59 protein-coding genes (2 of these 59 running past the window's edge) are annotated in these 55,037 nt (G+C 61.4%); 26 read left to right on the top strand and 33 right to left on the bottom strand.

Annotated features, from left to right (window positions below):
* Positions 1-1,855: the 3' portion of a TonB-dependent siderophore receptor gene (locus NB311A_RS13255; protein WP_245256996.1), read on the top strand. Its footprint begins 548 nt before the window's first position; the window shows 1,855 of its 2,403 coding nt (coding positions 549-2,403); its start codon lies beyond the left edge, outside the window; its stop codon occupies positions 1,853-1,855.
* 84 nt (positions 1,856-1,939) lie between these two features.
* Positions 1,940-2,626 carry a Fe2+-dependent dioxygenase gene (locus tag NB311A_RS13250; protein ID WP_009799104.1) on the top strand — a complete coding sequence of 229 codons (687 nt, stop codon included), beginning with the start codon at positions 1,940-1,942 and terminating at the stop codon, positions 2,624-2,626.
* A gap of 111 nt (positions 2,627-2,737) precedes the next feature.
* Here NB311A_RS13250 and NB311A_RS13245 read toward each other — a convergent pair whose 3' ends face one another.
* From NB311A_RS13245 to NB311A_RS13230, 4 genes are all read right to left on the bottom strand, one after another.
* A complete protein-coding gene (locus NB311A_RS13245; protein ID WP_009799103.1) occupies positions 2,738-3,754 on the bottom strand; it encodes an FAD:protein FMN transferase in 1,017 nt (338 codons plus the stop codon).
* 8 nt (positions 3,755-3,762) lie between these two features.
* A complete protein-coding gene (locus tag NB311A_RS13240; RefSeq protein WP_009799102.1) occupies positions 3,763-4,572 on the bottom strand; it encodes a DUF4198 domain-containing protein in 810 nt (269 codons plus the stop codon).
* A 163-nt stretch (positions 4,573-4,735) separates the two neighbouring features.
* Positions 4,736-5,248: a DUF2271 domain-containing protein gene (locus NB311A_RS13235; protein ID WP_009799100.1), complete on the bottom strand. Its 513-nt coding sequence runs from the start codon at positions 5,246-5,248 to the stop codon at positions 4,736-4,738.
* A gap of 10 nt (positions 5,249-5,258) precedes the next feature.
* On the bottom strand, positions 5,259-5,903 hold the full coding sequence (locus NB311A_RS13230) for a PepSY-associated TM helix domain-containing protein (RefSeq protein WP_040675239.1): 645 nt from the start codon (positions 5,901-5,903) through the stop codon (positions 5,259-5,261).
* Positions 5,904-6,518: 615 nt separating this feature from the next.
* On the opposite strand from NB311A_RS13230, the gene htpG reads away from it, so the two are divergent.
* A complete protein-coding gene (gene htpG / locus NB311A_RS13225) occupies positions 6,519-8,429 on the top strand; it encodes a molecular chaperone HtpG (protein WP_009799097.1) in 1,911 nt (636 codons plus the stop codon).
* Positions 8,430-8,447: 18 nt separating this feature from the next.
* Here the strand turns inward: htpG and NB311A_RS13220 are convergent, their stop codons facing one another.
* On the bottom strand, positions 8,448-8,819 hold the full coding sequence (locus NB311A_RS13220; RefSeq protein WP_009799096.1) for a DUF488 domain-containing protein: 372 nt from the start codon (positions 8,817-8,819) through the stop codon (positions 8,448-8,450).
* Between the two features lie 75 nt (positions 8,820-8,894).
* Positions 8,895-9,233: a ferredoxin FdxA gene (gene fdxA, locus NB311A_RS13215; protein WP_009799095.1), complete on the bottom strand. Its 339-nt coding sequence runs from the start codon at positions 9,231-9,233 to the stop codon at positions 8,895-8,897.
* Between the two features lie 317 nt (positions 9,234-9,550).
* On the opposite strand from fdxA, the gene NB311A_RS13210 reads away from it, so the two are divergent.
* From NB311A_RS13210 to NB311A_RS13180, 7 genes are all read left to right on the top strand, one after another.
* On the top strand, positions 9,551-9,958 hold the full coding sequence (locus tag NB311A_RS13210; RefSeq protein ID WP_009799094.1) for a 4a-hydroxytetrahydrobiopterin dehydratase: 408 nt from the start codon (positions 9,551-9,553) through the stop codon (positions 9,956-9,958).
* Positions 9,959-10,062: 104 nt separating this feature from the next.
* Positions 10,063-10,440 carry a YkvA family protein gene (locus tag NB311A_RS13205; protein WP_040675072.1) on the top strand — a complete coding sequence of 126 codons (378 nt, stop codon included), beginning with the start codon at positions 10,063-10,065 and terminating at the stop codon, positions 10,438-10,440.
* A gap of 255 nt (positions 10,441-10,695) precedes the next feature.
* Positions 10,696-11,244 (top strand): invasion associated locus B family protein, encoded by a 549-nt coding sequence (locus NB311A_RS13200; protein WP_040675071.1) that lies wholly within the window; start codon positions 10,696-10,698, stop codon positions 11,242-11,244.
* Positions 11,245-11,428: 184 nt separating this feature from the next.
* Complete coding sequence (gene rlmN / locus NB311A_RS13195; protein ID WP_009799090.1) at positions 11,429-12,700, top strand: 23S rRNA (adenine(2503)-C(2))-methyltransferase RlmN; 1,272 nt, start codon at positions 11,429-11,431, stop codon at positions 12,698-12,700.
* Positions 12,701-12,736: 36 nt separating this feature from the next.
* Positions 12,737-13,213: a hypothetical protein gene (locus NB311A_RS13190; protein WP_009799089.1), complete on the top strand. Its 477-nt coding sequence runs from the start codon at positions 12,737-12,739 to the stop codon at positions 13,211-13,213.
* A 170-nt stretch (positions 13,214-13,383) separates the two neighbouring features.
* Complete coding sequence (locus NB311A_RS13185) at positions 13,384-14,172, top strand: phosphatase PAP2 family protein (RefSeq protein ID WP_009799088.1); 789 nt, start codon at positions 13,384-13,386, stop codon at positions 14,170-14,172.
* A 72-nt stretch (positions 14,173-14,244) separates the two neighbouring features.
* Positions 14,245-15,474, top strand: coding sequence for an argininosuccinate synthase (locus NB311A_RS13180; RefSeq protein ID WP_009799087.1), 1,230 nt, complete (start codon positions 14,245-14,247; stop codon positions 15,472-15,474).
* 153 nt (positions 15,475-15,627) lie between these two features.
* Here NB311A_RS13180 and NB311A_RS23210 read toward each other — a convergent pair whose 3' ends face one another.
* Positions 15,628-16,584 carry an OmpA family protein gene (locus NB311A_RS23210; protein ID WP_009799085.1) on the bottom strand — a complete coding sequence of 319 codons (957 nt, stop codon included), beginning with the start codon at positions 16,582-16,584 and terminating at the stop codon, positions 15,628-15,630.
* Positions 16,585-16,733: 149 nt separating this feature from the next.
* Here NB311A_RS23210 and NB311A_RS23205 point away from each other — a divergent pair, with 149 nt between their 5' ends.
* A complete protein-coding gene (locus tag NB311A_RS23205; protein WP_371256514.1) occupies positions 16,734-17,141 on the top strand; it encodes a hypothetical protein in 408 nt (135 codons plus the stop codon).
* Positions 17,142-17,718: 577 nt separating this feature from the next.
* Here the strand turns inward: NB311A_RS23205 and NB311A_RS20640 are convergent.
* The 6 genes from NB311A_RS20640 to NB311A_RS13140 form a co-directional block, all read right to left on the bottom strand.
* Entirely contained in the window at positions 17,719-17,943 is a 225-nt protein-coding gene (locus tag NB311A_RS20640; RefSeq protein WP_083780454.1) for a hypothetical protein, read from the bottom strand.
* A gap of 381 nt (positions 17,944-18,324) precedes the next feature.
* Positions 18,325-19,107, bottom strand: coding sequence for a succinate dehydrogenase iron-sulfur subunit (locus NB311A_RS13160; protein ID WP_009799083.1), 783 nt, complete (start codon positions 19,105-19,107; stop codon positions 18,325-18,327).
* Positions 19,108-19,215: 108 nt separating this feature from the next.
* On the bottom strand, positions 19,216-21,039 hold the full coding sequence (gene sdhA / locus NB311A_RS13155) for a succinate dehydrogenase flavoprotein subunit (protein ID WP_009799082.1): 1,824 nt from the start codon (positions 21,037-21,039) through the stop codon (positions 19,216-19,218).
* A gap of 3 nt (positions 21,040-21,042) precedes the next feature.
* Complete coding sequence (sdhD, locus tag NB311A_RS13150; protein ID WP_207382379.1) at positions 21,043-21,417, bottom strand: succinate dehydrogenase, hydrophobic membrane anchor protein; 375 nt, start codon at positions 21,415-21,417, stop codon at positions 21,043-21,045.
* Between the two features lie 29 nt (positions 21,418-21,446).
* Positions 21,447-21,848: a succinate dehydrogenase, cytochrome b556 subunit gene (gene sdhC, locus NB311A_RS13145; RefSeq protein WP_009799080.1), complete on the bottom strand. Its 402-nt coding sequence runs from the start codon at positions 21,846-21,848 to the stop codon at positions 21,447-21,449.
* Between the two features lie 372 nt (positions 21,849-22,220).
* Positions 22,221-23,738: a malonyl-CoA synthase gene (locus tag NB311A_RS13140; RefSeq protein WP_009799079.1), complete on the bottom strand. Its 1,518-nt coding sequence runs from the start codon at positions 23,736-23,738 to the stop codon at positions 22,221-22,223.
* A gap of 243 nt (positions 23,739-23,981) precedes the next feature.
* Here NB311A_RS13140 and NB311A_RS13135 point away from each other — a divergent pair, with 243 nt between their 5' ends.
* From NB311A_RS13135 to leuB, 4 genes are all read left to right on the top strand, one after another.
* The gene (locus tag NB311A_RS13135) at positions 23,982-24,611 is read left to right on the top strand and encodes a cytochrome b/b6 domain-containing protein (protein WP_009799077.1); all 630 of its coding nucleotides are present in this window, start codon (positions 23,982-23,984) and stop codon (positions 24,609-24,611) included.
* A 15-nt stretch (positions 24,612-24,626) separates the two neighbouring features.
* Positions 24,627-25,412, top strand: coding sequence for a molybdopterin-dependent oxidoreductase (locus tag NB311A_RS13130; protein WP_009799076.1), 786 nt, complete (start codon positions 24,627-24,629; stop codon positions 25,410-25,412).
* An 88-nt stretch (positions 25,413-25,500) separates the two neighbouring features.
* The gene (locus NB311A_RS13125; protein WP_009799075.1) at positions 25,501-26,010 is read left to right on the top strand and encodes a superoxide dismutase family protein; all 510 of its coding nucleotides are present in this window, start codon (positions 25,501-25,503) and stop codon (positions 26,008-26,010) included.
* 380 nt (positions 26,011-26,390) lie between these two features.
* Positions 26,391-27,503, top strand: a complete 1,113-nt coding sequence (gene leuB, locus NB311A_RS13120) for a 3-isopropylmalate dehydrogenase (RefSeq protein ID WP_009799072.1) — start codon at positions 26,391-26,393, stop codon at positions 27,501-27,503.
* A 78-nt stretch (positions 27,504-27,581) separates the two neighbouring features.
* Here the strand turns inward: leuB and NB311A_RS13115 are convergent, their stop codons facing one another.
* On the bottom strand, positions 27,582-27,965 hold the full coding sequence (locus tag NB311A_RS13115; RefSeq protein ID WP_009799071.1) for a hypothetical protein: 384 nt from the start codon (positions 27,963-27,965) through the stop codon (positions 27,582-27,584).
* A 323-nt stretch (positions 27,966-28,288) separates the two neighbouring features.
* On the opposite strand from NB311A_RS13115, the gene NB311A_RS22040 reads away from it, so the two are divergent.
* Together NB311A_RS22040 and NB311A_RS13110 are read left to right on the top strand one after the other, a co-directional pair.
* Positions 28,289-28,432 (top strand): hypothetical protein, encoded by a 144-nt coding sequence (locus NB311A_RS22040; RefSeq protein WP_009799070.1) that lies wholly within the window; start codon positions 28,289-28,291, stop codon positions 28,430-28,432.
* Between the two features lie 223 nt (positions 28,433-28,655).
* Positions 28,656-29,690 carry an aspartate-semialdehyde dehydrogenase gene (locus NB311A_RS13110; protein ID WP_009799069.1) on the top strand — a complete coding sequence of 345 codons (1,035 nt, stop codon included), beginning with the start codon at positions 28,656-28,658 and terminating at the stop codon, positions 29,688-29,690.
* Between the two features lie 128 nt (positions 29,691-29,818).
* On the opposite strand, the gene leuD is transcribed toward NB311A_RS13110, so the two are convergent.
* Together leuD and NB311A_RS13100 are read right to left on the bottom strand one after the other, a co-directional pair.
* Positions 29,819-30,424: a 3-isopropylmalate dehydratase small subunit gene (gene leuD, locus NB311A_RS13105; protein WP_009799068.1), complete on the bottom strand. Its 606-nt coding sequence runs from the start codon at positions 30,422-30,424 to the stop codon at positions 29,819-29,821.
* A gap of 69 nt (positions 30,425-30,493) precedes the next feature.
* Complete coding sequence (locus NB311A_RS13100) at positions 30,494-30,895, bottom strand: metallopeptidase family protein (RefSeq protein ID WP_009799067.1); 402 nt, start codon at positions 30,893-30,895, stop codon at positions 30,494-30,496.
* 128 nt (positions 30,896-31,023) lie between these two features.
* Between NB311A_RS13100 and NB311A_RS13095 the strand changes: the two genes are divergently transcribed.
* Positions 31,024-31,356 carry a hypothetical protein gene (locus NB311A_RS13095; protein ID WP_009799066.1) on the top strand — a complete coding sequence of 111 codons (333 nt, stop codon included), beginning with the start codon at positions 31,024-31,026 and terminating at the stop codon, positions 31,354-31,356.
* Positions 31,357-31,592: 236 nt separating this feature from the next.
* Here NB311A_RS13095 and NB311A_RS22035 read toward each other — a convergent pair whose 3' ends face one another.
* A complete protein-coding gene (locus NB311A_RS22035; protein ID WP_165475258.1) occupies positions 31,593-31,847 on the bottom strand; it encodes a hypothetical protein in 255 nt (84 codons plus the stop codon).
* Between the two features lie 152 nt (positions 31,848-31,999).
* On the opposite strand from NB311A_RS22035, the gene NB311A_RS20630 reads away from it, so the two are divergent.
* Positions 32,000-32,311 carry a hypothetical protein gene (locus NB311A_RS20630; RefSeq protein WP_116394770.1) on the top strand — a complete coding sequence of 104 codons (312 nt, stop codon included), beginning with the start codon at positions 32,000-32,002 and terminating at the stop codon, positions 32,309-32,311.
* 24 nt (positions 32,312-32,335) lie between these two features.
* Here NB311A_RS20630 and NB311A_RS13085 read toward each other — a convergent pair whose 3' ends face one another.
* Both NB311A_RS13085 and leuC read right to left on the bottom strand, forming a co-directional pair.
* Positions 32,336-32,842, bottom strand: a complete 507-nt coding sequence (locus tag NB311A_RS13085) for a hypothetical protein (protein ID WP_009799063.1) — start codon at positions 32,840-32,842, stop codon at positions 32,336-32,338.
* A 288-nt stretch (positions 32,843-33,130) separates the two neighbouring features.
* Positions 33,131-34,543, bottom strand: coding sequence for a 3-isopropylmalate dehydratase large subunit (leuC, locus tag NB311A_RS13080; protein ID WP_207382377.1), 1,413 nt, complete (start codon positions 34,541-34,543; stop codon positions 33,131-33,133).
* Between leuC and NB311A_RS22030 the strand changes: the two genes are divergently transcribed.
* Positions 34,542-34,721, top strand: a complete 180-nt coding sequence (locus tag NB311A_RS22030; protein ID WP_165475256.1) for a hypothetical protein — start codon at positions 34,542-34,544, stop codon at positions 34,719-34,721. The two genes, leuC and NB311A_RS22030, sit on opposite strands and share 2 nt — an antisense overlap.
* Before the next feature lie 152 nt (positions 34,722-34,873).
* On the opposite strand, the gene rplS is transcribed toward NB311A_RS22030, so the two are convergent.
* The 7 genes from rplS to NB311A_RS20625 all read right to left on the bottom strand — a co-directional run bounded on the left by rplS (position 34,874) and on the right by NB311A_RS20625 (position 40,673).
* Positions 34,874-35,269 (bottom strand): 50S ribosomal protein L19, encoded by a 396-nt coding sequence (gene rplS, locus NB311A_RS13070; RefSeq protein ID WP_040675233.1) that lies wholly within the window; start codon positions 35,267-35,269, stop codon positions 34,874-34,876.
* Positions 35,270-35,489: 220 nt separating this feature from the next.
* The gene (gene trmD / locus NB311A_RS13065) at positions 35,490-36,209 is read right to left on the bottom strand and encodes a tRNA (guanosine(37)-N1)-methyltransferase TrmD (RefSeq protein WP_009799059.1); all 720 of its coding nucleotides are present in this window, start codon (positions 36,207-36,209) and stop codon (positions 35,490-35,492) included.
* 82 nt (positions 36,210-36,291) lie between these two features.
* A complete protein-coding gene (rimM, locus tag NB311A_RS13060) occupies positions 36,292-36,879 on the bottom strand; it encodes a ribosome maturation factor RimM (RefSeq protein ID WP_245256995.1) in 588 nt (195 codons plus the stop codon).
* A gap of 119 nt (positions 36,880-36,998) precedes the next feature.
* Positions 36,999-37,331 carry a 30S ribosomal protein S16 gene (gene rpsP, locus NB311A_RS13055; RefSeq protein WP_009799057.1) on the bottom strand — a complete coding sequence of 111 codons (333 nt, stop codon included), beginning with the start codon at positions 37,329-37,331 and terminating at the stop codon, positions 36,999-37,001.
* A gap of 96 nt (positions 37,332-37,427) precedes the next feature.
* The gene (ffh, locus tag NB311A_RS13050; protein ID WP_009799056.1) at positions 37,428-38,963 is read right to left on the bottom strand and encodes a signal recognition particle protein; all 1,536 of its coding nucleotides are present in this window, start codon (positions 38,961-38,963) and stop codon (positions 37,428-37,430) included.
* A gap of 268 nt (positions 38,964-39,231) precedes the next feature.
* Positions 39,232-39,948 (bottom strand): SIMPL domain-containing protein, encoded by a 717-nt coding sequence (locus NB311A_RS13045; protein ID WP_009799055.1) that lies wholly within the window; start codon positions 39,946-39,948, stop codon positions 39,232-39,234.
* Positions 39,945-40,673: a GyrI-like domain-containing protein gene (locus NB311A_RS20625; RefSeq protein ID WP_083780453.1), complete on the bottom strand. Its 729-nt coding sequence runs from the start codon at positions 40,671-40,673 to the stop codon at positions 39,945-39,947. Before NB311A_RS20625 ends, NB311A_RS13045 begins: the two co-directional genes overlap by 4 nt.
* 277 nt (positions 40,674-40,950) lie before the next feature.
* On the opposite strand from NB311A_RS20625, the gene dapF reads away from it, so the two are divergent.
* From dapF to NB311A_RS13020, 3 genes are all read left to right on the top strand, one after another.
* Positions 40,951-41,823 carry a diaminopimelate epimerase gene (gene dapF, locus NB311A_RS13030; protein ID WP_040675230.1) on the top strand — a complete coding sequence of 291 codons (873 nt, stop codon included), beginning with the start codon at positions 40,951-40,953 and terminating at the stop codon, positions 41,821-41,823.
* Positions 41,823-43,091 carry a tRNA (N(6)-L-threonylcarbamoyladenosine(37)-C(2))-methylthiotransferase MtaB gene (mtaB, locus tag NB311A_RS13025; RefSeq protein WP_009799051.1) on the top strand — a complete coding sequence of 423 codons (1,269 nt, stop codon included), beginning with the start codon at positions 41,823-41,825 and terminating at the stop codon, positions 43,089-43,091. The genes dapF and mtaB overlap by 1 nt, the downstream gene beginning before the upstream one ends.
* Positions 43,092-43,396: 305 nt before the next feature.
* A complete protein-coding gene (locus NB311A_RS13020; RefSeq protein WP_009799050.1) occupies positions 43,397-45,049 on the top strand; it encodes an HWE histidine kinase domain-containing protein in 1,653 nt (550 codons plus the stop codon).
* A 129-nt stretch (positions 45,050-45,178) separates the two neighbouring features.
* Here the strand turns inward: NB311A_RS13020 and NB311A_RS13015 are convergent, their stop codons facing one another.
* Positions 45,179-45,724 (bottom strand): sigma-70 family RNA polymerase sigma factor, encoded by a 546-nt coding sequence (locus NB311A_RS13015; RefSeq protein ID WP_009799049.1) that lies wholly within the window; start codon positions 45,722-45,724, stop codon positions 45,179-45,181.
* Positions 45,725-45,955, bottom strand: coding sequence for a NepR family anti-sigma factor (locus NB311A_RS13010; RefSeq protein ID WP_009799048.1), 231 nt, complete (start codon positions 45,953-45,955; stop codon positions 45,725-45,727). It abuts the gene before it with no gap.
* A gap of 228 nt (positions 45,956-46,183) precedes the next feature.
* On the opposite strand from NB311A_RS13010, the gene NB311A_RS13005 reads away from it, so the two are divergent.
* The gene (locus NB311A_RS13005; protein ID WP_009799047.1) at positions 46,184-46,990 is read left to right on the top strand and encodes a response regulator; all 807 of its coding nucleotides are present in this window, start codon (positions 46,184-46,186) and stop codon (positions 46,988-46,990) included.
* Between the two features lie 740 nt (positions 46,991-47,730).
* Here the strand turns inward: NB311A_RS13005 and NB311A_RS13000 are convergent.
* Positions 47,731-48,168: a hypothetical protein gene (locus tag NB311A_RS13000; protein WP_009799044.1), complete on the bottom strand. Its 438-nt coding sequence runs from the start codon at positions 48,166-48,168 to the stop codon at positions 47,731-47,733.
* Positions 48,169-48,286: 118 nt separating this feature from the next.
* The gene (locus tag NB311A_RS12995) at positions 48,287-48,655 is read right to left on the bottom strand and encodes a YqjD family protein (RefSeq protein WP_009799043.1); all 369 of its coding nucleotides are present in this window, start codon (positions 48,653-48,655) and stop codon (positions 48,287-48,289) included.
* A 307-nt stretch (positions 48,656-48,962) separates the two neighbouring features.
* Here NB311A_RS12995 and NB311A_RS22025 point away from each other — a divergent pair, with 307 nt between their 5' ends.
* The gene (locus NB311A_RS22025; RefSeq protein WP_009799042.1) at positions 48,963-49,118 is read left to right on the top strand and encodes a hypothetical protein; all 156 of its coding nucleotides are present in this window, start codon (positions 48,963-48,965) and stop codon (positions 49,116-49,118) included.
* Positions 49,119-49,202: 84 nt separating this feature from the next.
* On the opposite strand, the gene NB311A_RS12990 is transcribed toward NB311A_RS22025, so the two are convergent.
* From NB311A_RS12990 to cysD, 3 genes are all read right to left on the bottom strand, one after another.
* Positions 49,203-51,395, bottom strand: coding sequence for a malate synthase G (locus NB311A_RS12990; RefSeq protein ID WP_040675229.1), 2,193 nt, complete (start codon positions 51,393-51,395; stop codon positions 49,203-49,205).
* 290 nt (positions 51,396-51,685) lie between these two features.
* A complete protein-coding gene (gene cysC, locus NB311A_RS12985) occupies positions 51,686-53,611 on the bottom strand; it encodes an adenylyl-sulfate kinase (protein ID WP_009799040.1) in 1,926 nt (641 codons plus the stop codon).
* 26 nt (positions 53,612-53,637) lie between these two features.
* Entirely contained in the window at positions 53,638-54,444 is an 807-nt protein-coding gene (cysD, locus tag NB311A_RS12980; RefSeq protein ID WP_083780452.1) for a sulfate adenylyltransferase subunit CysD, read from the bottom strand.
* Positions 54,445-54,697: 253 nt separating this feature from the next.
* Between cysD and cysG the strand changes: the two genes are divergently transcribed.
* A protein-coding gene (cysG, locus tag NB311A_RS12975; protein WP_009799038.1) for a siroheme synthase CysG crosses the window boundary here: on the top strand, positions 54,698-55,037 show its start. It continues 1,097 nt past the right edge of the window; only the first 340 of its 1,437 coding nucleotides appear in the window; its start codon is at positions 54,698-54,700; the stop codon falls past the right edge of the window.

The following is a 55,037-nucleotide window of genomic DNA, read 5'->3' as shown; positions in this document are numbered from 1 at the left end:
GTCTGGATTTGCCTTCGGTCGTGGTTCGACCGGCGGTGCGATCAACACCGTTTCGAAGCTGCCGCAAGCGACCACCTTCGTGAATGGCACCGTCAGCGGCGTCAGCAGCGGCGGTTATCGCGCCGATGTCGATGCCAATGGGACGCGGGGGAATTTGTCCGGCCGCCTTGCTGCGATGTACCAGGACATCCCTGTCCAGGACCGAAATCACATCTTCGCAAGGCGCTGGGGCGTTGCTCCATCGGTCAAGGCGGAGTTTACCCCGGATACGCGCGGGATCTTCAGCTACGTCTATCAAGGCGAGGATGGGGTGCCGGATTATGGACATCGCTACTTGCCGGCGCCGGTCTACAGTTCAGCGACCGGCGCGATGACCAACCCCGGCTATTTCGGCAATGGCGCGGCGACGCCGCCGATGCCGGTCCCTCGCCAAGTCTTCTACGGCGTGACGGGCGGCCCGCTGGCCGACCGCCAGCTCACCAACACTCATATCGCGACAGCTCGGTTCGAACATGATTTCAGCGACACCCTGAAAATTTCGAACGCGACGCGATACGTCAGCGTCAACCGCATGGCGCGGCCGACAGCCCCGCGCGGCGAGGCGCAGGCCGACAACGTCAGCCCGATCACTCCGGGCTATCCGGTCGAACTGATGACGATCGGACGGCAACACTTCGAGACGTTGACGGACAACACGCTGCTCATCAATCAAACGGATCTGACCGGCAAGTTCTGGACCGGTGGCCTGGAGCACACCTTCACGCTGGGTGCTGTGGCCTCGCAACAAACCCGCGATCAGATGCGCGCCAACTACTGCGTGCCAGGCAATCTGGCGTGCCGGACCAACGCCTTCGCGCCGGTCGATACGGCCTATGGCGGACCGAATAACGGTTTCCTTTTGCCGAACCGCACCGTCTCGACGGACTACGGAGTCTACGGCTTCGATCAGGTCAAGTTCAACGAGTACTTCGAATTGCTCGGATCGATCCGCTACGACGATTTCCGAACCACCTACACCAATCTCGCGGTGGTGCCGCCCGCAAGCCAGCAGCTCAATCGGGTCGACCAGATGGTCGCCTGGCGCGTCGGCGGCGTCTTTCATCCGACGCATAATTCAAGCGTCTACGCCGCCTACGGGGTGTCGAACAACCCGGCGGCGGAGTTTGACGTGCTGAGCGCCGCCGGCAACAACGCGGCGAACTCCACGCTGGCTCCCGAGCGCAACACGACGGCTGAAGTCGGCGCCAAGGCCGATGTTCTAAACGGCCGGCTGACACTGAGCGGCGCGGTGTTCCGCATCGAGAAAACCAACCTGCGTATTCCGATCGATCCAGCCTCGAATACAGCGCTTGTGCTCGGTGGTCTGGCGCGCGTGGATGGTGTGGAAGTGGGCGCCGCAGGCAAGCTCACCGACAAGTGGGGTCTGTTCGCGGGCTATAGTTATCTCCACTCCCAGATCGTCAATACGACCGATCTTGCGCAGTTGGGCAATCAGCTCCCCCAGACGCCCCCGCATAACTTTACCCTGTGGACCACTTACGAACTGACGCCGCTGTGGACTGTCGGCGGCGGCGCCACCTATGCGGCGCGCACCTTCTCCAACATACAGAATACGAACTACGTGCCCAACTACTGGAAGCTCGATCTGATGACGAGCTACAGGGTCACGAAGGATTCGATGCTGCAGCTCAACATCTACAACCTGACGGATGAGCTTTATTACGCGCAGTACTATGCCGGTCATGCTGTGCCGGCCGCCGGACGGACCGCGATGCTGACCTATCGCTATAGCTTCGTGCCGCCGCCGCCGGTTCCGGATTATCCGGTGAAAGCTGAGCGCTACGTGAGCAAATAGTTCGCGTTACGGTTGGTCGAGGATTGACGATATCGGAGCCGGCGCCGCAGGGCGCCGGCTCTTTTCTCAAGGAGGAGTGTCCCGGTGCTGGTGCGAGTTCCAAATGTCCTGACGCCGGAGCAGGTGCAACGTTGCCGCGAGGTGATGGCGCGTGCCGAATGGGTGGACGGACGAATTACGGCCGGGCATCAATCGGCGCAGGTCAAGCGCAATCTGCAATTGCCGGAGCGGACGCCTGAAGCCCGCGAGCTCGGTGACATCGTGCTGGCGGCTCTCAACCGCAATCCGCTGTTTGTCTCGGCGGTGCTGCCAAAGACGATCTTTCCGCCGCTGTTCAACCGCTATGATGCCGAGGGCGAGATGAATTTCGGCTCACACGTCGACAACGCCATCCGTATCGTTCCCGGCACTGGAATGCGTGTGCGGACTGACGTATCGTCGACGCTGTTCCTCTCGTCTCCCGAGGAATACGACGGAGGCGAGTTGGTCATCGAGGACACCTACGGTACGCATTCCGTGAAGCTGCCGGCCGGCGACATGATCGTGTATCCCGGCACCAGCGTTCATCATGTCACAAAGGTGACCCGGGGCTCGCGTGTCGCCTCGTTCTTCTGGACCGAAAGCATGATTAGCGATGTGTCGCGACGCGCCATGATGTTCGATCTGGATATGTCGATCATTCGTCTCAACGCTGACCACCCCGAGCACCCGACCGTGGTGTCGTTGACCTCGCTTTATCACAACCTGTTGCGACAATGGGCGCAGACCTGAGATCTGTCGCGTTTGACACGAGCGTAGCGCGATGGTCCGCTCAACTTCGCGGTCATGAAGATGACCAATTTTGCATTGCAGGTTCGTCAAGATAAAGTGACGACCTGACTTTCACGCCAGCATGGCATCGAGAGCCGGTGTCGTCCGTTCAGTGACGGTATCGCCGTGCCTGAACAGGAGAAGTGCGGCAAGCTGGTGCTTGACGGCGAAATCGACTCCGGCGTCCGGTCCCAGCACCATCAGCGCAGTAGCGTAGCCATCCGCTTCCATGCATGAGCGATGCAGGACGGTCGCCGTCATCATGCCGTTGGCGATCGGCCATCCCGTTCGCGGATCCAGGGTGTGAGAGAAGTGATTTGCGCCGCGCGTGAAACCGCGTTCACATCCCGAGGTCGCGATCGCAAGCTGGTGCAATGCGACAAGGATCGGCTCGGTGGGGACATCGGTCGTTGATCGTGCCGGTCGATCGATCTCGACCCACCACGGGCTGCCGTCCGGCTTGACGCCATGACCTCGCAATTCGCCGCCGATCTCCACCAAAGCGTTGTGAATTCCAAGCTCACGCAACCTTTCCGCCACCAGATCGACCGCAAATCCCTTGGCGATGCCACAGAGATCGAGTGATCCGCGATTGGATCGCCGCAGGCGGCGAGCGCCGGTATCGAGGCCGAGCTGCTGCCATCCGCATTCCCGGCGGCGTCGGGCAACTTCATCCTGTGGTGGCGGCGATGTGCGAGAGCCGCCCGGCCCAAAACCCCAGAGATCGACCAGCGCGCCCATGGTGGGATCATAGGCGCCGCCGGATTCCGCCGCGATGCGAAGCGCGCTCACCATGACCCGGCCGAATTCCGGCGGCAGATCCTGCCATTGGTTCAGCGCCAAGCGGTTAAACCGGCTGATGTCGGACTGGCCTTCCCATGGACTCATCTGCGCGATCACGCGTCCGAGGGCCAGGGGAATCATCCGGCGTAACGTTTGCACGCTGGCGGACGAGCCGACAAACTTGACCGACCATGTGGTGCCCATGGTCGTGCCGGACAGCTCCCGGATGTGCTCGCCCTCAGGTACGGCGTGCGGCATCTCCTGAATCGTCGGGATGGCCACACGCCGCGTGATCGACGCCGTCATTGGCGTGGTTACTGCGGCAGCACTTCGACCGTGGTGGTGTAAATGCTGCGGCGCCGTGCGTCCTTGATCTTGCTCTTGTCGTCGCGCACTGATGCGCTCATCCAGTAGAAACCGGGGTTTGGGAATGTGACGCTGAAGGTGCCGGTCTCGTCGGTCGTTGCCTTGCTTTCATTCAGCGTATCGCGATAGCGGATTCCGCCGGGAACGATTTCGACGGAAACATTGCTGGCGGGCTTTCCGTCGAGCACCAGGCGGAACGTCGCCTTCTCTCCAGTCACGAGATTATTCGGGTGCGTCACCGGAATCATCTCAAGTCCGACCCCGGTCGGTTTCAGCGTGTCGGACGAAGGCTTGCCCGATGTGACGAAGGATTCGATCCGGCTGCGACTTTCCGTGACCTTCACGTCGGTTGCCTTGGCGGGGATGGCCGATGCCAGTTCCTCCGGCTTTCCGCGCCATCGCTTGTTCTCACCGTCCAGTTTATAGCTGGCGAACACGCCCTGGTTGGTCACGATCAACTTGTAGGTGCCGGGCTGCGCGAGCTTGAAATCGAAGGTGCTGCGGAAGCGGCCTTTAGCAAGGTTCTCCGGCGCGACGGCTTTGCCGTCGGGCCCCGCGATCGACAGGTTGTCGAGCGGCAACGCGTTATGCTCGAAATAGAACAGGTCGTTGGAGATGGCGCCATCGACCGTGACCCAGAGGTCAGAGCCGGACAGTACTGTGGCTGACGGCAATAGCCAGGCGCGGTGGGCTTGCGCGGGCGGAGCAAGCAGCGAGACCGCCGCAGCGATCAATGCGAGCTTGAGGTGATTGGTCATGGCGAGATCCTTTCCATGAAAGCGGTAAAAACTACAAATGCGCCGGTGTCTTCGTGGGCGCGGATCAGAGCGTTTTCGTATGACGGTGAACTCCGCTTCTCGTGAAGGAAGCGCGTCAGATCGAGTTGGAGGCTCCGTTTCTTCATCAGACGTGAATGAAGCTCTATGGGGTCAATTTCAACGTGACCGTACCAAGCTCACGCTCACCCTTGGCTTCGCTGGTTGCCGGAGCTTTCGGCGGCCATTCAAATGGAATTTTCAGCAGCTCACGGCCACCGACTTCGCGAGCGGCCTCGATGACGAGCCGGTATTTGCCGGGCGTCAGGCCTTCGAGCGGTTTGCCGGCGCTATCAAACTTGACCTGATGGGTACCGGGCGCACGGGTGGGACTGGACAGTCCATCGGCGGGCATCGTCAGTTCGCGGCCGGTGCGGCGCCACCACTGCCGCAGGTCCTTGAGCCACTTCGTACCCTCGTTTTTCTTGTGGTGGACGTCGTACCACACGGCGAGATTGGTGATTTTGCCGCCGTCGGCCTGTTCGACCCACATGGCGACGTATGGCTTGTGGTATTCGACGACGTCGAGCTGAGGAATATCTATGCTGATCGTCGCCTCGGAGGCCAGCGACGAACTTGCGGCAAGAGTCGAGAGTGCGGCGGAAATCAGGAGGCGCATTGTTTACCTTCTAGCTATGAATAAGAAAAACAACGAGCAGGGTCGGAATAATCAGTCCCGTGGCCACAACGGGCCAGGTGGCCGGGCGCCGTTTGGCATGCAACTGCAGAAGCAACAGGCCGGTCAGGCAGAAGATGACCGCGGCACCCGCGAACACGTCGATGAACCAGCTCCACGCCTTGCCGGTGTGGCGGCCCTTGTGCAAATCATTGAGATAGGCGATCCAACCGCGTTTGGTGACCTCATACGATACCGCACCATCGTCGCGCTGGATGCTAAGCCATGCATCGCCGCCAGGCTGAGGCAGGGCGACATAGACCTCATCGGGCGACCATTCCGTGTCATGTCCGGCGGTGTTGACGCCGACCTCGCGCTGCAACCAATCGCGGATGCTCGGCGGCAGAGCCGCCTTGGTGCTGCTTGGGTCGGACTTCAGGTCGGCGATCAGAGCTTGCGGCAATTGCGCTTGACGCATCAAGACCGCGGGCTTGGATTCGATTTGACCGGCATTGTTCAACGTAATTCCGGTAAGGGCGAACAGCAGCATACCGATCAAACAGAGGCCCGAGCTGATCCAATGCCACTGGTAAAGCTGATTGATAAGGAAGGCGCGACGCTTTTTTCTCTGCCAGAGTTCGTCGCCGCCGACGGTCAATCTATCCGGATTATCCATTTATCTCGTTGCCGGGCCAGAATGTCTGCAAATCCAAAAGCTGCAAAATTGTTTAGCGAAGCCGATCTCGCTTTGCTACAGGACGAAATTAGGTTTGTTCTAAACTGACCAGCCAGCGTCGAGGTGACGATGGACACAAGCTTTCCGAACATCCGCTGACGGAGTTTTACTCCCGTTGGCGATCGGAGGGGGCTGGATAGGGTCCGACCCCCGCCGTTTGACTAATAGAGTGAGAGCCAAGCGCAACGCGCGACGTACTGGAATGAGGCCCGCATATTTTCTATATGATCCCGCGCTGGTGTCCCGGTTCCAGGGTCCGCATGTGTTCTTTGCAAACCCTTAATGATGCGGATTTCGTAATCAAGGGGACACCGGAACTTTGGAGCGTTTTCGAGCGAAGTGGATACCGGGTCGCGTGAAGAAAACGTATCAAATCAAAATCTGAAAGCCCTACTTCTGATTCAACCAGAAGCGGAAAGATTCGAGTATCGTGTGAAGGGGATTCAGCAGTTCGCTTGACCGGATCCGCGGAGGCAACAAGGCAAACTTCTGAATCACACTGATTTTCTGCGTCAAGCTGACCAAGGGTAAAGCGATATGACTTCGACAATCGACAGGGATGGCGCGGCCGAGAGCCGGGTGTTTGAAGCGGATGTGGCCAAGCTGCTCCAGATGATGGTGCATTCGGTTTATTCCGACAAGGACGTGTTCTTGCGAGAGTTGATTTCGAACGCGGCGGACGCCTGCGAGCGTCTGCGCTATGAAGCGATCAGCGATCCTGCATTGCTGGGGGACCAGACCAGGCCGCAGATTTCCATCACCATCGATGCGGAGCGGCAGCGCCTGACGGTTGAGGACAACGGCATCGGCATGAGCCGGGACGAGATGGTCGATGCGCTGGGAACGATCGCCCGGTCGGGCACCAAGGCTTTCATCGAGCAGGCTCAGGCCGCGGAGTCGGGCGACGGCGTTACCCTGATCGGTCAGTTCGGGGTCGGCTTCTACTCGGCTTTCATGGTGGCGGATCAGGTCGATGTGATCTCACGGCGTGCGGGCGCCAAGGAGGCGTGGCGCTGGTCATCGGACGGGAAGGGGACATTCACGGTCACGCCAGTGGAAGAGAACGAAGCCCCCGCGAGAGGAACCCGGGTGACGCTTCATCTGACCGAAGACGCCAAGGGATACACCGAGCGGTTCAAGCTCGAACAAATGATCAGGGAGCAATCCGGTCATGTGCCGGTCCCGATCGCGCTCGCCGAGAAACCGGGAGCGGATTTGACCGAGATTGCCGATGGCGCCGCGCTCTGGACCAAGCCGCGCGGCGAGATCAGCACTTCCGAATACGCCGATTTCTACCGCAGCGTCGCAGGCCAGTTCGATGAGCCCGCGCTGACGGTGCATTTCCGCGCCGAGGGACGACAGGAATTCACCTCGCTCCTGTTCGTACCGCAAACCCGGCCTTTCGATCTGTTCGAGCCGGACAAGAAGCATCAGCTCAAGCTTTATGTGAGGCGGGTCTTCATCACCGAGGATGCCGATCTGCTGCCCCGCTATCTGCGGTTCGTGCGCGGTGTCGTCGACTCGGCGGACCTTCCGCTCAATATCTCGCGCGAAATGATTCAGGAAAGCCCGATCCTGGCTGCAATCAAGAAAAGCATCACCGGCCGTATCCTCAGCGAGCTTGAGAAACTCGCGGACAAGGATGCGCAGGCCTACGGGAAAGTCTGGGAGGCCTTCGGCCCGATGTTCAAGGAGGGCATCTACGATGCCGCCGACCGGCGCGACACCATCCTCGGGCTCTCCCGCTTCAAGACAACAGCCGGATCGTTGCGGAGCCTTAAGGATTATGTCGGCGCCCTGAAGGAAAATCAGACCTCGATCTACTACCTCGCCGGGCAGGATGCCGCGCGTCTCGAAGCCTCGCCCCATCTGGAAGGTTTTCGCGCTCGCGGCGTGGAGGTTCTCCTGCTGTCCGATCCGGTCGACAGCTTCTGGGTCACGTCCGGACCGAGCTTTGAGGGAAAGCCATTCAAATCCGTGACGCAGGGAGCGGCGGATTTGACGGCCATCCCGCGCCTCGACGCGAGCACTGAGCCTTCGCAGGACGTCAGCGCTGATGTCGCGGAATTTCTTTCCTTCCTCAAGACAACGCTAGCGGACCTGGTCTCGGACGTTCGCTCGTCGGAGCGCCTCACCGATAGCCCGGTTTGCCTCATCGCAGCCGAATCCGGACCCGATCGGCAACTGGAAAAAATTCTTGTCGGCGTCGGACAATTGGCCGGTGCATCCAAGCCGGTGCTCGAAGTGAACCCTCGGCATCCGTTGATCGCTTCGCTGGCGGCGCTCGGGGAAGGTGATAGCGAGTTCAAGGAGGACGCCGCGCGCATGCTGCTCGACGATGCGCGCGTCCTCGATGGAGACCGCCCCAGCGATGCGCTTGAGTTTTCCAAGCGTCTTGCCCGTCTCGTCGAGCGGGGACTGCGCCGCTCGGCCGCGGCGGGCGATTGATGCGCAAAAGGAGAGGTTCTAACTGGCGCGGCCCAGAAGCACGTCTCTCAGGACGACCGCATTGTTATGTGTTTCATCATGGGCCGCAAAAACCAGCGTGATCCGGCCCGCTCGCGCGCAGGTCCGCAACTCGTCGAGCGCGTCCGCATGCTCCTGAATCTCATCCGCATATCGCTGCCGAAATTCCTGCCAGCGGGCGGGATCATGCCCGAACCACTTGCGCAGCCCGGTGCTGGGCGCGATGTCCTTTATCCATCGGTCGATTGCGGCGTCCGTTTTGCGGAGGCCCCTGGGCCATAGGCGATCAACCAGTATCCGCGTGCCATCGTTGGTAGCGGGAGCCTCATAGGCTCGCTTCACGTTGATGTTTTTGGCCGCAAGCCGCGTCATGAGCCCTTCGTTCGGATGCAGGTTACCCTGACGTCTCGGGGGGCATGCAATAGCGAAGGCGCTGTGTGCGTTCGCTCAGTCGCCTTGACCGGGATTCGCCGAAAAATACTGCTCCAGCTTGCCGGCAACGCCATCGAAGGTTTTCGCGTCGGCGGGAGCATCGCGCTTGATGGTAATGTTCGGCCAGACTGCGGCATATTCGGCGTTCAGCTTGAGCCAGTTTTCAAGGTCCGGCTCGGAGTCGGGCTTGATGGCTTCGGCCGGACATTCCGGCTCGCACACGCCGCAGTCGATGCACTCATCAGGATTGATGACGAGCATATTGTCGCCTTCGTAGAAGCAGTCGACGGGACATACCTCCACACAATCCATGTATTTGCATTTGATACAATTTTCGGTGACAACGAAGGTCATCTCGAAGACTCCGCGAAGGCAGGAACAGGAGCGCGATCAGCAGCGGCGGGGAACCTCGGCATAGGCGCGTCTACGGTTCCGCGATACCATTCTCGTATATAGGTCGTATACATAAACAATCTTTCTCGCCAGGAAGATCCTTGAATCACCATCAGGGACACATCGGCAGATGGTGCCAAATAGGTGCTTCCCCAAGGGGGCCTTATTGCAACAAGGGCGCTTTACGACACGCTGTTCCGGCGGCGGGGATCGCCACTTGCTCCCCTGCTAAGATACATCCGTGATACCTCTTATATGCTTCATCCCGCCGTGAGGCAATGTTCCGCGGGATTTTTCGCACGTATGGTTCGCCGGGAAAACGCGTCAATCTGAAGCCAAGCCCTGGGAGCATCGAAAGCCAGTTTGTGAAGGAGACGAACATGTCAGAGCGACTATCGAGGGAGGCGCGCAGCGCAGCGGTCAATGAGCTGTCCGGTTGGTCCGAGGTCGCGGGCCGCGAGGCCATTGCGCGTACCTTTACCTTCCGGGATTTCAACGAGGCTTTCGGCTTCATGGCGCGTGTCGCACTGGTTGCTGAAAAGAGCGATCACCATCCGGAGTGGCGCAATGTCTACAGGACGGTGGAGGTCGTGCTCGCGACCCACGATGCCGGCGGCGTCACCGAGCGCGACATCAAGCTCGCGGAGGCGATGAACGCTATCGCGAGACAGTTCGGCGTGATCTGAACGAGCCATGTCGTTGTAGCGGAAAACTTGCAGCGGAGAAACAGAGTTCCCAAGTGGTAGGTGGTGAACTCGACGGATCGCCATGACATTTCAGGAACCCGATGATGGCATCGAAACACAGTGTGGGATTTGAGCCGGCCGATCGGCTGGCGCAGGACCGGGACAGCGTGCGCCGGCGGTTCTGGGGCAAGCTGAAACGCGTCGTTGCTAACCTGCCGTTCGCCGAGGACCTGTTGGCCGCCTACTACTGCGCGTTCGACAAGCAGACACCGCGTCATGTGCAAGCGTCGCTGCTCGGCGCCATCGCTTATTTCATCCTGCCGCTCGATTTTGTTCCCGACATGCTGCCGGTGCTCGGTTTCACCGACGACGCCGCGGTGCTTGCGACGGCGATCAGGATTGTGGCTGCCCATATCACACCCGAGCATCGCGAGGCTGCGCGCGCGGCACTGAAGCGCGGAATAGAGAACGAAGTGGCATAAGCGCCTCAAGCAATGTTGATTCTCGCGCTTTATTGCAGAGGCGTGATCACGTCGCGATCGCTCGGCGCCTGACTCCGACGCGGCAGCCGCGACTTCATTGCTGCGGCCGAATGAGATGGAGCGCTTGCGAATCGTGACGCAAGCCGCAAGGATGGGCCGCCTTCACAAATCAGGCGTTTCCAGCTATTCCCGATGACGTGTGATCCGCGCACGTCAAGCCATCTTCCAGCCACAAACGATGAAGGGCGAGAATTGATGATATCTATGCGGCAATTGCTGACAGTTCTGGTGGGAAGTCTGCTCGCAGGTGGGCTCGGTGTTGCTCCCGCATTCAGCGCACCGACAGCCGGCAGTTCGGAGCCGACATTGCTCGGACAGTTCGGCGCATGGGGAGCGTACACAGCGTCGCCTAATGGCAAGAAGGTTTGCTTTGCTCTCGCCACGCCGACCTCGTCAAAGACCAATCCGCCGAATCGACCGCGCGATCCGGCCTACGCCTTCGTTTCGACCCGGCCGGCGGAAAAAGTGACGAACGAAGTGTCGGTCACGATGGGTTATCCGCTCAAGTCGGGTTCGGAAGCCACGCTCGAGGTCGGCGGTACGAGCTACGCGATGTACACCCAGGGTGACGGCATCTGGATCAAGAATGCCGCCGATGAGGATCGGCTGATCGATGCCATGCGCAAGGGCTCTGAAGCGACTGTCAAGGGCGTGTCGTCGAGGGGGACGCAAACCACGGATGTGTTTTCCCTCAAGGGACTGTCCCAGGCGCTGGACAGGGTCGCGCAGGATTGCAAGCGCTAGAGCACGATCCCGATCCGAAGGGTCGCGCCAGCGCAAAGTGGAAACCGGTTTCGGGAATAAGATCGCGCTCAGTCGAAAGAATGGGATGAGGTCTGGTTCAACCCAGTTGAGTCAGAACCCCATCGCTGCCTTTGCCGCGTTTACCGGCTTTTCAGCGGGCGCTGGAAAGCCTATGTCATGCTGCATGACTGAGACGTCCGGCAACCTGAGCACCATATCGATCGAGACAGCCGTCGCGGCGAACAGGACGGCTGCGTCCGGAACGGCGGACGGCGGCGCCCTCCTTGAGAAAATCGCGCTTGCAACCTATGTGCCGCCGGCGAAGCCTTCGCTGATCGGCTTGTCGCGCGCGGAGATTGCCGAGCGGCTCGCCGCTATCGGCGTCCCGCGGGAGCAACGCAGGATGCGGGTGCAGCAGCTCTGGCACTGGATGTATGTCCGCGGGGCTCAAAGTTTCTCCGAGATGACGAGCGTGTCGAAAGACATGCATACTGAGCTTGAAAAGCACGTCACGGTCGATCGCCCCGAAGTGGTCGCCGAACAGATTTCCAGCGATGGAACACGCAAATGGCTGCTGCGGCTGCCGAGCGGTAACGATCTTGAAAAACCGCACGAAGTCGAATGCGTCTACATTCCCGAGACCGACCGCGGTACGTTGTGCATATCATCCCAGGTCGGCTGCACGCTGAACTGTTCCTTTTGCCACACCGGCACCCAGCGCCTGGTGCGCAATCTCACGGCGGGCGAGATCGTCGGCCAGATCATGGTCGCGCGCGATCGTTTGAACGACTGGGCCGACCGCGAGACGCCGCATGGCAATCGCCTTGTCACCAACATCGTGATGATGGGGATGGGTGAGCCGCTTTACAATTTCGACGCGGTTCGCGACGGGCTTTTGATCGTCGCCGACAACGAAGGCATCGGCATCTCGAAGCGTCGTATCACGTTGTCGACGTCCGGTGTGGTTCCGAACATCGTTCGCGCCGGCGAGGAGATCGGCGTCATGCTCGCGATCTCGCTGCATGCGGTGCGCGATGAATTGCGCAACGAACTGGTGCCGTTGAACCGCAAATATCCGATCGCCGAGCTGATGCAGGCCTGCCGGGATTATCCGGCGGCCTCCAACGCAAAACGGATCACGTTCGAATACGTGATGCTCAAGGGCGTCAACGATTCGCTCGAGGACGCCAAGCGGCTGGTGAAGCTGCTCAAGGGCATCCACGCCAAGATCAACCTGATCCCATTCAATCCGTGGCCGGGCACGCGCTATGAATGCTCCGACTGGGATCAGATCGAGAAATTTTCCGAATACGTTTTCAACGCCGGTTACTCCTCCCCGGTGCGCACGCCGCGCGGCCGCGACATTCTGGCCGCCTGCGGGCAACTCAAGTCCGAAACCGAGAAGCTGTCGGCTCGTGAGCGTCAGGCGTTGCGCGCGATGGCGATGACGGATTGAGGAGATGACGACCGTCATCGTGGATGGATCGCAGTCATGGCGCTGATCGGCCGGCTGTTCGCGATCCTGTTCGGACTCCTGGCGGCTTGCCTCGTTGCGGGGACGATCATTGTGGTGGCGTTGCTGTATCCCGAGTTCAGCCATCTCGACGTCGCGCCGCCCGACCCCGATACGCTGGACATCGCTCTCGGATTCGGCTTCATCTTCATGAGCGGCTTTGCGCTGCTGCCGGCGATGATTGTGGTCCTTCTCACCGAATCCTTGTCGATCCGGAGCGTACTGGCCTACGCCGCCGGCGGCGCGATGTGCGGTGCGGCCTGTTATCTCGGCCTGATTCCGTTCGACCCCGGGACCATGCGGTTTGACGGCATCGTCCGCCGTCACCTCGAAATCATGACCGGAGCAGGCGTCGTCGCCGGCTTCATCTATTGGCTGATTGCCGGGCGCAATGCCGGCGTGTGGCGTGAAGCGCGGCGCCATACGCAGCTTCCCGATCCGCCCTCGCAGGCTTGAGCGATCCCTCGGCCTTTTCATGCCTGCTGCTGTCGGCTAGACTCTGTCTCGACCGCGTTGAATCAGACTCCAACCTTAATTTTGATCGAGCATGATCTTGTCCGAAAGCCGGTTTCCACTTTGCGCTGGCACGGCCCTTCGGGTCGCGATCATGTTCTAAACCGCGCCTCATGAACCGCGCCGGATTTATCATCGCGCTTGGACTTGCGCTCGTGATCGGGCTCGTGTTCGGGATCCATCCCGAATACGATCTTCGCCTCGCGGCGTTGTTCTATGATCCCGCGACCAAGGCCTTTCCGCTCGGGTCCGATGCGCTCGCCTCGTTCGCGCGCAATGCCGCGATGTGGATTGCATGGGGGTTTGCGCTTCCTGCGATCATCGCGCTGGTCGTCAAGATGTTTCGTCCGGATCGTCCGCTGATGATGTCCGGCCGGGCCGTTGCGTTTCTGCTGATCACGATGCTGTTCAGCGCGGGAATCCTGACCAACCTGACGTTCAAGACCTACTGGGGCCGGCCCCGGCCGGTGATGGTGACGGAATTCAACGGCCCATGGAAATTCATGCCGTGGTGGGATCCGCGCGGCGAGTGCGGCAAAAACTGCTCTTTCTTCTCCGGCGAGGGCGCGACCGCGTTCTGGACCCTGGCGCCGGCGGCGCTGACGCCGCCCGCATGGCGGCCGTTGGCTTATGCGGGGGCGATCGCGTTCGGCGCGGTCACCAGCGTGCTGCGGATGGCCTTCGGCGGCCATTTCTTCACCGACGTGGCGACGGCGGGCCTGGTGGCGTTTCTAGTGATATGGCTGGTTCACGGCTACATCTACCGATGGCCGTCGACCCGCAAGAGCGACGCCGGGATCGATGCTGCGTTGACCCGCTTCGCCTGGCCGGGCTATCGCATGCGGCAGCGATGGCGAGGCCGCGATGTCGGCGCGGCGCCCGCGCCGCAGAAGCCGGTATGAGCGGTCGGACCTTGCGCGGGGTTCGGTTCCGCCTATAGTCCCGCCGAATTCACGTTATTCCACAGGATTTCCATGAGCAAGAAGGTGAAGAAGGTCGTGCTTGCCTATTCGGGCGGGCTCGATACCTCGATTATTTTGAAATGGTTGCAGACCACCTACGACGCCGAGGTCGTGACCTTCACCGCCGACCTCGGTCAGGGCGAGGAATTGGAACCCGCGCGCAAGAAAGCGCAGTTGCTCGGGATCAAGGATGCGAACATCTTCATCGAGGATCTGCGCGAGGAGTTCGTTCGCGATTATGTCTTCCCGATGTTTCGCGCCAATGCGGTCTATGAGGGGCAGTATCTGCTCGGTACCTCGATCGCGCGGCCGCTGATCGCGAAGAAGCAGATTGAAATCGCGGAGAAGGTTGGCGCCGACGCGGTCGCGCATGGCGCGACAGGCAAGGGCAATGATCAGGTTCGTTTCGAGCTTGGCTATTATGCGCTGAAGCCCGACATCACCATCATCGCGCCGTGGCGCGAGTGGGATTTGCGTTCACGAGAGCAACTGATCGCATTCGCCGAGCAGCATCAGATCCCGATCGCCAAGGACAAGCGCGGCGAGGCGCCGTTCTCGGTCGACGCCAACCTTCTGCACGCCTCCAGCGAGGGCAAGGTGCTGGAAGACCCGGCTCAGGAAGTGCCGGATTACGTCTATTCGCGCACTATCGATCCGCAGGCCGCGCCGGACCAGCCGACCTGCATCACGATCGATTTCGACAAGGGCGACGCCGTCGCCATTGACGGCAACAAGATGTCTCCCGCCACCTTGCTCGCGAAGCTGAATGAACTCGGCCGCGCCAACGGCATCGGCCGGCTCGATCTGGTCGAGAACCGTTTCGTCGGCATGAAGTCGCGCGGCATGTACGAGACGCCCGGCGGCGCCATTCTTCTCGTCGCCCATCGCGGCATCGAGCAGATCACGCTCGATCGCGGCGCGGCGCATCTGAAGGATGAACTGATGCCGAAATATGCCGAGCTGGTCTATAACGGCTTCTGGTTCTCGCCGGAGCGCGAGATGCTGCAGGCCGCGATCGACCAGAGTCAGCGCTACGTCACCGGACAGGTGCGGCTGAAACTCTACAAGGGCAACGTCATCCTGGTCGGCCGCGACAGCAAGTACTCGCTGTACGACCAGGACCTCGTCACCTTCGAGGAAGGCGCGGTGGCCTACGATCATCGCGACGCGGCCGGCTTCATCAAGCTCAATGCGCTGCGGTTGCGCACGCTCGGCCAGCGCAGGAAGAAGCTGGGGCTGTAGGATTGTCCGACGACGAAATCGTTGAGTGCCTGACGGCACTGTGCGGCACGATGGTAGCCATATTCCATGAAGAGCGAATCGGATGTCTCTTCGCTGTCGCATGAAAAGAATGGCCGGGATCGCTCCCGGCCATTTGCGTTGGTGAACTTCGTATCAGCGCGGCGGTGGCGGGGCGGCTGAGGCGGTTCCGCCGTTTAGGAGCGGCGTGATGCGGCGCGCCGTGACGCGCCGGTTCTCCCGCGACGGACCATCGGTCTGCACCTTGAGGTTTTGCTCGCCGTAGCCCTGAGTCACCAGATTCTCCGGCGGCACCTGGAACTGCTGCGTCAGCAGTTCCGCGGCCGATTGCGCGCGGCGGTCCGACAGCGACAGGTTGTCGACGTCGTTGCCCACCGCATCGGTATGGCCTTCGATCAGGAACACCTCGCTCGGATTGCGCGAGATCGCACGATTGATGCCGTCGGCGATCACCTGGAGTTTCGCGGCCTGATCGTCCGGGATATCCCACGATCCGGTCTCGAAATTGATGGTGTCGAGATCGATGCTCGGCATCCGCGCCCGCACCATCGGGCTGTAGCGGACTTCGTCGAGCGTATAAGGACGCTCGATCGACTCCACCGGCGGCGCCATCAGAGTGTCATAGATCACCTCGGGCGGCGCGCCGTCCGCGTCGACAATGTAGCGATCCTGCGGAATTCCGATGTGCGGCGGCGGCAGCGAAACGAAGTAGCCACCGATCGCGCCGGCCATCATGCCGGCGGCGACGCCTGCGGCGAGCGAACCGCCCCGGCCACCGCCGAAGCCAGGCCTGTTATCGATGATGACCACTTCCTGACCGCGCGGGTCACGGCGGAGTCGCCGCAGCATTCGCCCGTCACGATCGTTGACGGTGATGATCTGCGTGCCGTCCGGCCGCACCACGACGGTGCGGGTGTCGTTACCGACACGCTCCTGCCGGATATCGCGCGCGCCACGGCGGAAGCGGTCATCCTCGTTATGCCGGATGAACGACTGTCCGCTCGGATCACGCACGATGACGCGGCCCGGTTCGGTGATGATGGTGCGGCCGCCTTGCTGCGTTTCTCGCCGTTCAGAGCGAAAATCTTCCATGCGGCGAGGCCCCTGTGACGGCGCTCCGGGTGCGACGATCTTGTCGGCGACCGGCGGCGGCGGAGGTAAGGGAGCCGCGACGGTCGGCGGCCCCTGACGGGAAGCTGGCGCGCCTGCCGGCCCCGCAGTCCGGCCGCCGGGGGCGGAAGGTGCAGATCCCGCCTTGGTCCCGTTCGGGCTGGTTGCAGGGGCTGCCGGAGCGGCCACGGGCGGAGCCGCCGAAGGGGATGGCGAGACCGGCGCCGCGCGGGGCGATGTGGGATTTGTGGTTGGCGCGACCTGAGTCGGGCCGGCCGCCGGAGTGGGCTTCGGCGCGGGCGCAGCGCCTTTTCCGCGCTCACCGGGACCACCAGGCTCCCCGTGGTCGCGGTCGAATCCGCCACGGCCTCGCCCGTCGCGGCGCATTGCATTCGGTTCCGCGCTGGCGGGCGGCGTCGTGGGGCGCGCGGTGTGGGGTTGCGCGGTCGGAACAGACGTCGCCGGGGCCGATTTTGTTGCAGCGGGCGGCGGTGCGGCGGCGGAAGGCGCGGGCGGCTTCGGGGCGGCCGGAGGCGTAGCCGGGTGTGGTGGGGGCGCGGCTTTCGGCGGGCTTGGAGAAGCGGGAGGCGTTGCGCGCTGGGGCAATGTTGCCGGCCGCGACGGTGCGGCGGTCGGTGGTATAGCAGGACGCGGACGCACGATAGCCGGAGACCCGGGCGCCTTGGGTCCTGGATGAGGCATCGGCGTCGCAGACTTTGAGGCCCCTGCTGTCGGCGCGGTACGAGCGGCGGGAGCTTTTGGCGGCCCTTTCCGCTTTTCCTTGTCTCCGCTCTCGGCCGACGGGGCCGCCTGCGCGAATTGGACCGGCCCGGATTGCGCCCGTGAAGGGGCCATCATCAGCGAGGAGACAGTGAGAGCCGACGTGGCGAGCAGGACCAGGCGAACGTTCATCATGATATTTTTTCCAATGGAAATTTCGGCAATAGGATTCGAAGCCGACTGGCAGTGGCGGGACATGCGATCAACCGACAGCGATACGGCTGCAATGTGGCAAGGCCAATCCTCCCCGAAGGCCAGTTTTTTCAAGCCTTCAAGCGCATGCGGCATTCCTCGCCCATCAATCGCATCTCTGACGTCTTGCTTGGCGCTGGGCGATTACATCGTGGCGGGAGGTTGCGCCGGCGGTGTCGGAGGATTCTGCGTCGGCAACTCGTCCGGCAAATGACCCGGTAATTCCTGCGGAGGAGCGGGCGCGTCCGGCTCCTGCTTCGGCGGCGCAATGTCCGGGCCGGGCTGTGGATTTCCAGGCGGATCTTCGCGGGGTGGTTCCGTCGGACGGCCTGGTTTCGCGGGCGGCACTTCCGTCGGTTCATCACCCATCGAGCATTCCTTTAAGATCGCTTTGTCCAAATGACAGGTTTCGTCCAAACCCGACAGTTGTTCAGATGAGCAGTGATAACTGCTTCCGCAGTGTGATGTTCCGGGGCGAGGTCTTGATCCCGAGTGCTCGTCATGGAACTTGCAGGCACTTTTTGTATGAAGGCCGTCCTCCTGGCTGTGGTTTTGCCGATGGATGACGAATGCCTTCATTCGCATTGCCTACTTTCGCGTGGCGGCGATGGTCGATTCTGACCCGCGATGAAACGCTCAGGCAAGGCGTGCGGGTATCCTCGGCTGCGAATCCGTTGTCGTTATGGGCGCTTCCAGATCGTAGCGATCGCGGATTGAAGCCTGCCCGTGCGGGGTGTTATCGCACGGGAATCAGACCTGACGCTCGACCAGCTTCAGCTTCAGCGTGGCGATGGCTTCCGCCGGATTCAAACTCTTCGGACAAGCCTTGGTGCAGTTCAGAATGGTGTGGCAGCGATAGAGCCGGAACGGATCCTCCAGATAGTCAAGACGCTCGCCGGTGGCTTCATCGCGTGAGTCGGTAACCCAGCGCGCAGCTTGCAGCAGGGCGGCGGGACCGAGGAAGCGATCGCTGTTCCACCAGTAGCTCGGACATGCCGTCGAACAGCAGGCGCATAGAATACATTCGTAGAGACCGTCGAGCTTTGCGCGGTCCTCGCGGCTCTGCCGCCATTCCTTCTGCGGGGTCGGCGTCGTGGTCTTCAGCCACGGCTCGATCGAGGCGTATTGCGCGTAAAAATTTGTGAGGTCGGGAACGAGATCCTTCACGACCGGCTGATGCGGCAGCGGATTGATCTTCACCGCGTCGCCGGAAACGTCGTGCATCGACTTGGTGCATGCCAGCGTATTCTGGCCGTTGATGTTCATCGCGCAGGAACCGCACACGCCCTCGCGGCAGGAACGGCGGAAGGTCAAGGTCGGATCGATGTGGTCCTTGATCCAGATCAGGCCGTCGAGCACCCTTGGGCCGCACTCATGCACATCGACATGGAAGGTGTCGATACGTGGATTTTCGTCGTCGTCCGGATTCCAGCGATAGACCTTGAATTCGCGCGTCTCCGTCGCGCCTTGCGGCTTCGGCCAGGTCTTGCCGCTGGTCGCCTTTGAGTTTCTCGGAAGCGCGAATTTAACCATCGGTGCGTCCTTGCTGTCTGTCCGGCATTGCTGTCTTAATCCGGGAATCCTCTGCTCGCGAAAGTGATAGATGCGCAAGTCAGGCCGCGCATGACGTTTGGGTTTGGATCAATATACCCGCGCCTTCGGGGGAATATACTGAACGTCGTTGCTCATTGTGTAGTCGTGTACCGGACGATAGTCGATCGTGGTGACACCGCGATCGCTTAGCCCGGCCAGCGTATGTTTCATCCAGTTCTGATCGTCGCGTTGGGGGTAATCCTCGCGCGCATGGGCGCCGCGGCTCTCGGTACGGTTGGCGGCACAATCCATCGTCACCACCGCCTGGGAAATGAGGTTGTCGTATTCCATCGTCTCCATCAGGTCCGTGTTCCATACCAGCGAACGGTCGAACACGGCGATGTCGGCACTTCCCTCGTAGACTTCATGAATCAGTTTCTGGCCTTCCGCCAGGGTATCTCGGTTGCGGAAGACGGCGCAGTTGGCCTGCATCACGCGTTGCATGTTTTCGCGCAGCCTGGCGGTCGGCGTGCCGCCGGAAGCATAGCGGAACTTGTCGAGACGTCCGAGCGCCATGTCGCTGGAGTTCGCGGGGAGATCGGGCTGCTCGGCATTGGGGGTGAGCTTCTCGGCGCAGCGCCGGGCGGCGGCGCGACCGAATACCACGAGATCGATCAGCGAGTTGGAGCCAAGCCGGTTGGCGCCGTGTACGGAGACACAGGCGGCTTCACCCACTGCCATCAGACCAGGAACGACCGCATTATTGTCACCGCTCCGCTTGATAACGACCTCGCCGTGGAAGTTGGTGGGGATGCCGCCCATGTTGTAGTGCGCTGTCGGCACGATCGGGATCGGCTCGCGGGTGACGTCGACGCCGGCGAAGATCTTTACCGTTTCCGAAATGCCCGGCAGCCGTTCGTGCAGCACTTTCGGGTCGAGATGGTCGAGGTGCAGGAAGATGTGGTCTTTCTTCTTGCCGACGCCGCGGCCTTCGCGAATTTCGATCGTCATCGCCCGCGAGACGACGTCGCGCGAGGCGAGGTCCTTGGCGGACGGCGCATAGCGCTCCATGAAGCGCTCGCCTTCGGCGTTGACGAGATAGCCGCCTTCGCCGCGCGCGCCTTCGGTGACGAGACAGCCCGAACCGTAAATGCCGGTCGGGTGGAACTGGACGAACTCCATGTCCTGCAGCGGCAAACCGGCGCGCAGCGCCATGCCGCCGCCGTCGCCGGTGCAGATGTGCGCCGAGGTGCAGGACGCGTAGATGCGTCCAAAGCCGCCGGTTGCGAGAATGGTGGTCTGGGCGCGGAAGCGGTGTAGCGTGCCGTCGTCGAGCTTCAATGCGATGACGCCGCGACAAGCGCCCTGATCGTCCATGATCAGGTCGATGGCGAAGAATTCAATGAAGAATTCGGCAGCGCGGCGCAGCGCCTGGCCGTACATCGTGTGCAGCATGGCATGGCCGGTGCGGTCGGCGGCGGCGCAGGTGCGCTGGGCCTGGCTCTTGCCGTAGTCGATGGTCATGCCGCCGAATGGACGCTGGTAGATCTTGCCCTCTTCGGTGCGGGAGAACGGAACGCCCCAGTGCTCGAGTTCGTAGACCGCCTCCGGCGCGTTACGCACCATGTACTCGATGCAATCCTGATCGCCGAGCCAGTCCGATCCCTTCACGGTATCGTACATGTGCCAGCGCCAGTCATCCTTGTGCATGTTGCCGAGCGAGGCAGAAATACCGCCCTGCGCCGCCACGGTGTGCGAACGGGTGGGGAAGACTTTGGTGATGCAGGCGGTGCGCAGGCCGGCCTGGCCGCAACCTACGACGGCTCGCAGGCCGGCCCCGCCAGCGCCGACGACGATGACATCGTAAGTATGGTCTTCGACCGGATAGGCCTTGCCGTTGACGGCCGCCGCCGCGTTGCCGTTTCCGGCCATGAACTAGACTCCGGATGACAGTTTAAAAATGGCATAAGCGGCGGTCAGCGCCAGAGTGGCGGAGAAAAAATTGTTCGCCATGATTGACGCCAGTTTCAGCTTTTCGTCGTGCACGTAGTCCTCGATGATCACTTGCATCCCGATCTTCATATGCCAGATGCTGGCCACAACGAACAGCAGCATGATGATGGCGATCGGCGGCGAGCCGAGAATCTGCGCCGCGCCCGCCTGGTTGCGGCCGAGCAATATCATCATCACCACGACCATCGGTATGATGAGCAAGATCATGGCGACCGAGGTGAGTCTTTGGCGCCAAAAATCCGTCGTTCCGGAGTGTGCCGAGCCAAGATTACGAACCCGCCCCAGCGGCGTACGCATGGACTTCGCGCCGGATGGCGGCTGTGCAGTCATCGTCCTCCGCCTCCGATCGCATAGACCGCGATCCAGAGCAGTACCGTAAGCAGAATGCCGCCGATCAGCGCTGCCCGGGTCAGCCATTCACGCTCGGTGGGCTTGAATCCGTAACCGAGATCCCAAACGAGGTGACGAACGCCGCTCAGCATGTGATGCATCAGCGCCCATGTGTACCCGAACGCAATCAGCCGTCCGGCCCAGCTCGACGTAAAGGACTGGACCGCAGCGTAAGCGCCTGGTCCGGATGACACGGCCATCAGCCACCAGACCAATAGCAGCGTTCCGAAATAGAGCGCCACACCGGTGGCGCGATGAACAATGGACAATGCCATCGTCAGGGTCCAGCGGTAAATCTGAAGGTGCGGCGAAAGCGGGCGTTCGATCCTGACGGTCATCGATGGCTTCGCTGGTTAGGGGCGCGCGGCGCAAGTCCGGTTTGGGATCTGCGACAAGCAATTCTGTTCATATATTTATGAAGTTAAGCCAGCCTGCGCAACGTTCAAAATCGCCCTTATGCGAATGGTTGTTCAGAACTATGTCTTCACATTTACTTAACACCAAGCGGCCGAAAGCCGCCGAGGGGTTTTCGGCTCGCGACAGCCTCGTGTCCCGGCTCCGAAGTTCGTATATACCGTTGCAGTAACCTTTGATGCGAACTTCGGAATCAAAAGGACGCGAGCAACTTTATAATTCTTAGTGTGGTTTAGGTCCAAACGTTCGCCTGGCAGACTCGCTGGGCACCGAAAGCGAACGTCTGAATCGTCACACTAGCCGTTCTTGTAGAGACCGGCATATTTGTCCCGCAGAATATTCTTCTGCACCTTGCCCATCGCATTACGAGGCAATTCATCGACAAAGATCGCGTGTTTTGGTATCTTGAACCTCGCCAGCCGACCCTCCAGCGCTTTCAGCACCTGTTCCTCCGTGGGACCTCCGTCCCTGCTGCGGACCACGATCGCCGTAACGCCCTCACCGAAATCCGGATGAGGCACGCCGACGACGGCGCTCTCGACCACGCCCGCCAGCGCATCGATCTCGCTTTCGACTTCCTTCGGATAGACATTGAGCCCTCCGGTGATGATGAGGTCCGTGCCGCGCCCGAGAATGTGCACGTAATCCCTCTGGTCGATCTTGCCGATGTCGCCCGTTATGAAGAAGCCGTCGTGGCGGAATTCGGTTCTGGTCTTCTCCGGCATCCTCCAGTAGCCCTTGAACACGTTCGGACCCTTGACCTCGATCATGCCGACGCTCTCGCGCGGCAGCTCCTTTCCGGTCTCCCGATCGGTGACGCGGACCGAGACCCCACGCAGCGCGGGACCGACGGCTCCGGGAACGCGATCGCCGTCATAAGGGTTTGACGTGTTCATGCCGGTTTCCGTCATGCCGTAACGCTCGAGCACGGCATGACCCGTACGGGTCGACCACGCGCGGTGGGTGTCGGCAAGCAGCGGCGCAGAACCGGAGATAAATAGCCGCATGTGCCTGGTCGATTCTATCGTCAGCGCCGGATGTGGCAGCAGGCGCGTGTAGAAGGTCGGCACGCCCATCAGCACCGTAGCCCGATCCATCATCCTGATGACAACGTCGGGATCGAACTTTGAAAGAAAAATCATCGAGGCGCGTGCAAACAGAGTGACGTTGCTCGCCACGAACAATCCGTGAGTGTGGTAGATCGGCAGCGCATGGATCAGCACGTCCTTTTCGGTGAAGCGCCAGGCATCGACCAGGCTCAAAGCGTTCGATGTCAGATTATCGTGCGTCAGCATCGCGCCTTTGGATCGCCCGGTTGTGCCTGACGTGTAGAGGATCGCCGCAAGGTCTTCGCCGCCGCGCGCGACCGTCATGAAGTCCGGCTTTGCTGTCGCGGCGGCTGCGGTCAGTGATCCCTTGCCCTTGGCGTCGAGCGTCTCGACCTTGGCGTTCACCTTCGATGCGATCGCCTGAATGCCCTCCGCCTTCGACGGGTCGCAGACGACCAGCGACGGCTCGGCGTCGGCAATAAAGTAGTCGAGTTCGTTGAGCGTATAGGCGTCGTTAAGCGGCAGATAGACCGCGCCGGCGCGTGCGGTGGCGAGATAGAGCGCAAGATTTGGCACCGACTTTTCGACTTGTACCGCCACGCGATCGCCCGGCCTGACGCCGCGCGCCACCAGGATATTGGCCAGCCGTCCCGAGAATGCGATCAAATCGCCATAGCTGATGCGCCGTCCTTGCAGGGTTTCGATCGCGAGCAGATCCGCGTCGTGGAGTTCGTCGAACAGGCGCGAAAACAGGTTGGCGTTCATGACGGCTTTCCGTTAGCGATCATATATCCGCCCGCAGCGCGATCGGGACGGCAGTTTGGATGACAAGGTTGCCCATTTTGCAAGGCGACGCAGCGGGGGGGGGGGGGCGCGAGCGGGCGGACGGCCGGGCTCGCGCTTTTGTGAAGCGGATATCGCGCAAGCCCGGGATGATATGCGGGAATGCCTTCGAGTATACCTACAAGCTCCGTTATTTGACGGGCATGTGAATATCTGGATCGAACCATGACGAGTATTCCAGCCGGTGATCGCCCCGTGGTATCTCAACCTGCCAAAGCGATCCAGCCGGCGTGGGTGCGCATCTCTCACTGGATCAATGCTGCCGCGATGATCGTGATGATTCTGTCAGGCTGGCAGATTTACAATGCCTCGCCGCTGTTCAATTTCACCTTCTCGCCCTTTGTCACGCTTGGCGGATGGCTCGCGGGCGGGTTGCTGTGGCACTTTGCGACGATGTGGCTGTTGATGGTCAACGGCCTCATCTACCTCTTGCTTGGTCTCGCCACCGGTCGCTTCCGTCGCAAGCTGCTGCCGATCACGGCCTCGGGCGTGGCGGCCGATGCCAGGGCGGCGCTGGCCGGAAGGCTGTCTCATGACGATCTATCGCGATATAATCAGGTGCAGAAGCTCTTGTACGCGTTCGTCATCGTCGCCGGGATCGTGGTGGTGCTGTCGGGTCTTTCGATCTGGAAGCCGGTCCAGTTTCAATGGCTAACCGCCATGTTCGGCGGTTATGACCTCGCGCGCTATGTGCATTTCATCTGCATGGCGCTGATTGTTGCCTTTCTCGTCGTGCATGTCGCGCTCGCGCTGCTGGTGCCAAAGAGCCTGCGCGCCATGATCGCCGGTCACTAGCTGGGAATTTGAGTCATGCGCCGGTTCCGTTCGCTTCTGATCCCGGGCGTCGATAAGAAGCTTCTGGTCAAGGACGCCGCGAAATTGCTGCCTGATCCGGCGCGCCGTCGTTTTATCGCGAGCGGGGCCAGCCTTGGCGCGCTGACCTTGCTGACCGGATGCGAGGTGTCCGACAGTTTATCGGCGGAACGCCTGCTGATTCAGATTTCGAAATTCAATGACAAGGTGCAGGCCGCGATCTTCAACCCGAACACGCTGGCGCCGACCTATACGGAGGCCGACATCACGCGGCCGTTTCCGTTCAACGGTTACTATGCCGAGGACGAGGCGCCGGATATCGACGGCGAGGACTACAGGTTCGAGGTGAGAGGTCTGGTCGATAACGAGAAATCGTGGACGCTCGATGAACTTTACCAGTTGCCGCAAGCTACCCAGATCACGCGGCACGTCTGCGTCGAGGGCTGGAGCGCGATCGGAAGCTGGAGCGGGACGCCGCTGCGCGATTTCCTTAAGTTGATCGGCGCAGATACAAGCGCGAAATATTGCTGGTTTCAGTGCGCCGATGTCGATGGCTATAACAGCCCGCTGGACATGGCGACAGCTCTGCATCCGCAGACCCAGATGACATTCAAGTTCGACGGAGAAATCCTGCCGCGCAAGTACGGCTATCCGATGAAGATCAGGGTCCCGACCAAGCTCGGATTCAAAAATCCGAAGTACGTGATCTCCATGGAGGTCACCAATCACTACAAGGGCGGCTATTGGGAAGATCAGGGTTACAATTCGTTCAGCGGGCTCTGATGTGGCTGGCCGCCGTCGGTAGCTGCTGTTATAAGGGCCACAACAACGATACTTTCCTGAAGCCCTGATTCCGCAGCGGAGATTTCCCATGATCGCTCGTGCCCTGTTCGCAACGACGGCTCTTCTTGCCCTGAGCGTGACCGCGGTTTCTGCCAATTCGGCCAAGGCTCTGCTGAAAAACCTCGAAGGCGCCGATGTGGGTAAAGTCGAACTCATACAGGTCAATGACGGCGTTCTCTTTAAGGCCACTCTGAAGGGCCTTCCCGCTGGGGAGCATGCGTTCCACATTCACGCCGTCGGAAAATGTGAGCCGCCTTTCAAATCGGCAGGGGGGCACTTCAATCCGGACAATAAGAAGCACGGCATGATGGCGGCCGGTGGCCATCACGCCGGAGACCTGCCGAACATCGTCATGCCTGCTTCCGGCGAATTGAAGTTCGAAGTGGTCAATACCGCCGTCACGCTGGACAAGGACAAGCCGAATTCGGTTCTGAAGCCGGACGGCACGGCCATCGTCATCCACGCCGCCGCCGACGACTACAAGACGGACCCGACCGGTGAGGCCGGGGGCCGCATTGCCTGCGGCGTCATCGAGTAGAACTGCCAGAAATAGTGACTGCGCGGTTCGCGCTGTTGCCGCGGCTTCGATCGTTGCGGCCGCACGAAGTTGCGCGCGTTGTGATGGCTTTTGATGGCAAACGATGCGGCGCGAAGCGTCTTGCCAACGGCGCAACACCGTCCTAGAGCTTTTCCGCTTCTGATGGAATCAGAAGCGGGCTCTATGATTTTGATTTGACGCTTTTCTTCACGCGAACCGGCGTCCACTTCGCTTGAAAACGCTATAGCAATCGGCAACATGCGATGTCATAGGCATTGCGCGGGCGGCCTTCATTGCCTTCAGGCGGGAGGATGGACCGGGCGTCGGAGGAAGCACGCGTTCGCTTTCCCGGCCATGACGAGGGTTTCGAGGGTTTTGTGATGGCGACGTACAAGCTGCTTCTCCTGCCCGGCGACGGCATTGGCCCCGAGGTGATGGCGGAGGTGAAGCGGCTGATCGGCTGGCTCGACACGCAGGGTATCGCCAAGTTCGAGACCGAGAAAGGATTGGTGGGCGGCGCGTCCTATGATGCCGACAAGGTCGGCATCACCGACGCCACCATGGCGAAGGCGCTTGCCGCCGATGCCGTATTGTTCGGCGCTGTCGGCGGCCCGAAGTGGGATTCGGTGCCATACGAGGTGCGGCCGGAAGCGGGCCTGTTGCGGCTGCGCAAGGATCTCGCGCTTTACGCCAACCTGCGTCCGGCGATCTGCTATCCGGCGCTCGCGGAATCCTCCAGTCTAAAGCCGGAGGTGGTCGAGGGTCTCGACATCATGATCGTGCGCGAGCTGACCGGCGGGGTCTATTTCGGCGAACCGAAGACCATCACCGATCTCGGCAATGGCCAGAAGCGCGCCGTCGATACGCAAGTCTACGACACCTATGAAATCGAACGTATCGCGCGCGTTGCCTTCGATCTTGCGCGCAAGCGCCGCAATAAGCTGACCTCGATGGAAAAGCGCAACGTCATGAAATCGGGTGTGCTCTGGCACGAGGTCGTGACGCAGCTGCATCAGCGCGAGTACAAGGACGTCGCGCTGCAGCATCAGCTTGCGGATTCCGGTGGCATGCAGCTCGTGCGCTGGCCGAAGCAGTTCGATGTGATCGTGACCGATAATCTGTTCGGCGATATGCTATCGGACATCGCAGCGATGCTGACCGGCTCGCTCGGCATGCTGCCGTCGGCTTCGCTCGGTGACATCGATCCGAAAACCAACAAGCGCCGCGCGCTCTATGAGCCGGTGCATGGCTCCGCGCCCGATATCGCAGGCCAGGGCGCGGCAAATCCAATTGCAATGCTGGCCTCGTTCGGGATGGCGCTGCGTTATTCCTTCGACAGGGGGGAGCTGGCGGACAAGCTCGACGCCGCGATCGCCGCCGTGCTGGCGAAGGGCCTGCGCACCGCTGATTTGAAGTCCACGGGCGCGACCGTGGTCAGCACGTCGCAGATGGGTGAAGCGGTTGTGAAGGAGCTTCAGGCGCTGCACGCCTGAACGCAAGCTGGAGACAATCCTCCAGCAGGACTTCCTGGGTGGGGCGAATGCCCGGGCGGTGGTCTGCGAGGGAAGCGATCAGTAGAGCGGGAATCCAGTCGGGTATCGGCCGCCGAGATCGGCCGGCGAACTGAGCGGCTGCCGGTCGATCGGCCGGTTCAGGTTCTCGCGGGCGAATGAGGGATAGCCGACGGAAGGCGGAAAGGCATAGTCGGTGTACTTGCGCTCGCCCGGCAACACCTCGGTGCCGGCATCCAGCCAGGACCGTCTGGTGATGTAGACACGCGTGCGGGGGCCGGACTGGTACGACACGTTGGGGCCGCTCGGACCATAAGCACCGTTGCGATCGTGCCTGGGCCGGGCGCTCGCGTCGGTGGCGCTGAAACCGACGAGGGCGGCCGCCGCAAGCAACAGCGCGATGGTTTTCGCAGCCCCGGTCGCGCTGGAGAATTTCAAGGTCATCACGTCCTCAATGAATCCGAGTGATTGCCTTTTTACCGCCCAGTTGGCTCACGCCACAAGCCCAATCGGGCCACACATTGCGAGAATAATGCCGAGGACGACGAAATGTTGCTTGGGATCCGGCGCTCCGGTCCAGAGTCTTTACCGCTTCTGTGGAGTCAGAGGTGGGGACCCCGAGATTTGATCTGAGTGTTTACTTCCTGCCACCCAGTGTCCACTTCTCGCCTGCAAACGCTAAGTTCAGCGGCTAGGAGGCCGTCCTTGAGAAGCTGCGGTCTGAAGCGGTCGCCACGCGGCGATATGAGTTTAAGATACTGTTTTCAATGAATTATCTATCCCGTCAGGGCGTGTATTCATACCTGTTCGTCGGCCGCAATCTGCGTTCTGTGATTGGTGAGCAAGAACCCGTACGCCCGGGCGGCGAAGCCGCGCTGGCCGGACGGATTTTGTCAGGTGGCGCCGGTTGAATCGGTCCCCTGGGAACCGTGGCCGGCGTTGTCTTAAAGGCGTTTCTCGCTTAGAGTCTGTTTCAACTGCGTTGAATCAGACTCGTCGCTTATCTTTTTGTTTGAGCATGATCTTTTCCGAAAACCGGTTTCCACTTTTCGGGATCATGCTCTAGAAGCGCAGCGTCTTCTCTTGTTTCGCGCCGGGGCGATGAGGGAAGCGATTTTCTTCGGAGAGTGAACGATGGGTTACAAAGTCGCGCTGGTCGGAGCGACCGGCAATGTCGGGCGTGAAATGCTCAACATTCTGGACGAGCGGAAATTCCCCGCGGACGAGGTGGTTGCGCTGGCCTCGCGCCGCAGCGTCGGCACCGAAGTTTCCTACGGCGATAAAACCCTGAAAGTCAAAGCGCTGGAAAACCACGATTTCAGCGACACCGATATTTGCCTGATGTCGGCCGGCGGCGCTGTGTCGAAAGAATGGTCGCCGAAGATCGGAGCGGCCGGCGCGGTCGTGATCGACAACTCCTCAACCTGGCGGATGGATCCCGACGTGCCGTTGATCGTGCCCGAGGTCAACGCGGACGCGGTGACCGGTTTCGCCAAGAAGAACATTATCGCCAATCCGAACTGCTCGACCGCGCAGCTCGTCGTGGCGCTGAAGCCGCTGCACGACAAGGCCGTCATCAAGCGGGTCGTGGTCGCGACCTATCAGTCGGTGTCCGGAGCGGGCAAGGAGGGGATGGACGAGTTGTTCGCGCAGACCAAGTCTGTCTATACCGCGAGCGAACTGGTCAACAAAAAGTTTCCAAAGCGCATCGCCTTCAACGTCATCCCCGAGATCGACGTGTTCATGGAGGACGGCTACACCAAGGAAGAATGGAAGATGATGGCGGAGACCAAGAAGATTCTTGATCCCAAAATCAGGCTGACCGCGACCTGCGTGCGCGTGCCGGTGTTCATCGGCCATTCGGAAGCTGTCAGCATCGAGTTCGAAAAGCCGATCACGCCGGATGAGGCGCGCAGCATCCTGCGCAACGCGCCGGGTTGTCTCGTCATCGACAAGCACGAGCCGGGCGGCTACGTCACGCCGTACGAATCGGCGGGTGAAGACGCCACCTATATCAGCCGTATCCGCGAGGACGCGACGGTGGAGAACGGCCTGTCGATGTGGGTCGTGTCCGACAACCTGCGCAAGGGCGCGGCGTTGAACGCAGTGCAGATCGCCGAGTGCCTGATTAACCGCAAGCTGATCAGCGCCAAGCAGAAAGCCGCCTGATTTCTGGAGTCCTTCACCGCTTCGCGGAAACGGTGAGGGACTCTGGCTTTTTGATTTGATGCGTTTCCGTCGCGCGAACCGGTATCCTATTTGCTCGAAGACGCTATAGGACTGCCGGCGGAAGCGGGTCAGGCCCAGGCGCGTTCGCGCTTGGCCTTTTCTTCGTAAGCCTCGATCGCCGGCTTCTTTTCCATCGTCAGTCCGATGTCATCGAGGCCGTTCAACAGGCAATGCTTGCGGAACGGGTCAATCTCGAACTTCAAAGTGCCGCCGTCGGGTCCCCGGATTTCCTGATTTGCGAGATCGATGGTCAACGTCGCGTTGGCGCCGCGTTCGGCGTCGTCGAACAGCTTGTCGAGGTCAGCTTGCGACACGCGGATCGGCAGGATCCCGTTCTTGAAGCAGTTGTTATAGAAGATATCGCCGAACGAGGTGGAGATCACGCAGCGGATGCCGAAGTCGAGCAATGCCCATGGGGCGTGCTCGCGCGAGGAGCCGCAGCCGAAATTGTCGCCGGCGACAAGGATTTCGGCATTGCGATAGGCCGGCTTGTTGAGAACGAAATCCGGATTCTCCGAGCCGTCTTCCCTATAGCGCTGCTCCGAAAAAAGTCCCTTGCCGAGGCCGGTGCGCTTGATGGTCTTCAGGTACTGCTTCGGAATGATCATGTCGGTATCGACATTGATGATCTTCAGCGGCGCAGCGACGCCTTCCAGCGTTGTGAACTTGTCCATGGCAGGAATCCTAATACCCTGGCACTCTAACCCGGTCCCGGCCTCAATCCAAGGCGCAATCCTGTGAGCCTAATCTGCCGCCTGCGCCTCGATCGCCTCCATCTCGGCATCGGAGAGCCCGAAGTGATGGCCGATTTCATGAATCAGCACATGGGTGATGATATGGCCCAGTTCTTCGTCATGCTCGGCCCAGTAGTCGATGATGGGACGGCGGTAAAGCCAGATCAGATTGGGTAGCCTGGCAACGTCATCCTGGCTCTGGAACGGCAGGCCCGTGCCCTGGAATAGTCCCAGCAGATCATATTCGCTGTCGGCTTTCATCTCGTCCAGCACCTCGTCGGTCGGGAAATCTTCGACACGGATGATGAGACCTGCGCACAGGCGCCGGAAATTCTCGGGCAGGCGGGCAAAAGCCTCGCGCGCCATGGTTTCCATGTCAGTCAGCGAGGGGGCCTTGGCGGAGATCCACATGGCGTTTGTCTAGCCCGCGTTTCGTGGTCGCCGCACCTGTTTTTCGCAAACCGGGGCGGTGTTGCGGTTGACGCGGGCGCGGCAATCGGAGACCGTCCATGGTGGACAGAGATAATCGGGGCGCAGCCATGGACGTCAGGATGACAGCGGGGGGGCTTGCGACGGGAGCTGCGATGCTGCTCTTGCTGCTGGTGCCGGGAACGTTGCTTTTTATGTACAGCGCCCAGGCGCAAACCACTGTGAGAAACATGGATCGCGCCGCTCCGTTTGATGTGTCGGCACAGACTCGCAAGCGGCGACCGCGCGTGCGAATCTATCGCGAGGACGAGCGTGGGGTCTATCCGAGCTATAATCCGGGCGCCGACGCGGTACGCGACTGCACCGCGCATTATGTGCAGGAATTTCGGCCGAGCGGGACGGTGATCGTTCCGCGGATGAACTGCTACTGGCGTCACGGTTAACTGTTCAATTCAGGCGCGGTTTGATGGGGAATCGCGGCAGTTCGGTAACGCTATCCGCACATATAAAGCATATTGCCGCAGGTCCATTGCAGGCGCATTCACGTCGCATTCACTTCCCGGCTCATAGCCTTGTCACTGGTGTCTCGCTCGCGCGTCACGGCGGCGATGGATTTATCTGCCTGATGTCGCGGTTACTTGTCCCACCCAAGGAGGTCTATATGCTCTTGAAGAAAATTCTAGGATTGGCCGCTCTCGGCGCGCTTCTGATTGTCGCGACTCCCGCGCAGCACGCGCAGGCGGCGACTCCGGTCGTTCCGGGGATCGTCGCCGGGCAGAGCGACGCAGGTAAGCTGACGACCAACGTACAGTGGGGACATCACCACAACCGTCATTGGCGGCATCACCATCATCACCGCCGCCATTGGCATAACCATCGTCACCACCGCCACAACTGGAATCGTCATCATCATCGCCACCACCATCATCGTCACTGGCGTTGATGATCCAGGTCGGGAGTTCGGCGAAGCCGGTTCCCGCCATGTCGAGCAGGCTCGCTGTGCGGGCCTGCCTTCTTTGAAGCGTGGCGGATCTTTCGAGAAACGTGTCATAATGACAGTGCACGTCGATCCACGGAGCAATCGCCATGAAAAGATATCCGGGCGTGAGTTTCGCTGCTGCAATTCTTGTATCTTGTGGCATGCCATTAGTTAAAAGCGCGCAGGCTGCCCCGCGCTTCGGTGCTGTCGCCACGCAGCCGATGACGCTCACCGAGGTCGTTGCGGCGCGGCATGCCCATCGCCCGCATCGCGGATATCGCCTCAGGCGTCATCGCGCGCGCGTGTACGTGCGTGGTCCCTATCAATCTTACTATGGACGGCCAGATTACTACGTACCGGCAGGACGGGCTCCGTTCTTTCCGTTCGGCTTCGGCTACGGTCTCGATCCGTCCTGGTGAGGTCATAATTGGGGCCAATGCCGATCAGATCGGTAGTCGCGCTTTTTTCGCCGCATCGTAGATTTCGATGCGCAGGATCGGAAAACGCGACTTCAAGTCGGTCGCGGCCTGCTTCGCCTGGTCGAGCGTCTCGAACTGGTTCTTGAAATGCCCGTCGACCTGTAGCGTAAAGCCGGCTTCCGGCGGCACGTCGGCGCGCGGGGCAGGACTGGATATCGGTTTGGTCGTCGTAGCGGCAGGCGTCGGCGGCACAGCCATGGGTGCCGGAATCGGCGTGGTGATTGTGCGGGCCGGTTTTCGCGGCAAGGTAAGGGCATCCCGCGGCACGGTCGCGATCGGCTTTTCAGCCGCGCCTGGAGCGGCCTTGCTGTTACCCTTCACGACCTCCGGCCTCGCGACCTTGCCTTTTGCGGACGCCAGCTTTGCAGGCGTCCTCGTGGGCGTCTTCTTTGCCGATGCCTTGGTATTGGCGGTCGAGCGCGGCATTTCAGCCGGCTTGCGAGGGGGCGCTTTGGTTTTGGCTGTTTTCATCCGGCATCTTGACTGACGGTCCGTCGGCGACCAACCCGGCAGTCGAGGCAAGCCGGATCGCCGTCGCACCCTTGCTGACAGCTTGTTCGATCGACGATCGAGCGGAAACGGATCGGAAGCTCCGCCCTGCCGGACAAGCGTGCACGGATAGTCCGGGCACTGCGAAAACCCCGTTCGGCAGAAAGCGACGCGGCGCGCCTCGATCACATGGCTGTGTTGTGCTTCATTGCGGTGTCGAGTGCAAGGCCATCATGCTTCGCTTGAAAACGCTTTCAAGCGAAAGAAGGTTCAAGGCCATTCGCGTATATCGACGAAATGCCCTGCGATCGCGGCTGCCGCCGCCATCGATGGCGACACAAGATGCGTGCGGCCCTTGAAGCCTTGCCGACCCTCGAAATTGCGATTCGAGGTGGAAGCACAGCGCTCATCCGGCTTCAGCTTGTCAGGATTCATCGCAAGGCACATCGAGCAGCCGGGTTCTCGCCATTCGAATCCGGCCTTGATGAAGATCTTGTCGATGCCTTCCGCCTCCGCCTGTTCCTTCACCAGCCCTGAACCGGGCACGACCATGGCATTGACGTTGCCGTTGACCGTCCGGCCATCCGCGATCTTCGCGGCGGCGCGCAAGTCTTCAATGCGACCGTTGGTGCAGGAGCCGATGAAGACGCGGTCGAGCTTGATGTCGGTGATTTTCGTACCGGGGCTCAGGCCCATGTAATGCAGCGCGCGCTCCTTCGACAGCCGCTTGGCCTCATCCTCGATGTCGGCGGGATCCGGCACCTTGCCGGTCACGGCGATCACGTCTTCAGGACTGGTTCCCCAGGTCACGATCGGCGGCAGCATGGCGGCGTCGAGCCGGATCTCGTGATCGAAGTGCGCGCCTTCATCGCTGCGCAGATTTTCCCAGTACCGCATGGCCGCATCCCAACCGGCGCCCTTCGGCGCTTTCGGCCGGCCTTTCAGGAATTCGTACGCCGTCTCGTCCGGCGCTATAAGGCCGGCGCGCGCGCCGCCCTCGATCGACATGTTGCACACCGTCATGCGACCTTCCATCGATAGCGCGCGGATCGCTTCGCCGGCGTATTCCAGCACGTAGCCGGTGCCGCCTGCGGTGCCTATTTCTCCAATGATGGCGAGGATGATGTCCTTGGCGGTGACGCCATCCGGCAGCTTGCCGTTGACGACGGCGCGCATGTTCTTCGCTTTTTTCTGGATCAGCGTCTGGGTCGCCAGCACATGCTCGACCTCGGATGTGCCGATGCCGTGCGCCAGCGCCCCGAACGCGCCATGGGTTGAGGTGTGACTGTCCCCGCAGACGATGGTGGTGCCGGGTAGGGTGAAGCCCTGCTCGGGGCCGATGACGTGAACGATGCCCTGTCGCTTGTCGAACTCGTTGTAGTATTCGATGCCGAAATCCCGGGCGTTCTGCGCCAGCGCAGCGATCTGCTCGGCGCTCTCCGGATCGGGATTGGGCTTTGAGCGATCGGTGGTCGGTACGTTGTGATCGACCACGGCGAGCGTTTTCTCGGGCGCATGGACCTTGCGTCCGGCGACGCGCAAACCCTCGAACGCCTGAGGCGACGTCACCTCGTGAACGAGGTGACGGTCGATGTAGAGCAGGCAGGTGCCGTCTTCGGCCTCATGCACCAGATGATCATTCCAGATCTTGTCATACAGGGTTGTCGGTTTGGACATGGACATGAACCTGTTGGAATTCTTGAAGCGGGGCGCGCAAACCGCACGCAGCACAATCGCTGACGTGAGGGTGCAGCGTCAGGCCGCCGAGGTCGCGAACCGTCCGAAGAAGCGCCCCGGCAAACGGCTGCGATCGTCGATCACGATGCGGGCTGGGAACCGGCCGATGTCGCTGCTGATCTGATCCGTAACCATTGCGTCTTTTACCATGGCGGCATCCGCCGCGACAATCAAACGACCGGCGGCCTTCCGGATAGATAGTCTTGATCGCCGCAACAAAAAAGCGCGGTCGTCGCCGCGCTTTCGAAAATTTCGGGAAGCCGGGGCGGCTTGCGTTCAGTTCGTCGCGGCCTTCTTGTCCGGCCTCTCCTGCTTGTCCTGCTTTTCGACGATGCGCGCCGACTTGCCGCGCAATTTGCGCAGATAGTAAAGCTTGGCGCGGCGCACCTTGCCGCGGCGCACCACCTTGATCGAATCGATCATCGGGGAGAGCAGGGGAAACACGCGCTCGACGCCCTCGCCGTAGGAAATCTTGCGGACCGTGAAGCTCTCGTTGAGCCCGCCGCCGGAGCGGCCGATGCAGACGCCTTCATAGGCCTGCACGCGGGTCCGCTCGCCTTCCACCACCTTGACGTTGACGATCACGGTGTCGCCGGGGCCGAACTCGGGGATGGTCTTGGTCGCCGACAGCTTGTCGAACTGCTCTTTTTCGAGCTGCTGAATGATGTTCATTGCAATCTCCATCGGCGGCGCGCCCGGCCGTATGTGGGGGCTGCGCGGAATTCATCTGTCCAGTGGCGCGCATTCCGCAAAAGTGGATGCCGGTTCTGCGAAAAGAATACGCGCAACACAATAAGTTAGAGTATTTTCCAGCGGCAAACCGGATTCCACTTTGCCTGAAAATGCTCGCTGCGCGAATTTGGGCTTCCTATACGGCAAAGCCGTCGCGTTGTCACCCGTCTGTCTTGCTTTTTGGCGGATTTTGCCTGGTCCTGGCTGCCCAGAGGTCTGGACGGCGGGCTTTCGTCAAGGCTTCCGCCTCGGCCTTGTGCCAGGCCGCCACCTTGGCGTGGTCGCCGGACAGGAGGATGTCGGGGATCGGCCGGCCCTCGAATTCCTGCGGACGCGTGTATTGGGGATATTCGAGGAGCCCGTGCGAAAAACTCTCATCCTCGCCGGATTCCGTCTTGCCCATCACCCCCGGCAGAAGCCGGACGCAGGCGTCGATCAGCGCCATCGCCGCGATTTCACCCCCTGACAGCACATAATCTCCGATCGAGACCTCTTCGAGCCCCCGCGCATCGATGACCCGCTGGTCCACCCCCTCAAAACGCCCGCAGACGATCAGCGGGCCGGGCCCCGTGGTGAGTTCCGCCACCCGTGACTGGGTCAATGGCCGACCACGCGGACTCATCAGAAGGCGCGGTGTCTCCGGCGAGGTGTTCGCGGCGTCGATGGCCCTGGCCAGCACGTCCGCGCGCAGCACCATGCCCGGGCCGCCGCCGGCCGGGGTATCATCGACGCTGCGGTGGCGGTCGGTGGCCGAGTCGCGGATATCCCGAGTTTCGAGTACCCAAAGGCCGGCGGCCAGCGCCCTTCCGGCGAGGCTGACGCCGAGCGGGCCGGGGAACATCTCCGGGAACAGGGTCAGGACGGTCGCGCGCCAGGTCATTCGAGGGGACACCAAGCCGGTAACTCAGGAATTGTCATGGCCGGGACAAGGCAGCATGACGAAGGTATCGCACGTGGCTCTGTCAGTCGAAATCCGGCTTATCGCCGCCGATTTCGCCGGGAATTTCAATCACCACGCGTCCGCCGGCGATGTCCACGGTCGGCACCACGGCATCAGTGAACGGCAGCAGCAGGGTTGGACCCTGCGCAGGCGCGATCTCGATGATGTCACCGGCGCCGAAATTATGAATGGCGGCGACGGTTCCGAGCGTCGTGCCGGCGGCATCAACGGCGGCAAGACCGATCAGGTCGGCGTGGTAAAATTCGTCGTCGTCCGTCTTGGGCAGCTTGTCTCGCGCGACATAGAGTTCGGTGCCGTTGAGCCGCTCGGCCTCCTCGCGCGTGGTCACGCCCGTGAACGTTGCGACGAGGTGGTCCTTGGCGGCGCGCGCGTGCGCCACCTCAAGCTGCCGCGCGCCATCCCTTGTCGTGAGCGGGCCGTACCGCATCACCGACATCGGGTCTTCGGTGAACGTCCACAGTCTTACCTCGCCGCGCAGGCCGTGCGCGGCGCCGATCCGGGCGACGCAGACCCGTCTTTCCTTCTCCCCTTGTGGGAGAGGGTGGTGAACGCCGTCAACGACGGCGTGAACCGGGTGAGGGGGCATCATCGACGGCGTCTTGCTCCTCACCCGCCCTCGCTCCGCTCGGGCACCCTCTCCCGCAAGGGGAGAGGGTGACTCCCGCGAACCATCGAATGGTTTCCGTGGAGCCACACGCGTTCTTCAGCTTACGCCTTCGCGGCGGCTTCGGCCTGCGCCTTGCGCTCCTTGCGCGGCACGGCCTTCACGGGGTTGTTACGCGGTGTGCGCTTCTTGACGCCGGCGGCATCGAGAAAACGCGCGACGCGGTCCGACGGTTGCGCGCCCTTGGCGAGCCAGGCCTTGACTTTGTCGAGGTCGAGCTTGAGCCGGTCGGCATTGTCCTTCGGCATCAGCGGATTAAAGTGGCCGAGCCGCTCGATGAAACGGCCGTCGCGCGGATAGCGGGAATCGGCGGCGACGACATGATAGACCGGCCGCTTCTTGGTGCCGGCACGGGCAAGGCGGATCACGACGGGCATAAAGTTCTCCTTTTGAGGTCTGTCTGGTGAATGAGGTCTGTCTGGTGAATTCGTTGTGCCGCTAAAGCAGCGGCGAAATGTGTGAAGCTGTTCGTCTCATTTTTTCTTCCGGGGGAAGCCGAGACCGGGCAGCGGCGGCTTGCCGGTCAGTCCGGTGAGGCCGGGAAGATTCGGCAGGCCGCCGCGCAATCCGGCCGGCAGGTCTTTCGGCAATTGCGGCAGGCCGTCGGCGCCTTTCGGCATTTTGTCCGCGAGCGCCTTCATCTGTTCAGGGCTCGGCATGCCGGCGCCGAAACCCATGGCTTGCGCGATGCCGGCGAGGGGACCGCGCTTACCGCCTCCCATCATCTTCATCATGTCGGCCATGCCGCGATGCATCTTGAGGAGCTTGTTGATCTCCTCGACCTTCTGGCCGGCGCCGGCGGCGATGCGCCGCTTGCGGCTGGCCTTGAGGATTTCGGGGTGCTTGCGCTCCTGCCGAGTCATGGAGTCGATCACGGCGACCTGACGCTTGATGATCCTGTCGTCGAGGCCGGCCGCGGCCATCTGGTTCTTCATCTTGGAGACGCCGGGCATCATGCCCATCAGGCCGGAGATGCCGCCCATTTTGGACATCTGCAGCAACTGCTCGCGCATGTCGTTGAGGTCGAACTGGCCCTTGCGCATCCGCTCGGTGGTGCGCGCTGCCTTTTCGGCATCGATATTGGCGGAGGCTTTTTCGACCAGCGAGACCACGTCGCCCATGCCGAGGATGCGGCCGGCGATACGGGAAGGATGGAAATCCTCCAGCGCGTCGGTCTTTTCGCCGGTACCGATCAGCTTGATCGGCTTGCCGGTGACCTGACGCATCGATAGCGCGGCGCCGCCGCGCCCGTCGCCGTCGACGCGGGTCAGCACGATGCCGGTGAGGCCGACGCGTTCATCGAACGATCGCGCGAGATTGACCGCGTCCTGGCCGGTGAGCGAATCCGCGACCAGAAGCACTTCATGCGGATGGGCGGCGGTTTTGATGTTCGCCGCCTCAGACATCATCTCTTCATCGAGCGTGGTGCGGCCGGCCGTGTCGAGCAGCACCACGTCGTAGCCGCCGAGCTTGCCGGCCTCCAGAGCGCGGCGAGCGATCTGCTCCGGCTTCTGCCCCACCACGATCGGCAGCGTCTTGATGTCCAGGTCGCGTCCAAGCACCGCGAGCTGCTCCATCGCCGCCGGACGATAGATGTCGAGCGAAGCCATCAGCACTTTGCGTTTGTCCCGCTCGGTCAGTCGCCGCGCCAGTTTCGCGGTCGTGGTGGTCTTGCCCGAGCCTTGCAGGCCGACCATCATGATGGTGATCGGCGGAACGGCGTTGAGATCGATGGTCTGGCCGTCAGAACCGAGCGTGGCGATCAGTTCGTCATGAACGATCTTCACCACCATCTGGCCCGGCGTCACCGATTTGACGACGGTCGCGCCGATCGCCTGTTCGCGGACCTTGTCGGTAAAGCTGCGCACCACGTCGAGCGAGACGTCGGCCTCCAGCAGCGCCCGGCGCACCTCGCGCATGGCGGCATCGACATCGGCTTCCGTCAGCGCGCCGCGCCGCGTCAGCCGATCGAGAATGCCGCCAAGCCGTTCCGACAGATTGTCGAACATGCCGCTTCCTTTTCTTTACCTCTCCCCGGCGGGGAGAGGTCGGACGGCGTAGCCGTCCGGGTGAGGGGGCACCTCAGTGCCTAGCCGGTCATTCGACCGTCAAAGCTCGTTCCAAAACACATTTGCGCCCGAGGGCGCACAGCGCTGTCGGGCGTTGACCTCCGGCCCCTGCGGCCGGTCGGCGGGTCGAAAAGAACATCTTTTCGAGAATTCAGGCGGATTTACAGGTACCCGCCTGCCCGAGTCAAGCTGATCAGCGGGCCGCGTCTCATGGCGTTCCCTTGATCTCCCAGGAGACGCCGACCGTCACGCGAAGCGTCTCCTCGCCGGGCGCGATGGCGGCCTCCGCGGCCATCGGCGCCGCGGCACGGCGGTACAATACCGGCACCGCGCTGCCATGCTCCGCAATGCTGACCGGCGCGCCGAGCGACACACCCGCGGCCTTGGCATAGATCTCCGCCTTGCGCCGGGCGTCGGCGATCGCCTCGGCGCGCGCGTGGTCGAGCAGCTTCGATGCGTTCGAAACCGTGAAATTGATGCCGCCGATGTCGTTGGCGCCGGCCGCAGTGACCGCATCGATCACGCCGGCCATCTTGGCTATGTCACGCAGTTTGACGGTGATGCGGTTGGTGGCGCGATAGCCGGAGAGGACGCTGGGGCCCGAGCGATTTTGATTGGTGTATTGCGGTTGCAGCGACAGCCGCGAGGTCTGATAGTCCTTTTCGGCGATGCCGGCGCTTTTCAGCGCGGCCAGCACCTTGCTCATGGCGGCATTGTTGGCTTCGGACGCTTCGCGCGCCGTCTTGGCGTCGGTCGTGACCCCCGCTTCGATCTCAGCCAGATCGGGCGGCGCTGAAATCGTGGCCTCGCCGGTTACCGAGATCGTCGGCGGCGGCGCATCGGCTTGCGCCGGCCGCGAGATCAAGGCGGCGACGGTCGCAACGGCGATGGCGAGCGTTATTCGATTCTGCATGGCGGTTCTCATTTCAGCGGAACGTAGACATCGATGACCAGATTGTCTTCCTCAGTCTTCAGTGGATCGGTCGTATATTCCTCGATGAAGGTATCCTTGGCTTCAAGTTTCCGGTCGTCCAGGGTGTTCGTGATCGCCTCATAGGTGTTGTCCATGTTGTCATAAGAGCCGCGATGCACGAACTTCAGCGCCTTGCCTTCGGGTGATTTACCCATGCTCATGTTCTTGGGCAGGTTCTTGATCTCCCGGTCGACGGGGGTTTCCGCCAGAAACGAAAAGCCGTTATCGTCAGTTGAAGTATAGACGATCATCATATTGCCGGCGGGCTTGACCCCCTGTTTGTCGAGAACGGCGGCCAGCGACTTGAACGAATCAATCAGCGTCTCGAACGCGTTTTCCCAAGTGGCGGTGTTTCGCAACGTCAGGACCATCTTCGGCGTCAGCGTGGTTTCCTCGCCGAAGGGGTCCGCCGTCTGCATGGGTGCGGTAGCCGGCGGCTTCGGGGCTTCGGCTGTCGGGTCTTTCGGCGTCTGCACTTCAGCAGGGGGCGGGACGGGGGTTGCCGGTGCCGTGCTTCCGGGCGGGGTCGGTGCTGGCGGCGGGGCCGGGGATTCGGGCGCCGTCGCGCCGGGAGGCGTCGCGGGCGGGGTCTGGGCAAGTACGGCGGAAGGCCCCAGGGACAAGGCCACCGGGATCATTGCGATCGCGAGGTGGCGAAAAAGGCGGGGGCGGTTCATTGAAGGGGTCTCCCTGGTGCTGGCCGACGTCTCGCGCTGACCGATATCCGCAAGACCCGACCCTTGGCCGCCCTTGCGGCGGAATTATGCGAGGCCTGACAAGCTGCTCTGATATCCGACTCGCGACGGAGTATGTCATGAGACATATGTCATGCCGCATCGTGGCGGGTGTGGGGCGCCGACAAGGATTTGCGTGACACTGGTCAACCGGCGCGCATTCGCCATATAAGGTCGCGGAAGGCGGATGCCGGAAACGGACGCCGGAAACTGGAAACCGATGGGCGCGCTCGCAAATCATGCTTTCAGCAAGATGAATGGCATCGGCAACGAGATCGTCGTTGTCGATCTTCGTGACAGCCCTGCCTCGGTCACGGCGGAAGAGGCGCGTGCCGTCGCATCGCCGGCGGGCGTTCCTTATGATCAGTTGATGGTTCTGCAGCCCCCGCGGACGCCTGGCACCGAAGCCTTGGTTCGCATCTACAATAAGGATGGCTCCGAGGCCAATGCATGCGGCAACGGCATGCGCTGCGTGGCGCGCCAGATATTCGAGGCTTCAGGTAAGGACGCGCTGACTTTCGAGACGCGCGCCGGGCTTCTGAACTGCTGGCGAAACTCCGCGCCTGGTCTCTACACCGTCGATATGGGACCGCCAAAATTCGGCTGGAGGGATATTCCGCTCGCCGAGGAATTCCGCGATACCCGCTATATCGAACTCCAGGTCGGGCCGATCGACGCCCCTGTGTTGCATTCGCCGTCCGTGGTCAGCATGGGCAATCCCCACGCGATCTTCTGGGTTGACGACGTGAATGCTCATGACCTTGAGCGTTTCGGGCCGCTGCTGGAAAATCATCCGATTTTTCCAGAGCGCGCCAACATCACGCTGGCCCATATCGTCGACCGCGATCACATCGCGATGAGGACTTGGGAGCGCGGCGTGGGCCTGACCAAGGCTTGCGGCTCGGCGGCCTGTGGGACGGCGGTCGCGGCGGCGCGACTCAAGCGGGCCGCGCGCATCGTTCATATGATGCTTCCCGGCGGCGACCTGACCATCGAGTGGCGCGAACGCGACGATCATGTGCTGATGACCGGTCCGGCCGTATTCGAATACGAAGGCACCTTCGATCCGGCGCTGTTCGCCTCGGTGGCCTGATGCCGGTCGACGTCGTCACCTTCGGCTGCCGGCTCAATGCCTTTGAATCCGAAGTCATCCGTCGCAATGCGGAAGCGGCCGGCCTTGACGAGATCGTCATCATCAACAGTTGCGCCGTGACCAACGAGGCAGTGGCGCAAACACGTCAATCGATCCGCCGCCTAAGACGCGAGCGGCCTTCGGCGCGCATTGTCGTCACCGGGTGCGCCGCGCAGATCGAGCCGGCGATGTTCGCGCAGATGGCCGAGGTCGACCGCGTGATCGGCAACGATGACAAGATGCGGGGTGATGCGTGGCGCGCCGCGCGGGCCGCGTTTGCTGGGTCTGATGTGGCAATCCCGGCCGAGAAGAAAATTGCGGTGACCGATATCATGGCGGTGACCGAGATGGCGCCGCATCTCGTCGATGGCTTTCGAGGCGGACTACCGCGCGCTTTCGTGCAGGTGCAGAATGGCTGCGATCATCGCTGCACCTTCTGTATCATTCCCTTCGGACGCGGCAATTCCCGCTCGGCGCCGATGAACGTGATCGTCGATCAGGTTCGCGCGCTCGTCGAGGCGGGTCACGTCGAGGTCGTGCTGACCGGTGTCGACCTCACAAGCTATGGCGCCGATCTTCCGGGCCGGCCGCGACTGGGCGGACTGGTCAAACAGATCTTGCAGCGGGTCCCGGAGATGACGCGGCTTCGAATTTCGTCGATCGATTCGATCGAGGCGGATCGCGATTTGCTGGATGCGGTCGCGAACGAGGAGCGGTTGATGCCGCATTTGCATCTGTCGTTGCAATCCGGAGACGACATCATCTTGAAACGGATGAAGCGGCGGCATTCGCGCCGGGAGGCCATCGAGTTCTGTGCGCAGGTGCGGCGGCTGAGGCCGGACGTCGCCCTCGGCGCCGACATCATCGCCGGCTTTCCGACCGAGACCGATGACATGTTCGCGCGGTCGCTGGATCTCGTTGCCGAATGTGATCTCACTTTCCTGCATGTGTTTCCGTACTCATTGCGGCCGGGTACGCCGGCGGCACGGATGCCGCCGGTCGCGGCTGAAGTGATCAGGGATCGCGCCGGGCAGTTGCGGGCGGCAGCGGGTGCCGCGTTGCGGCGGCGGCTGGCGGGGGAGGTCGGCGCAACGCGCCGGGTGCTGATCGAAAACGTCATCCAGGGTCGCACCGAGCACTTTCTACCGGTCGCGATCGCGGGAGACATGCCCGGCACCGTGCGGACGATAACGGTCACGGGGCACGATGGTAAGCGGCTGCTGCCTTGATCCTGTTGCGCTCCGGCACGGCTTGGGCAGGGTTGACGAGATCGACGAGATCGATGACTGAGTCCTGCGTTTCGCGGTCCAGGCGGCGCATAGGGGGCCAGCCGAGCTTTCATCATGGGTAAATCAAAGACTCGGTTGGCCGGACTCCGTTAACGATCACCCCCGCCTTTTACTCCGGGGGACGGAACCATGCTGGCGCGGCACGATTGAAGTGATGCATCGTCAGGGCGGGGGCGGCTGCTGTACATGGTCTGGCCGGCCAATATTGCGAGTGGTTTTATTTTCCTCATCTCCGGGTAGGGCGCGTGGTTCGGCTGGGTTTTGTCATTGGCTTTGTCGCTGTCATCGGGATTTTGCTTTCCGGTTTTGCGGCGTGGCGGGCTCACGATCAGGAACTGGCAATCGACCATATCGCGCTATCGCGCGCGATCGACGTCCACGCCAGTCTGGTGCAGGAGCGTCTCACCCAACGAGAGCTTTTGGCGCGGGTCGCCTCCAGGCTTTTTCGGTCGCCGTCCGCGGTGCAAGCCAACATGCTCCATCCGTTGCGTGCCTCCATCTATGCCTTTGAGACCGATTTCGTTGTTGCCGCCTGGGTTGCGCGTCTTGAACCCAGCGATTTTTCACAGGCTCATGATGTCCTGGCGGCGGCTAAATTTCCAAACTCCCAGATCCGGAATTTTGACGATACCCCGCGCGATCTGGCGTCGCTCGACAAACCGATCGACGTGGTGATGGATGTCGAACCGCAAAATCCACAAACCTCCGCCTTTCCCGGGCGCTCGCTCGACCAGCATCCGATCTTGGGTCCGATGTTCGCGCGGGCAATGCAGACCAAGACGTCCGCTGTGTCGGATCCGCTCAATCTGATGGTGCGGGACGGTCCGATAGGACTCGTTATCGCGACGCCGGTTTTTCAGGGGGAAAGCGAAACCGTCGCCGGCTTTATTACGTTTTCCTATGAGCTTGCGTCGTTGATGCTGACCAACGACGAACTGTCGCTGTTTTCCGTCGTTCTGAAAAATCCGCGTAATCCGGCCTCTGAATTGATCGCCGACGACCGCGGCAAGGTTACTTCGCGTCTCAGGCGGGCGGCTGATCCCGGTCCACTGGTGTCGCGTACGGTGACCTTCGGTGGCCGAGACTGGTCACTAGGCTATTACCCGAAAACAAATGCCATGCGTCGCGCGCAAAAGCTGGCCGCAGTGGTAGCCGCGATAGGTCTGGCGCTGACCAGTATCATTTGCGGTCTGTTCGGTTATGTCGCCTACAATAACTTGAGGTTGAGCCGCGAGATTCAGGTCCGGATCGGGTTTGAGCGACGGTTGACCGCCGTGATCGATGAACTCAATCACCGTGTGAAGAACATTCTCGCCGTGATTCAGTCGATCGTCACGCGGACGCTACGGCACGGCTCCGACATCGAAGTCGCCCGCGAATTGCTGATCGGCCGGATCCACGCCATGTCAAATGTGGTTTCGCTGCTCAGCGAAAGCCAGTGGCAGGGCGTCAAACTGAGAGGACTGTTCGAGGCCCGCGCCATCCCTCATGTCGACCGCATCGCGATCCACGGTCCTGATATCACCGTCAGCGCGCGGGCGGCTCAGAGTCTCTCATTGCTGTTCTTCGAATTGGCGTCGCATTCCGACGAGGGACTGTCGCTGGTCGGCAAGCATCCGCATATTGTGGTGCATTGGGAAGTCGACGGTGAGGACGACGAGGCGCTGTTTCGTTTCCGGTGGGAAGAATTCAATACCAGTGCCGCGACACGACGCGAAGATAGCGATTTCGGCATCATCCTGCTGGACCGGGTCGCGCCGGAGGCGCTGGGCGGCATCTCCAAGCGGTATTTTACCGAGGTAAGCTATGTCTATGAACTCGCCGCTCCCATGGAGACCGTCGTGGATTTGACCGAGAGAGATCGCACCATGCAGATATCGAAGCCCCTTAAGCCCTGAGCTCAGCAGGCTTACTCAACGTGCAACTCCAGTTCTATCCCGAAACCGGTTCGAGCTTCGACACCCTGCGGACGAGCCACCGCCGCTATCGGCCTCGGCTATGGAAGCCGCGTATCCCTTGATGTCGAACTATCGGCCGTTGCCGATCACGGCCCTGACAGTGTCGTCCGGACCAAAATCCTCCGAGCCCTCGACATAAAGCAGGGCGCTGAGCTTCGATCGTGCGCGGTTGACGCGACTCTTGATGGTGCCGACTGCGCATCCGCAGATCTTGGCCGCGTCCTCGTAGGAAAATCCGGAAGCGCCCACGAGGATCAAAGCCTCCCGCTGATCTTGTGGCAGTTTGTCGAGCGCCGCCCGGAACTCCTCGAACTCCAGGTGAGCATTCTGGCTCGGCTGCGATTTCAGCGTTTTCGCATAGTTGCCATCTGAATCCTCGACCTCCCGCCGCCGCTTGCGGTAGTCCGAGCGGAAAAGGTTGCGAAGGATCGTGAACAGCCATGCCGGAAGATTCGATCCCGGCTGAAACGAATCGATATTGGCAAGCGCGCGGAGCAGGGTTTCCTGCACGAGATCGTCGGCTCTATCGCCATTTCCGCTCAAGGAAATCGCAAAAGCGCGCAGGTTCGGCACTGATGCCAGGATCTCCTCACGGAGTGAATCTGTGAGAGGCATTTAATCCCTCCCCTCATTTTTTGCATCAAGATCGCCCTCAAGATCGCCCCTTGGGGTTATTTGTGGTTTCTCTGGCTCTGATGCATCCAGCTTTCGAATTAATTCGGCAAACCGGTCGGGGATACCCTGCCTCACAACGTCATCATACATGGCGCGAAGCTGATGCCCGATCCTTGATTGAATCTCGGCGTTGAGGCCGCCTTTGGCGGGTGATGGCTTTGAATCTTTCATGACGTCGCGCCCGAGTTTCAAGGTATTGAAGTTACTGGAAGTTTCTGCATTTCGTGCCGCTTTCACGGAACTCTTATGCAACCTAATTCAACACCGATGTGAAAGTTCCGGCGGTCGGGAACTTTTGTCAGGCGTGGGCGTAGATAGTCCGGGTTGGCGGGATGCGCCGCTTGCAGTGCTGCGCCGACGGGGCCGGGCATGAGCTATTTCGAAAAAGGATAGATGGGAATGTTTCGATCACAGGTCGTTGCCGAGCATTTGCCGCTTTTGCGCCGTTATGCCCGCGCCCTGACGGGAAGCCAGGCGTCGGGCGACGCCTATGTCGGTGCCATGCTGGAGGCGCTGCTTCAGGATCCAACGCTGCTTGACGAGCGGCATGGGCCGCGGACGGGTCTGTTTCGGCTGTTCACCCGAATCTGGAATTCGGTCTCGATCAACGGAGGCGCCGACGAGGTGCCGACCCTGGCGCCGACAGAACGCCGGTTGACCAATATCACGCCGCTTCCGCGACAGGCGTTCCTGCTGCTGTCGCTGGAAGGTTTTTCGGAGGAGGAGGCCGCTTTTGTTCTCGAGGTCGACGTCGCTGAAGTGCGCAGGCTGAGCGGTATCGCCGGCCGCGAGATGGCGGCGGAAATCGCAACGGACGTCCTCATCACCGAGGATGAGACGTTCATCGCGATGGATCTGGAAAGTCTCGTCAAGGGCCTTGGACACCGTGTGATTGGTGTTGCGCGGACCCATGCCGATGCGATCGCGCTCGCCAAGACCAGGGAGCCGGGCCTCATTCTGGCCGATATTCAGCTCGCTGACGGCAGTTCCGGGTTGGACGCTGTCAATGAACTTTTGCGCGTCGTCGAGGTGCCCGTCGTCTTCATAACAGCCTATCCGGAGCGTTTTCTGACCGGGGAGCGGCCCGAGCCGGCGTTCCTGATCTCCAAACCGTTCCAACCCGCCATGGTTTCGGCAGTAGCCAGTCAGGCGCTGTTCTTCCAGCGGAATTCGCGCAACCGAGAGCCTCGGGCTGCTGCTTCATAGTCATCGCGAGAAGGGGGCCGCCGGCTCGTCGCCGCCAAAATTCTCCATCGCCGGTCGCGCGATAGGGGACGGCGGTGAAGGCAACAGGGAGTGCCGACCGCCTTTCCGCTTCTGGACTCAGAACCGGAGTTCTCGGATTTTGATCTGACGCGACCGGACTCCATTTCGTTCGAAAACGCTCCCAGCGTTTCATTCCCGCCGCTTTCCTAAATCGACAGTGAAACAATGTCCCCCAAGCGGCGTTGTTGCTAGCGGTTGAGATCCGCGCGATCGCAATGGTCGTTCCGGCTTGAGGAAAAAGAGGCGATACGATGATGCTTCAGACATCCGCAGGATTTCTCGCTGGGATCGCGGTGACTCTGTCATTGAGCGTCCCTATGGGGTCGGGCGATCGGGTGCTGAGGCAGGACACTGCGCAAGGCACTGCCGCGGCTGTCCATAGAGCCGTGAAATCCGATCTCGGCGCCGTCGTATTTCCTCACACCAGCAGCCGAACCGTTTCCTTTCGGCTGGAAAGCCTGCCAAGTATGTCGGTCGTATTCCGGATTCCTGGAAACTCCGGTCAGGGGGCGGGTGATCGCGTTACGACGCGGGAAAATCGAGATTTGAACCGCGCGCCGCCCCCGAGGCGGGCCAAGCGAGCAATCGCGTGCGAACCGGTGGTGAGCACGCTGACAGACGTTGCAAAACGGCTTGAGCCCGGTCGTTGCGTGACATGAGTTGCCATCAGAACTCCGTGTTTACGGCCTGACGCCGGTCCCGTCATCGGGGTTGCGCCTTCCCGCCAACAGTCCCAGCGCCAGACCGCCGACGGCCAGGATTGGAATCAGCTTCTTAATGCCGACAGCGCGTACGAGCTGAAGTCCTGCGGCTACCACCATTGGATCGGCGAGAAAACTTTGCGATGCCGCTTTCGCGTGCTGGGCTGCGCGCTTCTTCGCGGCTTTTCGCCGGATCAATAAAGCGACGACTGCGATGAAAGTGATCAGGAAGAAGATCGCCGCCCCGCTCAGACATGCCTCGATCAAGCCGTAGTTTTCAAGCACGAAGACAAACGTGGCTGCGCAGAGAAATACGATCGTGACGAATGCCGCGAAAGCCGCCACCAGCGCCAGACTCGTCAGTTGCACGGCGTCGCCTGCGCTTTCCTTGAAGTCGTCGATTGCTCGCTGGAACATTCCAAGGCCTCATCCGAAGCGAAATCATTTACTGAAACATTTGACGCGATCGGCCGCGTGCGACCGCAAGACGTGGCACACAGGCCGATCTGAAAATTTACATTGATCAACTCGGCGGTCATCGACGCCAAGTGACTCCGATCAAAAATCCCAGCCCGATCGCAAGTCCTACCGTGGCAAGGGGACGTTGTTGGATGGCTTCTTCCAGGGTGTCTTCAATGGTGGTTACGGCGCTTTGAGCTGCATCAATGGCTGCATTACCGCGCTCGGAGACTTCGGACAAAACAGAATCGACATTCGCCTTAGCCTGCTTGTATCCACGGCGCGCTTGCTTCCTGGCTGTGCCCGTCAATGCACTGAGCGCGTCCGAGACTTGATCGGCCAATGCGGAGATGTCGTTCTTGACGGCTGATAAATCTTTTTCGAGCCGGTCGTAGGTCGCTTTGTCGGTCAGGTTCTTGATCGCATTCTCGCCATCGCTCGCCATCCAACGCTCCTGAAAACTTGAGGGATATGAAAGCCAAACGTGCTGTCGAGGCTAAAGTTCCGCGACCGTCGGAATCGGGAATGATGCTCCAACGTCCGATGCGGGACAGTCGCAACGTCATGACGCCGTGCTCGGGAACGTCGAGGGTTCAGAACATCGGAAACCCGGTCGGTGGCCAACACGTCCACGGTCATTCTGCGCGGTGGTGCTTTGTTAGGAACCTTCTGGCTTTGCCAGGGATTGGCTCGCGCGCCAAATTGGAAGGGCGCTTTCTCTTGAATTCCGGCGGTCAATTGAGGAAGCTACGATGTTCATCACCCTCCTGATTACATTTTTCGTCGTGGTTCTTGTTCTTTATTTTATCAGCGTGTCGCCGGTTGGCGGACGCGGCAGGAAAATAGCCCGCACCGCCGTCATCGCGATCGGCGTTGCTGCGGCGCTGAAAAATCTTCAGATATTCTGAGGCAAGTGCTGACGGCGCCGAGGGTGACGCGCGCGGCGCCCGTGACAAGCAAGGCTGCTCCCGACGGCCGCGCGGGGGGCCGGTTCATTGCTGTTCGCAGGATCGAGCCGTCAATCCGTGGCGCTCCGCCTTGGCTTCGCGCCGTCGTTCGGTCAGGATGTATTCGGTATAGCCGTTCGGCTGCTCGCGGCCCTTGAACACCAGATCACAGGCAGCTCTGAAGGCCGTGCTGTCGAAATTCGGCGCCATCGGCTTGTAGAGCGAATCGCCTGCGTTCTGTTCGTCAACGATGACGGCCATGCGTTTGAGCGAATCCATCACCTGATCGCGGGTAACGACGCCATGATGCAGCCAGTTCGCCAGATGCTGACTGGAAATCCGCAGCGTGGCGCGATCTTCCATCAAGCCGATGTCGTGGATATCAGGCACCTTCGAACAGCCGACGCCCTGATCGATCCAGCGCACCACGTAGCCGAGAATTCCCTGACAGTTGTTGTCGATTTCCTGCTTCAGGTCTTCGGGCCCCCAGTTCGAATGAGACACCGGGATCGTGAGAAGATCGGACAGCCTGGCGCGCCGCCCGCCCGCCTTCAGTTCCTGCTGCCGCTTCAGCACGTCGATCTGATGGTAGTGCAAGGCGTGCAGCGTCGCCGCGGTCGGTGACGGCACCCATGCGGTGGTGGCGCCTGCTTCCGGGTGGCTGATTTTCTGCGCGAGCATGTCCGCCATCCTGTCGGGCGCGGCCCACATGCCCTTGCCGATCTGGGCGCGGCCGGGCAGACCATCGATCAGGCCGATGTCGACATTCCAGTCCTCATAGGCCTTGATCCATGGCTGTGCTTTCATCTCGCCTTTGCGGACCATCGGACCGGCTTCCATCGAGGTGTGAATCTCGTCGCCGGTGCGGTCGAAAAAGCCGGTATTGATGAAGCAGACGCGTTTCAGTGCGATCTGGATGCAGGCCTTGAGGTTGACCGTGGTGCGGCGTTCTTCGTCCATGATGCCGATCTTGAGCGTGTTCTCCCGCAGTCCGAGCATCGCCTCGACGCGGCCGAACAGTTCGCAGGTCAGCGCGACTTCGTCGGGGCCGTGCATCTTCGGCTTGACCAGGTAGAGCGAACCGTTGCGGCTGTTCCGCTTTTTCGAAATCCCGTTGATGTCGTGTATCGCCAGCAGGCCCGATACGGCTGCGTCGAGCAGGCCCTCGGGAATCTCGGCGTCGTGCGGGTCGAGCACCGCGTCGGTGAACATGTGGTGACCGACGTTACGGATCAAAAGCAGGCTTCGTCCGTGCAGCGTGAGTCGCCCGCCCTCCGGCGCGGTATAGACGCGGTCTGGGTTGAGGGTGCGGGTGACGGTCTTGCCGCTTTTTTCAAAAGTGTCGGTGAGGGTGCCGTTCATCAGGCCGAGCGTGTTGCGATACACCAGAACCTTGTCGTCGGCATCGACGGCGGCGGCGCTGTCCTCCATGTCGAGAATGGTGCTGATGGCGGCCTCGATGATCACGTCGGCGACGCCGGCAGGATCATCCTTGCCGATGGGGTGGGCGCGCTCGACCTGGATATCGATGTGCAGACCGTGGTTGACGAGCAGGATTGCGGATGGAGCACTCGCATCGCCCTGGTAGCCCACGAACTGCGATTCCGTCTTCAAACCGGCGGTGCCGCCGTTCTTGAGTTTGACCGAGAGGCGTCCGTTGCACACGCTGTAGCCTGTGACGTCAGCATGAGCACCGTTCGCAAGCGGCGCTGCCGTATCGAGGAAGGCCTTCGCCCTCGCAATCACCTTGTCGCCGCGCGCCCTATCATAGCCGTTGGCCTCGCCGGTCTCGTGCGCAATGGCGTCGGTGCCGTACAACGCATCGTAGAGGCTGCCCCAGCGCGCGTTGGCGGCGTTCAGCGCGTAGCGCGCGTTGGTCAGCGGCACCACCAGTTGCGGACCGCAGATCTTGCCGATCTCGTCATCGGTATTGGCAGTTTCGACCTGCCGCGTCTCCGGCTCCGATTCCAGATAGCCGATATCCGTCAGGAACGCGGTGTAGGCGTTGATGTCGAACGGGGTGTCTTTATGAGTGCGATGCCAGTCGTCGATCTTGGCCTGCAACCTATCGCGTACCGCGAGCAATTCGCGGTTTCTCGGTCCAAGATCGCGCACGATCGCTGCAAGTCCGGCCCAGAAGGCCTCGGGAGCGATGCCGGTCCGCGGCGTCGCTTCGGCGGCGATAAAGTCGAACAGGACAGGTGCGATCTTCAGTCCGTGGGCGTCGATTCGGGTCATATCAACGGGCTTCTCGCGAGAAACGGCGACCATGCGCCGTTCAAGGCCGGGTCGCCAGAACACGGCCTTCGGCAACCATCTTGCGCCAAAGCCGGCGCCGTGAGAAGCCCGCCACGTTAGTCGCCGCCATGTGAGGTTCGCGGCGGTGGTCCCGGGATTCGCAAGCCCATGGCGTTTTCGAGCGAAGCATGTCCTCGGGCTTGACCCGAGGATGGACTCCGGTTCGCGTGAAGGAAACGCGTCAAAACAAAATCCAGAGCCTCGCTTATGACCCCATCAGAAGCGAGATGCTAGATGTTGGCGGCGAGATCGGTCACTTCGTCGAACAGAATGCCGGTTCTGATCAGCATCCGCTCGATCTCGTCGGTGGCATCGCTGACCGTGCAGGACGAGGTATCGATCGCCAGTTCCACCGACTCTGGCGGCTGATAGTCGTTTCCGATGCCGGTGAAGCCATGCAGCACGCCCGCGCGCGCTTTCGCATAGTGGCCCTTGGGGTCGCGGCGCTCGCAAACGTCAGCCGGCGTTGCGACATAAACCTCGCGGAAGACGTTGTCGGCGATGCGCCGCGCCGCGGCGCGATCCTCGCGCAACGGGGAGACCGCCGCGACGATCGCGACGTGACCATTGCGGGCGAGATGCGTGGCGACCTCCGCGAGCCGACGGATGTTCTCCGTGCGATCCTGCGGTGAGAAACCGAGGTCGCCGTTCAATCCGGCGCGCAGCGTGTCGCCGTCGAGCAGGATCGGCGAGCCGCCGTCGCTGAATAGTTTTCGCTCCAGCGCGCGGGCCAGCGTGGATTTGCCCGAGCCCGGCAATCCCGTCAGCCACACCACCGCGCCATTGTGACGATAGCGGGCGGAGCGCTCGTCCGGCCGCAGCGCGGATTCTACCGGCACGATGTCGACCGGAACCGCGCGCTGTCCTGCGTCGACGCTGAGCACGAGCCCGCCGCCGGCGATGCGCCCGTTGACCTCGATCACGAGGCGGCCGGTGCGAGGATTGTCGACATATGGGTCGGCGGCGAGCGGTTGCGAAAGCGAGATGTCGATTTCACCGACGTGATTGCGCGCGATCGCCTTGGTCTCGGCGCTCGAAAGTTCGCCCGGATCAACGGCCTTCTCGATGGCCACGACGACGGCTCGCGTTTCCTTGTTGCCGAGCCGCAGCAGAATGGATGCGCCGGCCGCGAGCGGTTGCTCGTGAAGCCAGAAGATGCGCGCCCGAATCCTTCGGGTATCCCGCGGGGCCGATCCGACGTGCGCAATGACATCGCCGCGCTCGACGAACAGTTCGCGGTCGAGCGTGATGCCGACCGAGCGGCCGGCGCCTTGCGCGTCCGCCGGGCTCGAGGGCCAGCCTTCGACGCTGCGAATCCTTGCGATCTTTCCGGCCGGCATGATCACGATCTCGTCGCCCGCGGTCAGCCCGCCCGACTCGATGCGTCCGGCGACGATCCGCCGATCGTCGAATTTGTAGATAGCCTGAACGGGGAGGCGCAGCGCCAGTTCATCCAGCGGCCGCGCCGGGTGCAGCGCATCGATGGCTTCGACCACGGTGGGACCGTTGTACCAGTCGATCTTCGCAGTCCGCTCGGACACGCCGTCGCCATCGCGGGCCGAGATCGGAATCACCGCCGTCGGCGCGAGGCCAAGGCCGGTCAGGTGCGCGGTAATCTCGTCTCGAATGACGCCAAAGCGTTCCGCGCTGAAGTCGACGCGGTCCATCTTGTTGACGACGACGGCGACCTGTTTGACGCCAAGCAGATGCAGCAGGTAGCCGTGCCGCCGCGTCTGGTCGCGCACGCCTTCCAGCGCGTCGATGATGAGTACGGCGCCGTCGGCCTGGGCTGCGCCGGTGATCATGTTGCGCAGGAATTCGGCATGGCCAGGCGCGTCGATCAGCACCACGTCGCGCGAGCGCGTGCGGAAGCGGATCTGCGTGGTATCGATGGTGATGCCCTGATCGCGCTCGGTTTGCAGGGCGTCCAGCAGGAACGACCATTCGAACGGCATGCCGCGCCGCGCGCTGACCGCTTTCAGCATCTCAAGCTTGCCGTCGGGCAGGCTGCCGGTCTCGTGCAGCAGCCGCCCGACCAGCGTTGACTTGCCGTGATCGACGTGGCCGACAATGACGATGCGGACCTGAGGGCGGGTCGTGCCGTTGGGCGTCGCGAGGGTAGCGTTCGACGCGAGGTTGGATGCGATGATATTCATTGGAAAATCGCTCGATTCGATTCAGATCAGAGATAGCCGGCGACGCGAAGCCGCTCAAAGGCGTCTTCGGTCTCGTGGTCGAGTGCGCGTCCGGCGCGTTCGGGAATCTTGGTGCCTTCGAGTTCGACCAGAATCTCGTCGATGCTCGATGCGGTCGAAGGAACGGGAAAGGTAATGTCGGCGTCGCCGAGCGAACGATAGCGTTTGCCGTCCTTCGCCAGATACAGCGGAATGATCGGGATGTTCTCCCGCTTGGTGTAGGCCCAGATATCCGCCTCGGTCCAGTGCAGGATCGGATGAATGCGTAAGTGAGCGCCGGGAGGCGGCGAGGCGTTGAACTGGTCCCAGAATTCCGGGGGCTGGTCGCGCACGTCCCATCCGCCTTCGGTGCCGCGCGGCGAAAACACCCGTTCCTTGGCGCGGGTCGCTTCCTCGTCGCGGCGGATACCGGCGATCAGCCCGTCGAAGCCGTATTTGTTCAAAGCGAGTTTCAGCCCCTCGGTCTTGCGCGCTGCGGAGCGTGCGGCGGGCGGCAAGGTCGGGTCGATCGCCTCGACCGGCGGACAGTAATCAACTTTGAGGTCGAGGCCCCACTCCTTGGAGTAGTGATCGCGAAACGCGTACATCTCCGGGAATTTCTTCTCGGTGTCCACGTGTAACGCCGGGAACGGAACCCGGCCGAAGAATGCCTTGCGCGCCAGCCAGATCATCACGTTGGAGTCTTTGCCCAACGACCACAGCAGCGCGAGCTTTTTCAGACGGGCAAACGCTTCCCGGAAAATGTAGATGCTCTGCGCTTCAAGCGCATCGAGGTGGTCCATTCCAGGCTGCATGGCCTGCTCCTTAACTTCTTTTTTCTTCGGTCACAGTCGACGGCCGAGCCGCTAATCGTCGAAGTCAGCGGCCGCCATTTTGAGGATTTCGGGGGCTGAGAAGATGCATCTCTCCCGGGCAGTACTTCGAAGCAGGAAATTCTATACTTGGCTCTCTACATAGAAGAAATAATTTTCTGTTTTGCGATCTTGCCAGATACATAAATAGAAAATAATTTCAGTCAACCCTGCTTAGGGAGTAAGAGAACGCCAAATGAAATTTCTCCCGATCTTCCTCGATTCCAGTCGTGGTCCGATCCTTCTGGTCGGAGCGGGCGACCTGGTTCGTGCCAGGCTGCGCCTGTTGCTTGCGGCGGAAGCGCAGGTGCGCTGGCACGCGACCGACGGCGATTTTGTAGTTCCCGGTCTTGACGCGGCTGCCGCTTCGCGGATCGAGCCAGCGGAATCCGATCCGTGCATGGCTGATCTTGATGGTGTCGTCGCGGTGTTCTGCGCCGGCGCCGGGAAGATCGGCGAGGCCGTTGCGGCCCGCGCGTTGGCGGCTGGCGTGCCGGTCAATGTGATGGACGATCCCGCCCGTTCGAGTTTCATCG

It is taken from the genome of Nitrobacter sp. Nb-311A (genome assembly GCF_000152905.1).
In the GTDB taxonomy this organism is placed as follows: domain Bacteria; phylum Pseudomonadota; class Alphaproteobacteria; order Rhizobiales; family Xanthobacteraceae; genus Nitrobacter.
This window is presented reverse-complemented; position numbering and strand designations above follow the sequence as displayed.

Excerpts from the sequence above, each read along its gene's own strand:
- NB311A_RS13160 (WP_009799083.1), bottom strand. The coding sequence starts at position 19,107 with ATGGTTAAATTCGCGCTTCCGAGAAACTCAAAGGCGACCAGCGGCAAG.
- NB311A_RS22040 (WP_009799070.1), top strand. The coding sequence starts at position 28,289 with ATGAATTATCTATCCCGTCAGGGCGTGTATTCATACCTGTTCGTCGGC.
- rpsP (WP_009799057.1), bottom strand. The coding sequence starts at position 37,331 with ATGCCCGTCGTGATCCGCCTTGCCCGTGCCGGCACCAAGAAGCGGCCG.
- NB311A_RS22025 (WP_009799042.1), top strand. The coding sequence starts at position 48,963 with ATGTTCATCACCCTCCTGATTACATTTTTCGTCGTGGTTCTTGTTCTT.
- htpG (WP_009799097.1), top strand. The coding sequence starts at position 6,519 with ATGACTTCGACAATCGACAGGGATGGCGCGGCCGAGAGCCGGGTGTTT.
- NB311A_RS13200 (WP_040675071.1), top strand. The coding sequence starts at position 10,696 with ATGATATCTATGCGGCAATTGCTGACAGTTCTGGTGGGAAGTCTGCTC.
- NB311A_RS13235 (WP_009799100.1), bottom strand. The coding sequence starts at position 5,248 with ATGCGCCTCCTGATTTCCGCCGCACTCTCGACTCTTGCCGCAAGTTCG.
- ffh (WP_009799056.1), bottom strand. The coding sequence starts at position 38,963 with ATGTTCGACAATCTGTCGGAACGGCTTGGCGGCATTCTCGATCGGCTG.
- leuD (WP_009799068.1), bottom strand. The coding sequence starts at position 30,424 with ATGGACAAGTTCACAACGCTGGAAGGCGTCGCTGCGCCGCTGAAGATC.
- NB311A_RS13115 (WP_009799071.1), bottom strand. The coding sequence starts at position 27,965 with ATGACCTTGAAATTCTCCAGCGCGACCGGGGCTGCGAAAACCATCGCG.
- NB311A_RS13140 (WP_009799079.1), bottom strand. The coding sequence starts at position 23,738 with ATGAACGCCAACCTGTTTTCGCGCCTGTTCGACGAACTCCACGACGCG.
- NB311A_RS13180 (WP_009799087.1), top strand. The coding sequence starts at position 14,245 with ATGAGCAAGAAGGTGAAGAAGGTCGTGCTTGCCTATTCGGGCGGGCTC.
- NB311A_RS22030 (WP_165475256.1), top strand. The coding sequence starts at position 34,542 with ATGAACCTGTTGGAATTCTTGAAGCGGGGCGCGCAAACCGCACGCAGC.
- NB311A_RS12990 (WP_040675229.1), bottom strand. The coding sequence starts at position 51,395 with ATGACCCGAATCGACGCCCACGGACTGAAGATCGCACCTGTCCTGTTC.
- NB311A_RS13190 (WP_009799089.1), top strand. The coding sequence starts at position 12,737 with ATGGCGCTGATCGGCCGGCTGTTCGCGATCCTGTTCGGACTCCTGGCG.
- NB311A_RS13220 (WP_009799096.1), bottom strand. The coding sequence starts at position 8,819 with ATGACGCGGCTTGCGGCCAAAAACATCAACGTGAAGCGAGCCTATGAG.
- NB311A_RS13100 (WP_009799067.1), bottom strand. The coding sequence starts at position 30,895 with ATGTGGATCTCCGCCAAGGCCCCCTCGCTGACTGACATGGAAACCATG.
- sdhA (WP_009799082.1), bottom strand. The coding sequence starts at position 21,039 with ATGGCCGGAAACGGCAACGCGGCGGCGGCCGTCAACGGCAAGGCCTAT.
- NB311A_RS13005 (WP_009799047.1), top strand. The coding sequence starts at position 46,184 with ATGTTTCGATCACAGGTCGTTGCCGAGCATTTGCCGCTTTTGCGCCGT.
- NB311A_RS13240 (WP_009799102.1), bottom strand. The coding sequence starts at position 4,572 with ATGACCAATCACCTCAAGCTCGCATTGATCGCTGCGGCGGTCTCGCTG.
- sdhC (WP_009799080.1), bottom strand. The coding sequence starts at position 21,848 with ATGACCGTCAGGATCGAACGCCCGCTTTCGCCGCACCTTCAGATTTAC.
- rplS (WP_040675233.1), bottom strand. The coding sequence starts at position 35,269 with ATGAACATCATTCAGCAGCTCGAAAAAGAGCAGTTCGACAAGCTGTCG.
- sdhD (WP_207382379.1), bottom strand. The coding sequence starts at position 21,417 with ATGCGTACGCCGCTGGGGCGGGTTCGTAATCTTGGCTCGGCACACTCC.
- leuC (WP_207382377.1), bottom strand. The coding sequence starts at position 34,543 with ATGTCCATGTCCAAACCGACAACCCTGTATGACAAGATCTGGAATGAT.
- mtaB (WP_009799051.1), top strand. The coding sequence starts at position 41,823 with ATGCCGGTCGACGTCGTCACCTTCGGCTGCCGGCTCAATGCCTTTGAA.
- NB311A_RS13130 (WP_009799076.1), top strand. The coding sequence starts at position 24,627 with ATGCGCCGGTTCCGTTCGCTTCTGATCCCGGGCGTCGATAAGAAGCTT.
- NB311A_RS13185 (WP_009799088.1), top strand. The coding sequence starts at position 13,384 with ATGAACCGCGCCGGATTTATCATCGCGCTTGGACTTGCGCTCGTGATC.
- trmD (WP_009799059.1), bottom strand. The coding sequence starts at position 36,209 with ATGACCTGGCGCGCGACCGTCCTGACCCTGTTCCCGGAGATGTTCCCC.
- fdxA (WP_009799095.1), bottom strand. The coding sequence starts at position 9,233 with ATGACCTTCGTTGTCACCGAAAATTGTATCAAATGCAAATACATGGAT.
- NB311A_RS13000 (WP_009799044.1), bottom strand. The coding sequence starts at position 48,168 with ATGTTCCAGCGAGCAATCGACGACTTCAAGGAAAGCGCAGGCGACGCC.
- cysD (WP_083780452.1), bottom strand. The coding sequence starts at position 54,444 with ATGCAGCCTGGAATGGACCACCTCGATGCGCTTGAAGCGCAGAGCATC.
- NB311A_RS20625 (WP_083780453.1), bottom strand. The coding sequence starts at position 40,673 with ATGAACCGCCCCCGCCTTTTTCGCCACCTCGCGATCGCAATGATCCCG.
- NB311A_RS13245 (WP_009799103.1), bottom strand. The coding sequence starts at position 3,754 with ATGACGGCGTCGATCACGCGGCGTGTGGCCATCCCGACGATTCAGGAG.
- NB311A_RS13205 (WP_040675072.1), top strand. The coding sequence starts at position 10,063 with ATGGCATCGAAACACAGTGTGGGATTTGAGCCGGCCGATCGGCTGGCG.
- NB311A_RS20640 (WP_083780454.1), bottom strand. The coding sequence starts at position 17,943 with ATGGGTGATGAACCGACGGAAGTGCCGCCCGCGAAACCAGGCCGTCCG.
- NB311A_RS13085 (WP_009799063.1), bottom strand. The coding sequence starts at position 32,842 with ATGAAAACAGCCAAAACCAAAGCGCCCCCTCGCAAGCCGGCTGAAATG.
- rimM (WP_245256995.1), bottom strand. The coding sequence starts at position 36,879 with ATGATGCCCCCTCACCCGGTTCACGCCGTCGTTGACGGCGTTCACCAC.
- NB311A_RS13095 (WP_009799066.1), top strand. The coding sequence starts at position 31,024 with ATGGACGTCAGGATGACAGCGGGGGGGCTTGCGACGGGAGCTGCGATG.
- NB311A_RS13045 (WP_009799055.1), bottom strand. The coding sequence starts at position 39,948 with ATGAGAACCGCCATGCAGAATCGAATAACGCTCGCCATCGCCGTTGCG.
- leuB (WP_009799072.1), top strand. The coding sequence starts at position 26,391 with ATGGCGACGTACAAGCTGCTTCTCCTGCCCGGCGACGGCATTGGCCCC.
- NB311A_RS12995 (WP_009799043.1), bottom strand. The coding sequence starts at position 48,655 with ATGGCGAGCGATGGCGAGAATGCGATCAAGAACCTGACCGACAAAGCG.
- rlmN (WP_009799090.1), top strand. The coding sequence starts at position 11,429 with ATGACTGAGACGTCCGGCAACCTGAGCACCATATCGATCGAGACAGCC.
- NB311A_RS13125 (WP_009799075.1), top strand. The coding sequence starts at position 25,501 with ATGATCGCTCGTGCCCTGTTCGCAACGACGGCTCTTCTTGCCCTGAGC.
- NB311A_RS20630 (WP_116394770.1), top strand. The coding sequence starts at position 32,000 with ATGAAAAGATATCCGGGCGTGAGTTTCGCTGCTGCAATTCTTGTATCT.
- NB311A_RS13135 (WP_009799077.1), top strand. The coding sequence starts at position 23,982 with ATGACGAGTATTCCAGCCGGTGATCGCCCCGTGGTATCTCAACCTGCC.
- dapF (WP_040675230.1), top strand. The coding sequence starts at position 40,951 with ATGGGCGCGCTCGCAAATCATGCTTTCAGCAAGATGAATGGCATCGGC.
- cysC (WP_009799040.1), bottom strand. The coding sequence starts at position 53,611 with ATGAATATCATCGCATCCAACCTCGCGTCGAACGCTACCCTCGCGACG.
- NB311A_RS13210 (WP_009799094.1), top strand. The coding sequence starts at position 9,551 with ATGTTCCGCGGGATTTTTCGCACGTATGGTTCGCCGGGAAAACGCGTC.
- NB311A_RS13015 (WP_009799049.1), bottom strand. The coding sequence starts at position 45,724 with ATGCCTCTCACAGATTCACTCCGTGAGGAGATCCTGGCATCAGTGCCG.
- NB311A_RS13110 (WP_009799069.1), top strand. The coding sequence starts at position 28,656 with ATGGGTTACAAAGTCGCGCTGGTCGGAGCGACCGGCAATGTCGGGCGT.
- NB311A_RS13010 (WP_009799048.1), bottom strand. The coding sequence starts at position 45,955 with ATGAAAGATTCAAAGCCATCACCCGCCAAAGGCGGCCTCAACGCCGAG.
- NB311A_RS23210 (WP_009799085.1), bottom strand. The coding sequence starts at position 16,584 with ATGGAAGATTTTCGCTCTGAACGGCGAGAAACGCAGCAAGGCGGCCGC.